Annotated in this window: 40 protein-coding genes; 18 read left to right on the top strand and 22 right to left on the bottom strand. The window is 64.5% G+C overall.

Annotation, left to right across the window (positions count from 1 at the left end):
* Positions 1-49 precede the first annotated feature (49 nt).
* Positions 50-1525, top strand: coding sequence for a hypothetical protein (locus P9M14_00530; GenBank protein MDP8254209.1), 1476 nt, complete (start codon positions 50-52; stop codon positions 1523-1525).
* Positions 1526-1540: 15 nt separating this feature from the next.
* Here the strand turns inward: P9M14_00530 and P9M14_00525 are convergent, their stop codons facing one another.
* The gene (locus P9M14_00525) at positions 1541-3772 is read right to left on the bottom strand and encodes a hypothetical protein (GenBank protein MDP8254208.1); all 2232 of its coding nucleotides are present in this window, start codon (positions 3770-3772) and stop codon (positions 1541-1543) included.
* 137 nt (positions 3773-3909) lie between these two features.
* Here P9M14_00525 and P9M14_00520 point away from each other — a divergent pair, with 137 nt between their 5' ends.
* The 6 genes from P9M14_00520 to P9M14_00495 all read left to right on the top strand — a co-directional run bounded on the left by P9M14_00520 (position 3910) and on the right by P9M14_00495 (position 9520).
* Positions 3910-4395: a hypothetical protein gene (locus P9M14_00520; GenBank protein ID MDP8254207.1), complete on the top strand. Its 486-nt coding sequence runs from the start codon at positions 3910-3912 to the stop codon at positions 4393-4395.
* 98 nt (positions 4396-4493) lie between these two features.
* Positions 4494-5093, top strand: a complete 600-nt coding sequence (locus P9M14_00515; protein MDP8254206.1) for an XRE family transcriptional regulator — start codon at positions 4494-4496, stop codon at positions 5091-5093.
* A gap of 25 nt (positions 5094-5118) precedes the next feature.
* Positions 5119-5673 carry a 2-oxoacid:acceptor oxidoreductase family protein gene (locus P9M14_00510; GenBank protein MDP8254205.1) on the top strand — a complete coding sequence of 185 codons (555 nt, stop codon included), beginning with the start codon at positions 5119-5121 and terminating at the stop codon, positions 5671-5673.
* Positions 5674-5698: 25 nt separating this feature from the next.
* Positions 5699-7465, top strand: a complete 1767-nt coding sequence (locus P9M14_00505) for an NAD(P)-binding protein (protein ID MDP8254204.1) — start codon at positions 5699-5701, stop codon at positions 7463-7465.
* A gap of 1 nt (position 7466) precedes the next feature.
* A complete protein-coding gene (locus tag P9M14_00500; protein ID MDP8254203.1) occupies positions 7467-8621 on the top strand; it encodes a transketolase C-terminal domain-containing protein in 1155 nt (384 codons plus the stop codon).
* The gene (locus P9M14_00495) at positions 8618-9520 is read left to right on the top strand and encodes a thiamine pyrophosphate-dependent enzyme (protein MDP8254202.1); all 903 of its coding nucleotides are present in this window, start codon (positions 8618-8620) and stop codon (positions 9518-9520) included. Before P9M14_00500 ends, P9M14_00495 begins: the two co-directional genes overlap by 4 nt.
* A gap of 85 nt (positions 9521-9605) precedes the next feature.
* On the opposite strand, the gene P9M14_00490 is transcribed toward P9M14_00495, so the two are convergent.
* The 3 genes from P9M14_00490 to P9M14_00480 form a co-directional block, all read right to left on the bottom strand.
* Positions 9606-10985, bottom strand: a complete 1380-nt coding sequence (locus P9M14_00490; GenBank protein ID MDP8254201.1) for a DEAD/DEAH box helicase — start codon at positions 10983-10985, stop codon at positions 9606-9608.
* Position 10986: 1 nt separating this feature from the next.
* On the bottom strand, positions 10987-12762 hold the full coding sequence (locus P9M14_00485) for a Stp1/IreP family PP2C-type Ser/Thr phosphatase (protein MDP8254200.1): 1776 nt from the start codon (positions 12760-12762) through the stop codon (positions 10987-10989).
* A gap of 292 nt (positions 12763-13054) precedes the next feature.
* Positions 13055-13774 (bottom strand): type II CAAX endopeptidase family protein, encoded by a 720-nt coding sequence (locus P9M14_00480; GenBank protein ID MDP8254199.1) that lies wholly within the window; start codon positions 13772-13774, stop codon positions 13055-13057.
* Positions 13775-13914: 140 nt separating this feature from the next.
* Between P9M14_00480 and tkt the strand changes: the two genes are divergently transcribed.
* Positions 13915-15915, top strand: a complete 2001-nt coding sequence (tkt, locus tag P9M14_00475; GenBank protein MDP8254198.1) for a transketolase — start codon at positions 13915-13917, stop codon at positions 15913-15915.
* Positions 15916-16046: 131 nt separating this feature from the next.
* Here the strand turns inward: tkt and P9M14_00470 are convergent, their stop codons facing one another.
* Together P9M14_00470 and P9M14_00465 are read right to left on the bottom strand one after the other, a co-directional pair.
* Entirely contained in the window at positions 16047-16958 is a 912-nt protein-coding gene (locus tag P9M14_00470; protein ID MDP8254197.1) for a hypothetical protein, read from the bottom strand.
* A 65-nt stretch (positions 16959-17023) separates the two neighbouring features.
* Complete coding sequence (locus tag P9M14_00465; protein ID MDP8254196.1) at positions 17024-18280, bottom strand: hypothetical protein; 1257 nt, start codon at positions 18278-18280, stop codon at positions 17024-17026.
* A gap of 194 nt (positions 18281-18474) precedes the next feature.
* Between P9M14_00465 and P9M14_00460 the strand changes: the two genes are divergently transcribed.
* Positions 18475-20043 carry a hypothetical protein gene (locus P9M14_00460; protein MDP8254195.1) on the top strand — a complete coding sequence of 523 codons (1569 nt, stop codon included), beginning with the start codon at positions 18475-18477 and terminating at the stop codon, positions 20041-20043.
* Between the two features lie 6 nt (positions 20044-20049).
* On the opposite strand, the gene yihA is transcribed toward P9M14_00460, so the two are convergent.
* From yihA to P9M14_00440, 4 genes are read right to left on the bottom strand one after another with little or no spacing between them, the layout of a single operon-like run.
* Positions 20050-20649 (bottom strand): ribosome biogenesis GTP-binding protein YihA/YsxC, encoded by a 600-nt coding sequence (gene yihA, locus P9M14_00455; protein MDP8254194.1) that lies wholly within the window; start codon positions 20647-20649, stop codon positions 20050-20052.
* Between the two features lie 39 nt (positions 20650-20688).
* On the bottom strand, positions 20689-21216 hold the full coding sequence (locus P9M14_00450; protein MDP8254193.1) for a HAMP domain-containing protein: 528 nt from the start codon (positions 21214-21216) through the stop codon (positions 20689-20691).
* A 48-nt stretch (positions 21217-21264) separates the two neighbouring features.
* The gene (locus P9M14_00445) at positions 21265-21636 is read right to left on the bottom strand and encodes a TIGR02266 family protein (protein ID MDP8254192.1); all 372 of its coding nucleotides are present in this window, start codon (positions 21634-21636) and stop codon (positions 21265-21267) included.
* A gap of 10 nt (positions 21637-21646) precedes the next feature.
* On the bottom strand, positions 21647-23095 hold the full coding sequence (locus P9M14_00440; protein ID MDP8254191.1) for a tetratricopeptide repeat protein: 1449 nt from the start codon (positions 23093-23095) through the stop codon (positions 21647-21649).
* Between the two features lie 186 nt (positions 23096-23281).
* Here P9M14_00440 and P9M14_00435 point away from each other — a divergent pair, with 186 nt between their 5' ends.
* A complete protein-coding gene (locus tag P9M14_00435) occupies positions 23282-24832 on the top strand; it encodes an ABC transporter substrate-binding protein (GenBank protein ID MDP8254190.1) in 1551 nt (516 codons plus the stop codon).
* Between the two features lie 14 nt (positions 24833-24846).
* Here the strand turns inward: P9M14_00435 and P9M14_00430 are convergent, their stop codons facing one another.
* The gene (locus P9M14_00430) at positions 24847-26247 is read right to left on the bottom strand and encodes a radical SAM protein (protein MDP8254189.1); all 1401 of its coding nucleotides are present in this window, start codon (positions 26245-26247) and stop codon (positions 24847-24849) included.
* A gap of 104 nt (positions 26248-26351) precedes the next feature.
* Here P9M14_00430 and P9M14_00425 point away from each other — a divergent pair, with 104 nt between their 5' ends.
* The 6 genes from P9M14_00425 (at position 26352) to P9M14_00400 (ending at position 33227) form a co-directional block, all read left to right on the top strand.
* A complete protein-coding gene (locus tag P9M14_00425) occupies positions 26352-27368 on the top strand; it encodes a creatininase family protein (protein MDP8254188.1) in 1017 nt (338 codons plus the stop codon).
* Between the two features lie 55 nt (positions 27369-27423).
* A complete protein-coding gene (locus P9M14_00420) occupies positions 27424-28329 on the top strand; it encodes a metal ABC transporter substrate-binding protein (GenBank protein ID MDP8254187.1) in 906 nt (301 codons plus the stop codon).
* Positions 28326-29150, top strand: coding sequence for a metal ABC transporter ATP-binding protein (locus tag P9M14_00415; protein MDP8254186.1), 825 nt, complete (start codon positions 28326-28328; stop codon positions 29148-29150). The genes P9M14_00420 and P9M14_00415 overlap by 4 nt, the downstream gene beginning before the upstream one ends.
* Positions 29143-30015, top strand: coding sequence for a metal ABC transporter permease (locus P9M14_00410; GenBank protein MDP8254185.1), 873 nt, complete (start codon positions 29143-29145; stop codon positions 30013-30015). The genes P9M14_00415 and P9M14_00410 overlap by 8 nt, the downstream gene beginning before the upstream one ends.
* A 218-nt stretch (positions 30016-30233) precedes the next feature.
* On the top strand, positions 30234-31715 hold the full coding sequence (locus tag P9M14_00405) for a radical SAM protein (GenBank protein ID MDP8254184.1): 1482 nt from the start codon (positions 30234-30236) through the stop codon (positions 31713-31715).
* Between the two features lie 6 nt (positions 31716-31721).
* Positions 31722-33227, top strand: coding sequence for a radical SAM protein (locus P9M14_00400; protein ID MDP8254183.1), 1506 nt, complete (start codon positions 31722-31724; stop codon positions 33225-33227).
* On the opposite strand, the gene P9M14_00395 is transcribed toward P9M14_00400, so the two are convergent.
* On the bottom strand, positions 33219-33749 hold the full coding sequence (locus P9M14_00395; protein ID MDP8254182.1) for a permease: 531 nt from the start codon (positions 33747-33749) through the stop codon (positions 33219-33221). The genes P9M14_00400 and P9M14_00395 overlap by 9 nt on opposite strands.
* A 263-nt stretch (positions 33750-34012) precedes the next feature.
* Here P9M14_00395 and P9M14_00390 point away from each other — a divergent pair, with 263 nt between their 5' ends.
* Positions 34013-35158 carry a hypothetical protein gene (locus P9M14_00390; protein ID MDP8254181.1) on the top strand — a complete coding sequence of 382 codons (1146 nt, stop codon included), beginning with the start codon at positions 34013-34015 and terminating at the stop codon, positions 35156-35158.
* A 333-nt stretch (positions 35159-35491) separates the two neighbouring features.
* Here the strand turns inward: P9M14_00390 and P9M14_00385 are convergent, their stop codons facing one another.
* From P9M14_00385 to P9M14_00340, 10 genes are all read right to left on the bottom strand, one after another.
* On the bottom strand, positions 35492-37033 hold the full coding sequence (locus P9M14_00385; protein MDP8254180.1) for a metallophosphoesterase: 1542 nt from the start codon (positions 37031-37033) through the stop codon (positions 35492-35494).
* Positions 37033-37536: a TlpA disulfide reductase family protein gene (locus tag P9M14_00380; protein ID MDP8254179.1), complete on the bottom strand. Its 504-nt coding sequence runs from the start codon at positions 37534-37536 to the stop codon at positions 37033-37035. The genes P9M14_00385 and P9M14_00380 overlap by 1 nt, the downstream gene beginning before the upstream one ends.
* 2 nt (positions 37537-37538) lie before the next feature.
* Positions 37539-39335, bottom strand: coding sequence for a tetratricopeptide repeat protein (locus P9M14_00375; GenBank protein MDP8254178.1), 1797 nt, complete (start codon positions 39333-39335; stop codon positions 37539-37541).
* A gap of 17 nt (positions 39336-39352) precedes the next feature.
* On the bottom strand, positions 39353-40294 hold the full coding sequence (locus P9M14_00370) for a hypothetical protein (protein ID MDP8254177.1): 942 nt from the start codon (positions 40292-40294) through the stop codon (positions 39353-39355).
* Positions 40295-40465: 171 nt separating this feature from the next.
* On the bottom strand, positions 40466-41203 hold the full coding sequence (locus P9M14_00365) for a hypothetical protein (protein ID MDP8254176.1): 738 nt from the start codon (positions 41201-41203) through the stop codon (positions 40466-40468).
* Positions 41204-41208: 5 nt separating this feature from the next.
* Positions 41209-41466 (bottom strand): hypothetical protein, encoded by a 258-nt coding sequence (locus tag P9M14_00360; protein ID MDP8254175.1) that lies wholly within the window; start codon positions 41464-41466, stop codon positions 41209-41211.
* A 33-nt stretch (positions 41467-41499) separates the two neighbouring features.
* Complete coding sequence (locus tag P9M14_00355) at positions 41500-42573, bottom strand: metallophosphoesterase (protein ID MDP8254174.1); 1074 nt, start codon at positions 42571-42573, stop codon at positions 41500-41502.
* Between the two features lie 14 nt (positions 42574-42587).
* Entirely contained in the window at positions 42588-44852 is a 2265-nt protein-coding gene (lptD, locus tag P9M14_00350; GenBank protein ID MDP8254173.1) for an LPS assembly protein LptD, read from the bottom strand.
* On the bottom strand, positions 44849-46156 hold the full coding sequence (locus tag P9M14_00345) for a folylpolyglutamate synthase/dihydrofolate synthase family protein (GenBank protein MDP8254172.1): 1308 nt from the start codon (positions 46154-46156) through the stop codon (positions 44849-44851). The genes lptD and P9M14_00345 overlap by 4 nt, the downstream gene beginning before the upstream one ends.
* A gap of 9 nt (positions 46157-46165) precedes the next feature.
* The gene (locus tag P9M14_00340; GenBank protein ID MDP8254171.1) at positions 46166-46960 is read right to left on the bottom strand and encodes an acyl-CoA dehydratase activase; all 795 of its coding nucleotides are present in this window, start codon (positions 46958-46960) and stop codon (positions 46166-46168) included.
* A 204-nt stretch (positions 46961-47164) separates the two neighbouring features.
* Between P9M14_00340 and P9M14_00335 the strand changes: the two genes are divergently transcribed.
* Positions 47165-48427, top strand: a complete 1263-nt coding sequence (locus P9M14_00335) for a metallophosphoesterase (protein ID MDP8254170.1) — start codon at positions 47165-47167, stop codon at positions 48425-48427.
* Positions 48428-48692 lie beyond the last annotated feature (265 nt).

The raw sequence follows: 48692 nt of genomic DNA, 5'->3' as shown, positions 1-48692 counted from the left end.
GACTTTCGGCTGCAGACCGACCTGACGCTGCTCGGGCGGCGTTGAACCGATGCAGGGCAAACGCGTATTCCTGATTCTGGCCGCTCTGATCGTGCTGCTGAGCCTGGGACTGAACCTGGCGGGCAACAACGTGGGACTCGATCGCGGGTTGCTGCTGCTGCCGCAGCCTCTGGAGATCTCGACCGTGGTGCGCGGCGAGCCCATGCCGCACCCGTTTTACGGCCCGCTGAGCTACTACGTCTATGCGATGCCCGTGCGCGTTGCCGATGGCTTGCGTCGGGCCCTGGGCGGGCCGCCTGCGGACCCGCTCTGGATGCAGCGCGCCGCGCGCACTGTCTGCGCGCTGCTCGGGGCGCTGTGCACGCTGTGCGTAATGCTGATCGCCTCGCGCGGCCTGGGACGCGGGGTCACGCTGCTCGCCGGTGTGCTGGCCGCTTTTGCGCCGGGCATGGTCTTCATGTTCCACGGCGAGTCGGTCAACGCGGTAATGACGCTGCTGGCCCTGGCGACCTGCGCGGCCGCGGCCTGGTTGGCCACGGCCCGGGCCGAGCGCATCTGGCACTGGGCGTCGGTGGCGCTGCTGGGATCGCTGAGCGCCGCGACAAAGGAGTCCAGCTACGGGCTGATGCCCGGGGCGCTGTTCGGCGTGTATTGTGCGCGCGAACTGCCGCACGGGCTGAGGCTGCGACGCGCGGCGCGTTTCGTGATCAAGGCGCTGCTGGTGGGCGTTGTCGCCCTAACGTTGTACTGGCTGATCAACTTCTCTCTGTTTTTTCCCCACCAGCTCGACCGCCACCTGGACCACTACGTGCCCGCAGCGCCCGAGGAGCGCTTGAGCGAGGCCGAGGTCGAACGCCGCGGGCTCGAGCCGCCCTGGCTCTACCTGAGCATGGTCGAACAGAATCTCGGGCCCTCCACTCTGCTTTGGTTGGGCATGGGCACGATCCTGCTGCTGCGGCGTAGGCGCGGACGCGAGCTGGGCTGGCTGTTTCTGAGCGTGAGCGCGGCGCACTACCTGAGCTTTTGCATGCCCGTGCATTGGTTCACCTACCCCTCGCGCGGGCTCAAGCCCTACGACGTGCTGTTCGTCTCGGCCCTGGCCGCGGTGCCCGCTGCCGTGGCGCTGGAGTACCTGTGGAACGCGCGCGGACGGGTGCGGCGCTCCCTGGGCCGTGGTTTGGCGCTGTTGGTGCTGCTGCTGGTGATCATCAGCGGTGTGGGCGTGGACCTGGCGCTGCTGCATCCCAGCGCCGCGGGCGCTGCGCGGTTGATTGACGAGCTTCCGCCGGGCAGTACGCTGTACTGCGGGATCGACGTCTATGTCTCGTTGCCCGAGCAGCTGCATTCTGCGGATCAGGGCCAGGCCGATTATGCGTTGTTGGTCAGCCGCGACCAGGCGGTCGAGGGCCTATTGCACGAGGGTTACGCGATTGAGGCGAAGCTCGAGATCCCGTGGCAGGCGGCTTTGGCCCCGCCGGGATATCGGCTGCAACGGCAAATGGTGCTGCTCAAACGCACGCAGTAGGATGCGGCCAACCTGTTACCGACAGACTCCCGCGATCTGGGTGCGGCGCAGGTGCAGGCTGGGCAGGCAGAAGTACGCCGGCTCTCCGGCAATACTCATTCCCTCGATCACGTACTCGAACCCGCGCACGCCCGGCGCGACGCGCAGCACATCGCCGAAGGGCTTCCACTGGGTGTCGAGCACAAAGCTGTTGTCCAGGGTTGCCAGCTCTTCGCCGTTTTGGTCGAGGATCGTCAGTGTGGGGTAGATCCGCGATTGGCCGTCCCAGGAGCGCGCCCAGCCGCTCCATTCGAGGCAGAGCTCGCCGCTGTCGATTTGGTCGGCCCAGCCCTCGACGTCGATGGCCTGACTGACTTCGCCGGTGTCCAGGGAGGTCCCGACCGACACCAGCCGCTGTCCGCCGTAGCTCGACTCGTCGTGCGCGCCGCCGACCTCGGGCAAATTTTCGCGCACCTGGGACTGCTTAAACAACCAGCCGGCCTGGCCACCCTCGCCGATCAGGAACAACGAGTTGCTCAGCAGATTGGGGCTGACCCGCGGCAGATCCTGCTCAATGGCGCCGAAACCCAGGAAGGTCGAGTCGAACGCCGCGTCGTTGCCCTCGTCGCCGTTTTGGTAAAGCAACAGCCGCGCGGTGGCCCGCCGCGATCCCACGGGGAGCTCGATACTCTCGAGGATCGGATGCCAGCCCAGGGTATAGCGCTTGCCGCTGCTGTGCGTGGCCATCAGGATGCCCGATTCGTTGTAGACCTCGACCAGCATTTCGGCCTCGTCGCGGGCCGTGGGGACCACGGCGTTGCCGTTGAGCTGCGCGGCCGTGGAAGCCACCCCGCCGAAGATCAGCAGGCCGTTGCCCGCGTCGATGGTCGGCGCGTGCTCGTCCAGACTCAGGGTCTGGCTCAGCTCGGTGCGCGCCTCGGTCGGGCTGCCGGCAAAAAACATATTGCCGCAGTAGGGGGTGATCCCCTTGCGCTGCGATTCCTCGCGCGCGTCGCCGGTCACGTTCCAGCCGGCGAGCCCCTGCTCGGCGCCGGGGTTGCTCAGCAGGTTCTCGACGTAGACGAACGACAATCCTGTCTCGACGTAGACCGCATGGCCGTTGACTCCAAGCAGTCCGCGCACGTCGATCTCGTAGCGTCGACCCACGACCAGCTCGCGATCAAGGTCGATCCGCAGGCGTGAGCCCTCGTCGATCAGCACGGCCGAGCCCTTGAGCCGGTTGCCGGATTTGCCGTCATCCACGCCGACGTTGTCCAGGGTCTGCGGATCGAGCAGGTCGTCGAACAACACCTCGACGCGGGTCGGACCGAAGATCGCCAGCGTGCCCATGGCCTGGGGCGGCCGCGCCCCGAACTCGGTGGGCAGCGCCAGCTCGAACCACGCGGGCTTGTGATCCGATCCGGCCGGGCTCAGCGTGAGCGCCGATCCGTCGGCCGCGCAGATCCCGGAATTGCGGTCGAACAGCACGCTGTCGCTCAGATGCGGGCCGTTTTCGCCGAACCAGCCCACGGCCGGGATCGTGTGCGCCTGGCTGGGGTAGACGCCGAGCGAGGCAAAGGCGTCTGCAAGCATCGGCTGCAGCAGATCAAGCTGCGAGCTGTAGACCTCGGCGCCGCCCAGGTCGCCGGCCACGATCAGCAGCGGCGAGATCTCGTCCTCGATCGACTCGCCCAGGATCTGGGCGTCCTTCTGGCCTGCCGAGCCGCTGTCCAAGGCAAAGCCGTAGACCGTGAAGGTGTGGCCTAAAAGATCGGTGGTCGCCTTGAGCGCCGTGCCACCGGAGAACAGCGCGATCGACTGTTTCAATTCGAGCAGCCCATCGCTGATCAGGCCGATGCCCGCGTCGTCCTCGGAGTAGAGGGCGAATTCCATGTCCAGGCCGTCCGCGATCAGATCGAGGGTCGCCTGGTCCGGGACCTGCTGCAGCGAGAGCAGGTCGAGCTCGAATTCGTCCAGGGCCGCCACCAGCTCCGTGACGCTGATCGAGTTCATGTTGTTGACGTTGAAGGTCGCGACCCGCAGGCGGCTCCAGCTTTCGCTACCCAACGGGCACGAGCACTGGGCCGGGCCGAAGCTGTAATCGCTGTCGATCAGCTGCGGCTCCTCGCCCGGCGGGATAGTGTCGTCATCGTCGTCGTCATCGTCGTCGCCGTGACTGCCGCCGCCGTCATCGTCATCCTCGCCGCCGCAGGCCGCCAGTCCCGCGCACAGCAGGGCGATCAGCAAAATCAGGGCGAATTTTCTCATCAGCGCCTCCATCAAACCCTTATCTTACACGATAAAAACGGTCGCTGCGTCACTTGGCCGCGGCTGCGATTTACGCTTTGTCCGCGACAGGCACGAGGCTATAGTAAGCAACGATCAGCGAAGCAGGGGGGAACGGCGTGGACAAGAAGCTGGAGACGTTTCGCAAGCTGGTGCCCGAGAACAGGCCGCAGCGCATGGTGCCGGCGGGCAGCGGGCTTAGCCATTCGCTGCTGTGGACGTTGATCATCGGCGTGGACCTGGTGGCGCTGGTGCTGTTCGGCCGAGCGATGGGCCGCTACGGCTTGGCGCTGGCGCCGAGTCTGGCCGGGACGGTGTTGGTCGGCGCGGTCACTCCGTGGATAATCTCGATGCTGCTGTGGGGGCTGGGCCTATACCGCACGGTGTGGCTGGGCTGGAATAAGAATCATCTGATTGTGCTTGATCCGGGGATGCTGCGGCCGCGGGTCGCCGGGATCATCCTGCTTAAACGCGACGAGCTGCAATTGGAGTGGATCGGCCGCGGCAGCCTGATGATCGAGGCCGACGGCGTGCGCAAGAAAATCCAACTCGACCGGCCATCGCGCGACCGGCCGTTGATCCAAAGCGAGTTCCAAACGCCCTGAGCGCGCCGGACGGCCGAAATTGCAAAGACGGCTTGTTTATGTAAAATTCGAATAACCGTCAACAATCATGCGGATTAGGCGACATTAGGAGACGCGCGATGCCCGAGAAGATTAAAGAGGAGGTCCGTCGGCTGGCCATCGGACGCAAAATCCGCACCCTGAGAACCAAGCAGGGCCTGAGCATCGAACAGGTCTCCGAGCGCACCAGTATGCCGGTGGTGTTGCTCTCGCAGATGGAGAGCGACGTGATCGCGCCCACCGTGGCCGCGCTGGTGAACATCGCCAAGGCGCTGGGCACAACAGTGGACACGTTTTTCCAAGACGCACCGTTTACCGACGCGATCGAGGTTGTGCGCCACGGCGAGGGGCGCCAGATCCGCCGATTGCAGCAGGCGGACGCCACGCCGTTGCAGTACAACTACGAATCGCTGGCCTATCGGCTCAGCGGCAAGCGCATGGAACCGTTCTTCGTCGAGTTCACCCTCGACCCGGGGCAGCCGCCCAAGCTTGTCAGCCACGAGGGCGAGGAGTTCATCTACGTGCTCCAGGGCGAGGTCGAGTTCGTCTCGGGCGAGGACCGCGTGCTGCTGCAGCCCGGTGACGCGCTCTATTTCTACTCGAAGAAACCGCACTGCCTGCGCGGCGTGGGCGAGGTCGTGCCCAAGGCGATCGCCGTGATCTACCCCTACGGCGAATGAGAGCCGTGCAACAGCGGGAGGAAGCATGATCGAGGTCCGTTTCCATGGTCGCGGCGGCCAGGGAGCCGTGATCGCCGGCAAGATCCTGGCCTGCGCCCTGTTCAAGGAGGGGATGTGGGTCCAGAGCTTCCCGGCCTTCGGCGTCGAACGCCGCGGCGCGCCGGTGGCTGCGTTCACGCGCTTTGACCGCGATAAAATCCTGATCCGCAACAACATCTACGAGCCGAACCATATCGTGGTGCTCGATCCGACCTTGCTGCAGGTGGCCAACGTCACCGCCGGGCTGCACAAGGGGGGCTGGATTTTAATCAACTCGCCGGAGCCGCCCGAATCGTTCAGCGGGCTCGACGATTTTAAATTGGCCACTGTCGACGCGCAGTCGATCGCGTTGCGCTTTCACCTCGGCTCGCGTTCGAGCCCGATCGTCAATACCTCGATCCTCGGCGGTTTCGCCAAAGCCACGGGACTGGTGGGAATCGACTCGGTGGTGGAGGCGATCGTCGAGGAAGTGCCGATCAAGCCCGATAACAACGCCGAGGCCGCGCGTGTGGCCTACGAGGCGACGGTGCTGCCCGCTTGAACCACTGCACTGGAAGAGAGATTAGATGGAACACAAGCCGCTGATCTTCAACACGCTCGCCGAGATTCCCGAATTGGTGGTCAGCCTGGCCACGATGGAGCACAACGCCACCGGCTCGTGGCGTTACCTGCGGCCGAGCTTCCAAAACAAGGTGCCGCCGTGCAACAACGGCTGTCCGGCGGGCAACGACATCGAGGGCTTCATCCGGCTGATCGGCGAGCGCCGCTTTCTTGACGCCTGGGTGCGGCTCAAGCAGGAGAATCCGCTGACGCGTACCTGCGGCCGGGTCTGCTTCCACCCCTGCGAGGGCAAGTGCAACCGGCGCGAGCACGACCAGGCGCTGTCGATCCAGGCCCTGGAGCGCTTCGCCGGCGAGCACGCCCAGCGCTCGGCATTGCCCGGCGTAGTGCGGCCCTCAAGCGGTAAGCGCGTGGCGATCGTCGGCGCGGGCCCTGCGGGTCTGAGCGCGGCGTTTCATTTGGCGCGCATGGGGCACGCGGTCACGCTGCTGGAGAAGCACGACAAGCCCGGCGGGATCCTGCGTTACGGCATCCCGGCCTACCGCCTGCCGCGCGAGGTGCTCGACGACGAGATCGAGGACATCCTCAGCCTCGGCGTGGAGCTGCGCTGCGGCGTGCGCGTGGGCCAGGGCGGCGACGTTGGATTCGACGAGCTGGCCGACTACGACGCGCTGTTTATCGCCGTGGGCGCGCATTCCAGCCGCAGTCTGGGGATCCCCGGCGAGAACGCGGCGCGGGTGATTCCCGGCCTGGAGCTGCTGCGCCGCATCGGCGCGGGCGAGCAGCCCGACGTCGGAAGCCGCGCGGTGGTGATCGGCGGCGGCAATACGGCCCTGGACGCGGCGCGCAGCCTGCTGCGCCACGGCGCGCGGGCCGACGTTTACTACCGCCGCAGCCGGGCCGAGATGCCGGCATTCGAGGACGAGATTGAGGAGGCGGTGCGCGAGGGAGTCGGGCTGTACATGCTCGAGGGGCCGGTGCGCATCGAGCTGGACGACGAGGGGAACGTGCGCGGACTGACGATGATGCGCATGCGCCTGGGCGCGCCCGACGCCTCGGGACGCCGCCGCCCCGAACCGATCGAGGGCAGCGAGCACCACATCGAGGCCGACACCGTAATCGCGGCCATCGGCGAGACGGTGGACAGCTCCTCGCTGCCGCCCGGGCTCCAGACCGAGGACGACGGCTCGTTGCAGGTCGACGAGTTCGGCCGCTGCTCCCAAGGCGGGATGCTGGCCGGTGGCGACGTCACGCCGATTTTGCGCACCGTGGTTACGGCCGTGGGCTCGGGCAAGCTCGCGGCGATCGCCATTGACATGCGACTGGCCGGCGAGCCGCCGGACAAGGTGGAACAGCTAATGCGCATCGGGCAGGGCGGCAGCATCTCGATCAGCCGTTACCTCGACAGCGGCGAGGCCCACGCGGCCTACGACGACGCGAATACGGTGGTCCAGTTCGAGCAGATCAACACCGCCTACTTCCCGCACCTCGAACGCGGCCAGAGTGCACACAGCCCCATGCCGCAACGGATTAAAGACTTCAGCGAGGTCAACGCCGGGCTCGACGAGGCCGCGGCAATGCGCGAGGTCGAACGCTGCTTCCATTGCGGGCTGTGCACGGAATGCGACAATTGCTACATCTTTTGCCCCGACGTGGCGGTCATCCCGCGCGAGGGCGAGTTCGGCTACGACGTGAACTACGACTACTGCAAGGGCTGCGGGATCTGCGCCAGCGAGTGTCCCCGCTCCTGCATTATTTTGACGGAGGACTGAGATGCAGAAGGTCATCATGGGCAACCACGCGGCCAGCCACGGCGTGCGTTTGGCCCGCGTCCAAGTAATCTCGGCCTATCCGATAACGCCTCAGACGCAGATCGTCGAGGAGCTGTCCGAGATGTGCGCCAAGGGCGCGCTGCAGGCCAACTTCCTCAAGGTCGAGAGCGAACACTCGGCAATGGCCGCGATCATCGCCGCGGCGAGCACCGGCGTACGGACCTTTACCGCCACCAGTTCCCAGGGTTTGGCGCTGATGCACGAGCTGCTGCACTGGGCTTCTGGCGCGCGGCTGCCGCTGGTAATGGTCAACGTCAACCGCGCCATGGCGCCGGGCTGGTCCATCTGGAGCGAGCAGACCGATTCGCTTTCCCAGCGCGACACCGGCTGGTGCCAGCTCTACGTCGAGACCAACCAGGAGGTGCTCGACAGCGTGCTGCAAGCCTACCGCGTGGCCGAGCAGATCAAGTTGCCGGTGATGGTCTGCTACGACGCGTTCATTCTCAGCCACACCTACGAACCGGTCGATCTGCCCGAGCTTGAGCAGGTCGACGCCTACTTGCCGCCGTACACGCCCGAGATCTACCTCGACCCCGAGGATCCCCACGCGTTCAACGGGCTGGTCCAGCCCGATAGCTACATGGAGATGCGTTTCAAAATTCAGGCCGCGATGGACGGCGCGGCCGCTGTGTTCAACAAGGCGGACGAGGAGTTCGAACAGCAGTTCGGTCGGCGCTACCATAACGTCGAGACCGTGGACGTGGAAGACGCCGAGACCGTGCTGGTCACCATGGCGAGCATGAGCAGCCCGGCGCGGCTGGTCGTGGCCCGGCTGCGCGAGCAAGGAATCAAGATCGGTTTGGTCAAGCTGCGGCTGTTCCGGCCGTTCCCCACCGCCGAGCTGCGCGCAGCGTTGCGCGGCAAAAAACGGGCGATCGTCATCGACCGCAATTGCTCGTTCGGCAAGGGCGGGATCATCGCCGACGAGATCCGCGGCGCGTTGGCCAACGACGCGGACCGACCGCTGATCTACGGCTACATCGCCGGACTGGGCGGCCGCGACCTGACGCTCGAGGTGATCGAGGGAATCGCCAGGCAGGGCCTCAAAGACGAGCCGCCGCCCGATGGTTCGCAGTGGATGGGGGTGATGTCATGAGCTTCGAGCACCCGAAACAGGAACTGCTGACCTCCGGCCATCTGGCCTGCCAGGGCTGCGGCGGCGCGCTGGCCATGCGTTTGGCGCTGCGCGCGCTGGGGCCGGACACGATCTGCGTGATCCCGGCCTGCTGCTGGACGATCATCGCCGGGCCGTTCCCCTATTCGGCGCTGCGCGTGCCGGTGCTGCACACCGCGTTCGAGACCGCGGGGGCCGCGGCCAGCGGCGTGCGCGCGGCCCTGGACGTCAAGGGCAAGCAGGAGACCAAGGTGCTGGCCTGGGCCGGCGACGGCGGCACGTTCGACATCGGCCTGCAGAGCCTGTCCGGCGCTGCCGAGCGCAACGAAGACATCATCTACGTCTGCTACGACAACGAGGCGTACATGAACACCGGCATCCAGCGCTCGAGCGCCACGCCGGACCGCGCCTGGACCACGACCACGCCCGAGGAGCATCCCAAACGCGGGCCGAAGAAGAACATCGTGCAGATCATGGCCGCGCACAAGACGCCCTACGTGGCCACGGCCTCGGTGGCCTTTCCCGAGGATCTGATCCGCAAGGTGCGGCACGCCTCCCAGACCAAGGGGACGACTTTCATCCACGTGCTCTCGCCCTGTCCGCCGGGGTGGAAGATCAGCTCCGAGCAGTCGATCGAGATCGCGCGCATGGCCACGCACACCAAGGTCTTCCCGATCTACGAGGTTTTCAACGGCGACAAGTACGAGATCAACATCCAGCCCGACGACTTGCCGGTTGTCGATTATCTGCGCGCCCAAGGGCGCTTCCGCCACCTGAGCGAGGCCGATGTCGAGGACATCCAGGGCAAGGTCGACTACGAGTGGCAACGCCTGCTGCACAAGTCGATGATGGACGCCTACGACGGCACGCACTACGAATGATGCGCTCGCGCTGAACACAAAGATCGATTTATCGTTAAACCAAGAATATGGTCCGCTCGCGAGTTTTAGTGCAGCTCAAAGCTGCCTACCTGCGTCGTCGGCCTTGACCTGACGAGCGTGGGCGGCCGCCCGGTCCAGAGCGTCCGCCCGGTCCCGAGCGTCCGCCGCGTCGGTCGCCGCCGCCGCCCGAGCGCGAGCGATTCCCGTCGCCGCGTCGCGGTGCTCGTTCGACGGTCATGTGCGAGAAGCGGTCGGTCTCGAACAGCTCCTCCTCGGGCACCTGTGCCGGGATGGGGCGGTCGATGTACTTCTCGATGGCCTCCAGCGAGTAGATGAAGCGCTCGCAGGCCAGGGAGACGGCCACGCCGGTGTGCTCCATGCGCGCGGTGCGACCGATGCGGTGCACGTAGTTCTCCGGGTCCTGGGGCAGGTCGTAGTTGACGATCAGCCCGATGTCCTCCACATGCAGCCCACGGCTGGCCACGTCCGAGGCCACGAGGATTTGGATCTTGCCCGCGCGGAAATCTTCGAGCGCGGCCATCCGTTTGGATTGGCGCATGTCGCCGATGATCGCGTGGGCTCGGAAACCGTGGCCCTCGAGTTTGCGCGAAACGAGCACGGCCATGTTCTTCATGTTGGTGAAGATCAGTACCCGCTTGGCTTGGCTGCGGCGCAGCACTCCGAGCAGCAGGCTGAACTTCTCGTGCGAGCCTACGTGGTAAAGCACTTCCTGGATGCCGTCGGCAGTGATGTTTTCCGGCCGGACCTCGACCACCAGCGGGTCGTTGGTGTGCAAATAGGCGATGCCGCGCGCCTCGTCGCCCAGGGTCGCGGAGAAGACCAACGTCTGGCGTTGATCCACCGGCGGCGTCATCAGCAGGATCTTTTTAATGTCGGGCCAGAAGCCCATGTCCAGCAGCCGGTCGGCCTCGTCGATCACCACGATTTGGAGTTTGTCGAACTTGACCTTGCCCTGATACTTGAAGTCCATCAGGCGGCCGGGCGTGCCGATTACGATGTCCGAGCCGCGCTCCAGTTCCTGTTCCTGTTTGAGGTAGCGCTCGCCGCCGTAGAGCACGGCGATGCGCGCGTCGATCTTGCCGCGGTAGAGGCGGCATTCCTTGCCGATCTGCAGCGCCAGCTCGCGGGTCGGTGCGAGAATCAGCGCGCGCGGCGAGCCGTCGGCCGGGCGCTTGGTGCGGCAGACGCGGTCGAGGATCGTCAGCAGGAACGTGGCGGTTTTGCCGGTCCCGGTCTGGGACTGGGCCATCAGATCGCGGCCGCGCAGCAGCGCGTCGAACGATTTTTGCTGTACCGGCGTAGGCTCGGTGAACCCTACCGCGGCGATGCTTTTTTGCACCAGCGGATGGAAGTCGAAGCTCTCGAAGCTTCGTTGCTCCTGGCTGTCGTCATTTTCTTGTTCTTCGGGATTGTCGTTGATAATAGGACCTTGGTCATTTTGCATGTTAGTTGGAGCTCTGGCTCTCAAGTTCCTCGATTTTTGCGCCCACGTCGGGGAAGCTCGTGCCTAATTGGCGCGCGTCTTGAAATTTGAGCAACGCGCGGTCGTTGATGTTTTGCGAGGCGTAGTATAGCCCCTGGTAGTAATGGTAGTCGCCCTTGCGTGAGCGATACTGGCCCATGCGCTCGCCCTCGAGTTCGAAGGCGTGGTCGGCCAGCTCAAAGATTCGGTCGGTGCGTCTGATCCAGGCGCTGCCGATCTCGTACTCGGATTTGAGCACCTCGTCGATTACGGGCAGCGACTTGGAAAAGGTTTCGAGTTCGAGGCGGTGTACGGCCTGGGAATCGATGCGGGTCAGCAGCGGATTTTGCTTGACCGCAATCAGGGTGGTGAAGGCCAGCACCAGGCCGTCGGCCGTCTTGAGGCTCAACGCGTGAGCGATCACGCTGGAGTAGATTTGCAGCGCTTCCTGCGTCAGCTGAGGCATCGTGTCCAGCGATTTGAAGAACAGCCCACCCTGGGAGGGAGTGAAGCCGCGACCGCGGATCACCAGGCTGATGTTGTCCCAGACCAGCACGTCGCTGCCCTCGATTGCAGCGGCGCTTTCCGGCGAGCTGCCTTGGGCCATGCTCAGCGCGTCGTCCTTGAACAGCAGATAGTAATGCGTCGGACCGGCCTGCGCGTCGCTCGTGGTTTGGCCCTGTTGGTCGGCGCCGGTCGCGGGCGAGCCGGAGTCGTCACAGAAGATCGGGATCAACAGTAACGCGATCAGCACCAGCACGATCGCCCCGGCGATCAGCGCGATCTGCAGGCGGCTGGTCGGACGGCGTGCGGAGCCCAGCAGCGTCTTGGGTAGTTGCAGGCCGCGACGGCTGCCCGGCCGCGGCGTGAACTCCGGCTCGGGCTCGTCCTGCGGACCAGCGGCGGGCGCTGGAGTGCGGTTGGTGGCGGGCGCGGGAGTGCCGGTGCGCGATTCGTCGTTGACCTCGTGGTCCGGCGTGAGGTCGACCAGTTTTTCCGGTGCCTGCTTGGCCTGGGGAGCGAAGCGCTCGCCTTGGCCGATCAGCAGCGAAACGTTGTCGTTGGCACGACCCTCGAGCGCCTGGCCCACCAGCGCGCGGCATTTGTCCTTGATGTCGGCGTAGGTCTCCAGCGACTGGCGGATCTGGGCGTCGCTCAGCTCGGAGTTCAGGCCATCGGAGCACAGCAGCAGCAGGCGCGTCTCGTTCCAATCGTGGGTCGTAACGTCGACCTCGACCTCGGCGTAGGGACCCAGGGAGCGCGTCAGCAGGTTGGACAGCGCGTGGTTGCGCGCCTCGTCCGCGGTGAGTTGCCCGGCGTCGACCAGTTCCTGGACCTTGGAGTGATCGCGTGTGATCTGCGTAAATTTGCCGTCGTCGTACAGGTAGCAGCGGCTGTCGCCCACGTGCGCCACATATAGCCGGAGGCCGACAATCAGAACGGCTACGGCTGTGGAGCCCATGCCGCGAGTGGAGGCCTCGGACTGCCCCTGTTCGTGGATCGCCGCATTGGCGCGCCTGATCGCGGCGCGCAGCGAGCCGACGTAGTACGACTCGTCCTCACTCGGGCCGACGTCGGCCAACGCAGCCTCGAGCGCGTCATTGATCACTTCCACGGCGATTTGGCTGGCCACGTCGCCGGCCGCATGACCGCCCATCCCGTCGGCGAGCACCAACAGGCCGATGTTATCGTTGATCAAGACCGCGTCTTCGTTGGTCTCGCGCCGGTTTCCCGGGTGTGTTAGTCCGTAGGTCTCCATGCACCTCTCAGTTGGCCTGGATCAATAATCCAAGCTGGGGAAATCGAGGGTCGTTGTATCACCAGCGGCAACCGCTGGCAAGCGGCCGCATAACACGGTCGTGGGAAAACTCCCTTAAGATTGCCTACTTGCCCGCATTATTGATGAGGGTTCGTAGCGAGGTGTACAAGATGCCGCAAGAACGAGGAAGCCGAGTCGATACTCCGCAGGCGTACCCGCTGTGGTACGTCGAGGGCGGATCGGCGAGGATGACACAGTTATTGCGAGCATATTGTGCTCCGCAGTAGAATTTTCATGAATAATGCGGGCCTGCCATGTTGCAGAACCAATCGTTGGACATGCCGACATACCAATGGGCCAGCAGCGGCCAGAGGATCGAGCGCGTGCGCACCGCCACCAGGCCGAACAGCAGCCCGGCGATCACTGCGGAGAAGGTCTCGCCAAACGGCTTGTTGCCGATGTGGATGATCGTGCTGGGCAGGGTCTGCATCATAATCGCCAGCAGCGGCCCGGCCGCGCGTTCCACCGAGAACTGGATGAATCCGCGGAAGAAGAATTCCCAGCCCACGTAGTAGACCAGGTAGAGCAGGGACCACAGCAGCCACAGTCCGATGCCCGCCTCGTGCATGTTCACCAGCGGGTACTCGGCCGTGAACTCGGGCTGCATGCTGTTGACGTAGGTCCCCGGCAGCATCAGCACGACCCAGATCGCCAGGAACGCCAGGCCGAACTTCCAATCGCCCAGGCGTACGCCGAAGTCGGCCAGGCGCAGCTTAAATCCGAGCTTGACGATCGCCAGCGGGATCAGGCCGAACAGCAGCAGCACCCAACTGTGGTGCCACAACGCGGCGTACCACAGGGCCGCGCGCGGTGCGAACGCCTCGCCCCAATGTTCTAAAAAGAACGAACGACTGCACTGATAGGCGAACGGCGTCATGGCCAAAGCCGCGTAAATCAGCACGATGGCCAGTCGTCGATCCATTTTACGGACGATCTCGATTGTGCGTTTCATTTGTTGTAAGATGCCTCTGTTCTGGCTAATGAAAAATCACGCTAAATCATAGCTGAGTTGTCATCAAGCGGCCAGTCGCGAAAGTGCGGGCCGCTGCTTTGCACGACGGCGCGCGAACCGGCCGAAATACGGGGGGTGCAATGGTTCTCAGGATCGACCAGGAGACGGATCAGCTTGCGGTAAACACAATCAAGATGCTCGCGGTCGACGCGATCGAGAAAGCCGGCTCGGGTCACCCGGGCATGCCGCTGGGCGCGGCCGACATGGCCTATGTGCTCTGGACGCGCTTTCTGCGCTTTGCGCCCTCGGACCCGCAATGGGTCGACCGCGATCGCTTCGTGCTCTCGGCCGGACACGCCTCGATGCTGCTCTACGCCCTGCTGCACCTCAGCGGTTTTAAAATCTCGCTGGAAGACATCAAGCAGTTCCGCCAGTGGGGCTCGCAGACTCCGGGACATCCCGAGCTGCACCTGCCGGGAGTCGAATGCACCACCGGGCCGCTGGGTCAGGGCCTGGGCATGGCCGTGGGCATGGCCCTGGCCGGCAAGCGCTCGGCCGCCGAGTTCAACCACGGCGCCTTCGATCCCATCGGCTACCGCGTTTTCACCATAGTCTCCGATGGCGACCTGATGGAGGGTGTATCAGCTGAGAGCGCCTCGTTGGCCGGCCATTGGGGCCTGGACAACCTGGTGGCGCTCTACGATGCCAATCAGATCACTATCGAGGGCAATCTCGATCTGTCCCACAGCGAGGACGTGGGCAAGCGTTTCGCTGCCTACGGCTGGAAGGTGCTGCGCTGCGACGGCCACGACCGCGAGGCGTTGGCCCGCACGATCAAGCGTGCGATTAAGCACCAGGGCGCGCCGTGCCTGGTGATCGCCCGGACTCATATCGGCGCGGGCAGCCCGGGCAAGTGCGACTGCGAGGTCTGCCACGGAGCGCCCCTGGGCTCGGAAGAGTCGGCGTGCACCAAGCGCTGTCTGGGTTGGCCCGAGCAGCCGACGTTCCTGGTGCCCGACCAGGCGCGTGAGCCGTTTGCCAAGGCCGCACGTCGCGGCGAACGAACGCGTCGCAAGCACAAGCGCGCGCTGGCCGCCTGGCTTGCCGAGCATCCGCAGTCCGCGCAGCGCTGGGACGCGCTGATGGGCTGCGAGCTGCCCGAGGATCTGTTCCAGCGGCTGACGGCGGCCTGCCCGGATGGCGATGCGGCCACCCGCGGACTGTCGGGCAAGGCTTTGGCCGCAGCCTCGGCCGCGGTGCCGGCCTTGATCGGCGGCTCGGCCGACCTGGGTCCGTCGAACAAGAGCACTGTGGCGGCCGAACAATCGCTGTCTCGCGATAACATGCTGGGCCGCAATATCCACTTCGGCGTCCGCGAGCATGCGATGGGCGCCATTGCCAACGGCCTGGCGCTGTCGGGCAGCGCGATCCCCTACACCGCCACGTTCCTGGTTTTCTCCGACTACATGCGTCCGTCGATCAGGCTCGCGGCGCTGATGGGCATACGCACGATCTTCCTGTTCAGCCACGACAGCCTGATGGTCGGCGAGGACGGCCCGACCCATCAGCCGGTAGAGCACGTGGCCGCGTTGCGGCTGATTCCCAACCTGGCGGTGCTGCGCCCGGCCGACGCGGCCGAGACCGCGGCGTGCTGGACCGCGGCCCTGGCACGGCGAGACGGACCGACCGCGCTGATTCTCAGTCGCCAGAAACTGGCGCAACTCGAGGGGCGCGTGCCGATGAGTATCGAACTTTTGGCCCGCGGCGGATACGTGGTCTCCGAGGCTTTGGCAGCGCCGCGCGCCGTGCTGTTGGCCACGGGCTCCGAGGTCGCGTTGGCCTTCGCCGCGCGCAAGGCCCTGGGCGAGGCGGGCACGGGCCTGCGCATCGTCTCGGTCCCCTGGCTCGAACGCTTTGCGGCCCAACCGCCGGAGTACCTCAACGACGTGCTGCCGCCGGACCTGCCGCGCGTCTGCATCGAGCTGGGCAGCGCCGAACCCTGGTACAAGCTGGCCGGAGATCGCGGGCTGATCATCAGCGTCGATCGCTTCGGCGCTTCCGCACCGGACAAGGTGATCGCCGAGAAGTTCGGCTTTACCCCCGAGCAGGTAGCCCAACGGATCCGCACCCACCTGGGGTGAGGGCGGGTACAAGATCAAGAGATTGATCTATCGCACCTTTGAGGTGCCCGCATGGCACGCGTAGTACGCTGATCATTGCCCCGCGTCGCGCAGAGGCACGCTGTATTACTACCGTGGTGATGTGCGTTTCTCTACTTCTTTAGCGCAAACACGTCGCCGACCGAGGGGATGTTCGGGATCAGGCCGAAGTGCGGCTGCATCTTCTTGTCAAAGCCGATGTAGACCTTGCCGCCGGGCTTGCCCAGGAACAATTGCTTGGAGAGGTCGACCGAAAGCACGGTGTGCACCTGCGGGTAGGCTGTGAGCAGCAACGAGACCGGCTCGAGCTGGTCGGTTTTGAGCACGTCGCCCTCGTAACGCTTGAGTCCGGCAAAGCGCAGGGAGCGAATTTTGAAATGTCTGCCCGGGGTTGGGTCGCCGTAGATCCCGGCGCGCAAATTCCAAAAGGCGCTGGACGGATCGTCGTAGACCCGGTTGGGCCGGAAGGTGTAGTCGCGGTTGCGGGTCTCCACGCCGTTCTTGGTTTTGCGCAAATTGTAGCTGTGCTTGTCGTAGTCAAACTTGTATTGGCGCACGTAGAGATCGCCCTTGAACGTGTGCTCGACCATCGTGCGCAACGGCATCAGCCGGTACTTGCCGCGCTGGGTGCCGCTGATCAACTCGCTTTGGATCTTCATCTCGCCGTAGCGCGACAGCGCGCTGTAGATGTTGCGCAGCTTGAGCACGAAGCTGGTGTTGTAGCGGTGCTCGGCCGAGCCGCGGTCGAACGAGATGTCGATGTCCGCCACGCCGAGGATCTTCATCCACTCGATGTTGAACGTCTTACGCTCGCCCACGAATCGTTCGGCAAACCCCGGGTCGCTCGATCCGACAAACGAGTAGCTCGACCTGTGGCTCGTTGTGGAAGCGGCGATGGTCAGCGGAGCAGGGGGCTTGGGAGCCTGGCCCGGCGGCGACTCGATCAGCCCCATCGGCGCGAACAACAGCAGGCCGATCTCGCTCGCCCGTTCGATGAACTTTCTGCGCGGAATCGGTTTACTCACCGTTGCCCTCGCTCCTTGATTGATATCAGACACCGGGGGACACGATATGTTCGCTCCAGTCTTAGTCAATATGACGCAAGACAGGTAAGCAGCACCAGCGCAAGCAAGGTAAGGTCAATCGCCAGTAGCGCGCGGGACGGGAATTGCGGGCGCTGTGGTGCGGGCGCGAGCAGCCGCGGCAGTCCGATTAAAAACAGCGGCGCGGCAAGCAGCGCCGTAACGACAATCGGCAGTGCGGCCGGTCGGTCCAGGCCCAGGTCCGCGTTGGTCAGACTGTGCAAGGCCGATGCGCCGCCGTGGAGTTCAGCGTACAACACCAGCCCGCCGACCACTGCGGTCGCGGTCAGCACCCAGTTGAACGGACGACCGACGCGCTGCAGCAGCCGTGCCCCGAGCACCAGGGCCAAGGGCAATGCCGCGCCCGCAGCATCGTCCAGCCAGCTTCCCTGTATCGAGAGGGCCGTCAGCAGAGCGGCTGTAAACAGCGCGACGCTCTCCAGCGGCCGAGCACGCAGCTCCAGGATCGCGCCGGCCAGGGCGATCAGCCCCAGTGGCAGCCAGGGCGCCAGGTCGATTGTGCCGCGCACGAGCTGGGCCGCGGCAGGCACGGTCCAGGCGTTGTCAAAGGCCCAGAGGGTCGCCAGGGCGGGCAGGCCGCCGACTAGCGCGCCGAGGGCCAGGGCCGCGGTATTGCGCCAGATGCTTCGGGAGCGCAGGGCGTTGAGCAGCGGCAGCAGCAGCAGCGCGGCCGCGACCGTTCCGGCTGCGGTGCACAGCCCGCAGAGCAGGCCCAGGCCGAGGTAGGCTTGCACTCCCTCGTCGCCCTGCAGACGCGAGCGCAGATAGAGCAGCGCTCCGGCTCCCAGTGCGGCCAGGCCGAAGCTCGGCAACGGATCGACAAACGCCCGGCCCAGGGCCGGACTGCCCGCCAAGACGACCAGGGCCGCGGGCAGCGCGGCCAGGCGCGTCTCGCGCGGCAACGACAGTCCGGCGAGCAGTAAGCCCGCGGCCAGTGCCAACCAGCCCAGACCGGCCGTCAGCAGCGACAAATGATCGCGGTCGGGCGCCAGAGAGTCCAGCAGCGCGGAGGGCAACAGCGCCGCGTATCCGAGGGTCAACGCGGCAGCGGGCGGCACTCGCGCCTGCTGGGCCAGCCCCGTGCTGTCCTCGATGGTAATAAGCGCGTCGAGCAGCTCGAACGAGAGCAGCCCCTCGGAGTTCAGCGGCCGTAGCAGCAGCACCATCAGCAACAGGAAGGCCAGGTAAAGATAATAGCCGACCCGTTGCGGGGTCCATCCCGGGGTGCGTCGCTCGCGGCTCATCCGCAAAATAGTATCACCTCGCGGCATGCGGTTGTTTACCGGCGACAGGAATGTTGTTGGACAATCTTCGAGAAGCCCTATATACCCCGTTCATAATGATACGAGACGAGGATGCTGTAAGAACGCAGCGATCGGCGCATGCCTTGATTCTGGGGGCGGTTCGGGCTGTATTTCAGCTCGCGGTTCTGGCAACGGTGTTCCGTTTTGTCCTCGCCCCGGCCATCGCGTTCGAGACCAGCTCCCTGCCGATCATCGCGCTTTTGCTCGAGATCGACGTGCTGCGCGCGCTGTTCTACGCGCTGCTGCCCGCAACGATCCTGCTGCTGCTGATCCCCCGCATACGCGGCCCGCTGGCAACCACGGCCGGACCGGCGCTGGGACTGGCGTTGGTCTGCGCGATCACGGTCGCCGGTCTGCCCTATCTGACGCTGACTTACCGTTATGAGTACGTTTTCCGCGTGCCCGGCATGAAATGGTGCTTTGTGCTGCTGGGCCTCAACGTGTTCGGCGTCACGTTGTTGCAGACGGCGGGCCAGTGGGTCGAACCGCTACGCAGGGCGGTGCTGCGGCTATTTCCGCTGATCGACCTCGCGCTTCCGGCTTTGGTCTGGTCGGCCTACCGTTGGGAAGCCGGGCGGATTGCGAATATCTATCGGCCGTTGCCGATCCTGTTTTTAACAACCCTGATGTTCAGTCCGTTGATCATAACGCCGGTGCCGATGGAGCGTAGCATGTCGGTCGACGGACTGCTGCAGCAAGTCGCCCCCACCATCGGTATGGGTTATTACCAGGTGCGGGTCAACGAGCGCAGTGGGAACGTGATTCTTGCCAACGAGCCCGGTAAGTTCATTCTGATCGACCCTGTGCAACGCAGGATCATCAACTCGCTTGAACTCGACCCCGGCTTTCAGGTGCAGGGATTGGCCCTGAGCGCTGATCGCCGTCAGGCCGCGTTCGTCAACCCGCTGTTCGGCCACAGCCTGCTGCTCGACGCCGACACGTTGCAGGTGCTCCAACACCGCAGGCTGGTTGATCCGCCGCCCCGGGACGAAGAATACTTCGACTGCTGGCGGACCGAGTGGGATTCCGAGCACGGGCTGCTCTACGCCTATCGCTGGGGCGACATCGCGTTGATCAGCCCTGAGATGGACCGGATCACGGCCTGGAGATCGGGGCTGATCCCCTTTGCCCTGCCCGACGCGCAGCATGGCGAGATCCACGTGCTCGAGAGCGAGGACGACGTCGATTACCGCCTGGTCTGTTTGGACGCGCGTACGTTGGAGGTCCGGCGCTCGATTGAGGTTCCCGCCTGGCCCGAGCAGATCGTGCTTGACCCGGCGACCGACCGGCTGATCGTCAGCTTTCCGCTGTTGGGGCGGCTGCTGGTGGTCGACCGCTCTGACTATCGCTTCCTACGCTGGGCCGACAGCGTACCCGGAGTGCGCCGCATGGCGATCTACGACAAACAGCGCTGGATCATCACCTGCGGGTTCTCGCCGATCATCGAGATCCGGCAACTGGACGACTTCCGCCTGGTGCGGAGGCTGACCGCTCGCGGCTGGGCCAGGTGGGGCGAGGTCGATCAGCAAAGGGATAAATTCTATTTCACCACCCAGGGCCAAGGAGCCTGGCAACTGGATCTGGCGCGGGCAGACTCGGACGAGCGGACGCGCGTCCTGCAGCGCCTTGATCCGTTCTATCTCCTGCTCAACTCGGCCAATGCCGTGTTCAGATCGTTGCTGGGAATGAATCGGGGGATCTGAGCCGTGTCAAGCGATCTCGGGCGGTAGGGCCAGGGTTTCGATCCGGCGCCACAGCTCGGGAAGGCCGGAACCCTTGGCAGCGGAGGTCAGCGCGTAGTCGCCGGGTTGCAGCCCGAACTTGCCGTGCATTTCGCGTTTGAGCTTCTCGATCTCGTTGCGCTTGAGCTTGTCGACCTTGGTCAGCGTCAGTAAAAACGGCAGACCCTGGTCGGCCAGCCAGCTCATCAACCCCATTTCCCAGTCCTGCAGCCCGCGGCGCGAGTCGGTCAGCAGCACCACCGCGGCCAGGGTCTCGCGTTGGTCGATGTAGCGTTCGATCATCGTGCGCCACGACGAGCGTTCGACCTTGGAGACCTTGGCGTAGCCGTAGCCGGGCAAATCGACTAGGCGCAGCCGGTCGCCCTCAATGGCGAAGAAGTTGATCAGTCGGGTCTTGCCCGGGCTCTGACTGACCTTGGCCAGCTTTTTACGGCCCAGCAGGCCGTTGATCAGGCTGGACTTGCCCACGTTCGAGCGCCCGGCAAAGGCGATCTCCGGCGGCCCGGGCTGCGGATAGTCGCCGGGCTGCGCTGCGGATTTGATGAATTCGGCCAAGCGGGGTTTCATCGCCGTTGCTTTCCGTAAAATAGGATTCGACGATTGTCGCTATGACTGGAGCAGCGTCTCCTGCTGCTTTTTGAACTGCTCGATCTGCTGCTTGATTTTGCTTAGCGTCGCGGCGTCGATTCCCTCGAGCTTGTCCAGTTCGGCGTTGAGCTGATCGCACAGCTCCACGCCCTGCTCGCTGCGTTCGCGGAGACGGCTGAGCATGGTGTTGAAGCTGATCGCCAGGTTCTGGAACTCGTCGTCTTTGCGCAGCCGCAGGTCGTTCTTGTAGCGCCCGTCGCGCACCTGGGCGATGTGGCGGTTGAAGGCGTAGATCGGACCGACGATACGGTGCGTGAAGCGCAGCCCGTAGTAGATGATGAACAGGGTCAGCACCAGGGCGATGCCGGTGATCGCGATGATCATCAGGTTGTCGCCGCCGCCGCTGTTGACCTTGACCAGCGCCACGGCAAAGGAAGCGAACAGCACCGTGAACAGCACGGTCAGCCCGATCATCCGGCTTTGGATGCGCTTGTCGATGAAGTAGCGGCGCCGTCTATTGTGTTGCGCTTGCGGTTGCGTGCTCATCTGTCAACTCCTTGCCGCAGTCGGGCGGATCGCTTCAGGGCAAGCGGGTCAGTCCGCTAAGTATGCTTTTTTTCCAACCAACCTGCTGATCGCCTCTTTGTCCTTTGCGGACAGGTCGATGAAATTGATGCCCATCCCGGGGTTAATGTTCTCGCCGTCGGGACGGTAGGGGTTGATCCACATCACTTCGCCGTTGGTCTCGATCGTGCGCCCCTCGTCGGCCAGCTCGAACTTGAGCATCAGCCGGGTGCCGATCTCCAGCGGGGACTTGGTCTGGAGAAAGATGCCGTCGCGACTTACGTTGCTCGCGTATTCGAACAGGAACGTATCTTCGCTGTCGATTTGGTAGTCGATCTCGACCTTGGTTCGCACACTGGCTCGGGGAGTCTTTCTTTTTTCCGAGCCTTTGCGTTTTGTCATCGGGATCTCCTCATTCGACGGTCCATTCGACCGTACCGACCAGTACGGCGTCAACGTACCACATCTGGCGCCACGTTCCGCGCGATGACATCCGATCCTTGCTCAGCAGGCGCACGAATTTGGTGAAGAACTCCAGCTCGATCGGCTCGGCATAGTACAGGGTTCCGCCGGGCCTGTAGGTCTTCTTGACGATCACGTGCCGCCCCCACAGTCCGGTGAGCACGATCTGGCGATAGACCTCGGAGCCGATGGGGAAACTTTGGCCGGTGGCCGTCAAGTCGGTGCTTAGTGGATCGCGCCCCAGCCCGACCTCGACCTTGACCATGCGGATCGCCGTGTCTTCCGGCGGCCCCTCGAGCAGCTCCATCTCTTTACGCGCCTGGGGGACCGCCGCGTCGAGGGGGAGGAGGGTGATGAACGCTCGATAGTGCTCGATCGCGGGCGCGGATTGGCCCAACTGCCGGCTGTAGAGCCGGGCGAGGGTCAGCTGCAGCTGCGGCTGGTGCCAGTCGACCTCGAGAGCCTTCTCGTAGGCCGCTGCCGCCAGGTCGTACTTGCCCGTGTCGACCAAGTTCTGCGCCACGTCGATGTGGGCCCGGGCGTTTTGGCCGCCGAGCTCGGCGTAGGGTGCGAAGTCGTCGCGATGCTCGGCGACCCAATCCGGGTCGATGCTCTGGGCGCGCTGCAGCGATTCGATCCCCTTGTCCAGGTTGCCCATCTCGATATAGGCCCGTCCCAGCAGGTAGGCCGCCTCGGGCCGGTCGGGCTCCAGCTGATGCGCGCGCAGCAGGTGCGAGACCGCGGACGAGGGGTCGCCGGCGTTGAGCAGTTCGTGCCCCCAGGCTAGGTGCGACGCGGCCATCCCCTGGCGCGCGGTCTCGACGTCGGCGCCCACGCCCAGGGCGTTCTCGTAGTTGGTCGCCGCGCCGGGGTAGTCGCCGAGGTTATAGTTCACGGCCGCCGCGGTGATCAGCGCCTCGGGCATTTTCGGTGAGATCTCCAGGGCCTTTTCCACGGCCTCGCGGGCCTCGGGAAAGCGCTCGTTGATCAGCAGCGCCTGGCCGAGCATCACCCAGGCCTTGGGATTCTCCGGCTCGATCCCCGCGGCCCGTGCGAAGTGCGGGGCCGCGTTGTACGGCTGGTCCAGGCGCAGGTAGGCCACGCCGAGGTTGAAATGCGTCTGGTAGGCCTGGACGAAATTCGGCGGCGTTACGGACAGCAGTTGTTCCCAGACCTGTGCCGCGGCCTGGTAGTCGCCGGCCTTGAAGCGCCGCACACCCTCTTGGAACAGGCCGGTGGTGTCCAGCGAGGTCCGGCCGCTGTGCGCCTGGGCCTGCTGCGCCGCCTGGGCATAGGGATCTTCAGCCGTCTGGACTTGTTTGGGACCGCAACCGGCAAGCAGCAGCAGCCCTGTAATTACAAGGATCAAGGCCCGCGCACAGTTATTATTGGTAAACATTACAGCGCACGATTTCCTTTGAATAACGAGGCTCCGCACAGGGAAAGTACATAACCCTGCGCGAGAATGTCAAGGAAATCCGGCCTGGGCTGTTCAGCGCGGGGTTGATATCGACGGCTGATCAGCGACAATCCGGGTTATCATCCGGGACGGCAACGGTTCGCGTCCTGATATTCGGGGGACAATGTGAGAAGAATCCATTGGGCGATTGCGATTTCAATTCTGGCGCTGATCTGCATCTGTGCGGGCTGCGGCGGGAGCAAGCTTGAGCAGCAGCCGGTGCTTTCCGCGGTGGTGGTCGGGATCGAGGGCACGCCGACCAACCTTGATCCGCGCTTTGCCACGGACGCCTACTCGACGCGGATCATCCCCTTGATCGCGCCGGGACTGGTGAGCATGGACCCCCGGGGCCTGCCGCGTCCCGAACTGGCCCAGAGCTGGGAGATTGCCCCGGACGGCCTGAGCTACACCTTCCAACTACGGTCCGGCCTGCGTTTCAGCGACGGCAGCGAGCTGACCGCCGTTGACGTGGTCGCCAACTTCCGCTCGGTGCTCGATCCGGCCACGGGCAGCCCCGCGGTCTCGGGCCTGTTCGCCCTGAAAAGCGTCGAGGCCCAGGGCGATTTAATCGTGCGCTTCGAGCTCGACCAGCCGTTCGCGCCGTTTCTGCTCAAATGCTTCCGCGGGATCCTGCCCGCCGAGCTGCTGGCCGACCCGGCGATGTCCCAACGGCCGCTGGGGGCCGGGCCGTATCGCATCGCGCGCAACGAGCGCGGCCAGCGCATCGTGCTCGAGCGCAACGAGCAGTACTACGGGCCGCAGCCGACAATCGAGCGCATTACCTTCCGCATTCTGGAGAATCAGACCACGCGCACCCTCGAGCTCGAGGCCGGAGGGCTGGACCTGGTCCAGAACGCCGTGGCTCCGGGCGACCTGGCGCGCTTTGAGGCCGATCCGCGCTTCGTGGTGTTGCGCGAGCCGGGGGTCAACTACAGCTACTTGGGATTCAACCTCGAGGATCCGCTGCTGCAAAAGCTCGAGGTGCGTCAGGCGATCAGCATGGCCATCGATCGTCGGGCGATTATCGACAGCTCGCTGGAGGGCATGGCGCGACCGGCCACGGGCCTGCTGGCGCCGAGCAACTGGGCCTACGAGCCCGACGTGCCGACCTTTGGCTACGACCCGCAGCGCGCGCGCGAGCTGCTCGACGCGGCGGGCCTGATTGATCCGGACGGCGATGGGGAGCAGCCGCGCTTCGAGCTGACCTACAAGACCAGCACCGACCGGCTGCGCAACGAGATCGCCACGATCATCGCCTACCAACTGGGGCAGGTCGGGATCAAGGTCGAAAAGCGCAGCTACGAGTGGGGCACGTTCTTCGCCGACGTCAAGAACGGCAACTTCCAGCTCTACTCGCTGACCTGGGTCGGGATCACCGATCCGGACATCTACCACTACGTGTTTCACTCCGATTCGCTGCCGCCCTCGGGCGCCAACCGCGGACGCTACCGCAACCCGCGGCTGGACGGGCTGATCGACGCCAGCCGCGTTGAGCTCGACCGGGAGAAACGCAAACGGATCTTCGAAGATGTGCAGCGGACATTGGCTGCCGACTGCGTGTACGTCAGCCTGTGGTACAGCGACAACGTGGTGGTCCACAGCCGCGGGCTGCACGGGTTCGCGATCTACCCCGGCGGCGAGTACACCAGCCTGGCGACGGCGACGCTTGAGCCGTGATCAGCGGAAAGTGATCAGCGGAAGAGGTTGGCCAACAGCACCCGGATTCCGGTGAGGTTCATCGTCAGCTCGCGCCGCGGGTTGCTCAGCAGGCGCCGCAAACGGCGTACGATCATTCGCGGCCGGAAGTAGTAGCCGTACCAGGCGCGCTTGAGGATCCGCTTGAGCCGCTGGGGGCTGACCTTGCCCTGGAAGACCTCGGTCGAGCTGGTGGTGAAGTACGCCTCCCAGGGCACGTCCTTGATCTGCCCCGCAGCCGACATCTCGTTGTAGAGTCGCGAGCCGGGGAAGGGCTTGAACAGGTTGATCGACACCAGGTCGGTGGCCGCCTTGCGGGTCAGCGCCAGGGTTTGTCTGATTGCCTGCTCGTCTTCCCAGGGGAAGCCGATGATGTAGTTGGCCTTGCACTCGATCCCCAGTTTGCGGGTCGTCTCGCAGACCTGCACCACCTGCTCGATGTCCAGCACCTTGGAGATCCGTTCCTGGGTCGGGCGGTGGCCGGACTCCACGCCGTAGATCACGTGATAGCAGCCCGCGCGCGCCATCAGCTGCAGTAGCTCGCGGTTGACCGTGTCCACGCGCGAGAAGCAGTTCCAGCTCACGCGCAGTCCGCGCGAGAGGATCCCCTCGCACAGCGCGACCATCTTGTGGCGGCGGATCGTCGGGCCCTCGTCGTAGAGCCGGAAGTCGGTGATGCCGTGCAGCTCGCCGCAAAGCTGAAGCTCCTGGATGAAGTTTTCCACGCTGCGGAAGCGCACCGTGTCCTCGAACACCGACTTGGAGCAGTAGGCGCACTTCATCGGGCAGCCGCGGCTGTAGATCACTCCGGTGGAGGGCAGGTGATGATAGTTGCCCGGGTCGGGCACGTAACGTTCGTTCTGGATCAGTCGGCGGTCGACGATCGGCAGCGAGTCCAAATCCTCGATCAACGGTCGCGGCCCGCTGAACACCACGCCGCCCTCGCCGCGGCTGTACAGCCCGAGCACGCCGGTCGGATCTTCGCCCGCCAACACGCGCTGCACCGTCTCGAGCAGCGTGATCTCGCCCTCGCCCACGGCCGCGTGATCAAAGGCCGGGAACTCCTCGAGGGTGCGTTCGGGCAGGGCCGAAGCATGGAACCCGCCGAGCACCACCACGGCCTGGGGCTGTTCTGCTTTGACCTGCTGGGCCACGCGATGGGCCAGGGCCACGTTGGTGGTGTAGGAGGTCACGCCGACGACGGACGGTTCGCCCGAGAGCGCCAGCGAGAGCGCGGCGCGCGGCGCGGGCTCGAGCGTCAGATCGAGCACCCGCGCGTCGATTCCCTGCGAGCGCAAATAGGTTGCGATGCTCAAAATGCTCAGTGGGATCTCTTTGCCCGGCAAATTGAACAGCTCGCCCTCGTGGGCCTGCGGTTGGACCAGTAGTACTTGCATAGCCCGGACTTTATCATCGGCTGCGTTCCAGACCAATCGTCGCGTTTACGCATTTGTCGCAAGCCGCTTGAAGCAAACCGAGCAATCTGGTTTAACCAACGCCGATGGCCATCCACGAATATCAACGACTGACCCAGGACGAGCTGCAACGGCTCGATCTTTCCCAGGCGCTGTTGTTCCTGCCCTTTGGCGCGCCGGAGCGCCACGGCCCGCATTTGCCGCTTAGCACCGACGCGCTGATCTCCCGCGGACTGGCGCAGCGTTCGGCCGCGCTGCTCGCGGAGATGCGCCCCGAGCTGACGATTTTGCTGCACCCCACGCTGCACATCGGTGCGGCCACGATCCGCGGCACGGGCAGCCTTAAAATAAACGGACGTACACTGCGGCGGCTGCTGGTGCAGACCGGCCGGCGGCTGGCGGCCACGGGAATCACGCGGCTGGTGCTGCTCACCGGACACGGCGGCCTGGCGCACGTGATCGCTATCGAGTCGGCGATGCGCGAGCTGCGTAAACGCGGCCTGCGCGTAATCGCTCCCACCAGCCGCCCGGCGGCGCGCTCCTACCTGGGGCAATACCTGGATCGTTGGGAGCAGATTATCGGCAAGCCGTTGGACGCGAGCCTTGCCGCGCACCTTGATTGCGACCTGCACGCAGGACTGCTTGAGACCGGGCTGCTGCTCGAGCTGGCGCCGGACCAGGTGCGGCCGGAGTATCGCGAACTGCCGCCGATTTTTCCGCGCGAGCGGCCCTGGTTGCGGCGGCTGATCGATCTGTCGCTGCTTCCGGCGCGGCTTGTTGTGCGCGATCCGGCGGATCGCGAACGGCTGCCCGGCGCGGCGCTGATCGTCTACCGCGACCTGTGCTGGGTGCTCGACGGGCGCGAGCGCGGCTACGTGGGCGACCCGGCGGCGGCTGACAAACGTTTCGGCGCGGCCCTGGTGCAGACGGTGAGCGAGGATATCGCCGAGGCGGTGCTCGACGTGTGCGTGCAAGGCGGCGATCCGCGCGCCTACAGCTCGGGCTACGAGTATCTGATGCCGCTGGCCGCGCTGCTGGCCGCGATCCCGGCGGTTGCGCTGTTGATCGCGGCGTTGGTCTCAACGCTTGTCGGGCGAGTATAATCAACAGACTCGTCATCCTTGGTTCTTCGCGCGTCGCAGCATTGGGAGGAACTTGGTGAGAACGCATTGTCGGCTGTTGTTGATACTCGCTCTTGCGGCGTTCTGCGCGCCAGTGGCCGCGGCCGCGGCCGAACTGCGGGTGGCGGCCACGATCTTTCCGCTGTACGACCTGCTGCGCCAGATCGGCGGCGAGCGCGTGGAGCCATTTTCCATCGTGCCGCCGGGGGCCAGCCCGCACACCTTCGCGCCCACACCGCAGCTATTGGCGCGGATCGAATCCGCCGACGCGGTGTTCGCCGTGGGACTTGGGCTGGACGTATGGATCGAGCGCGCCCTGGAGGGTGGGCGCAACGGAGGGCCGATGCTGCTGGGCGACCGGTTGAGGCAGCAGGGGTTGCTCGATACTCACGGCGATGTACACGGGCACGAGGGCCACGGCGAGGTTAATCCGCACATCTGGCTCGACCCCGAGCTGTTGCCCGCGCTGGTGCGGATGATCGCCGACGAGCTGATGCGCATCGACCCGCAGGGCGCTGTCCAGTACCAGGCCAACGCCGCGACGCTCAGCGCGAGTCTCGAGGATCTGGCGCACCGGGCCGCCGAGCGTTGCGCGCCGTTTCGCGGCCGGGCGATCGTGGTGGTCCACGGCGCCTACTCCTACCTCTGCGAGTTTCTGGGCGTCGAGATGCTGGTGATCACGCTCTCGCCCGGGGCCGAACCCTCGGCGCGCGCCATGGCCCGGCTGGTCAATCGGGCGCGACAAAGCGGAGTCGGCGCGGTGTTTCGCGAGCCGCAGCTCAGTCCGCGCGCGGCCCAGGCCCTGGCTGCGGAACTAGGCGTGCCGCTGATGGTGCTCGACCCGCTGGGCGAGCCGAATACGCCGGGGCGCGACACGCTGCAGGGACTGCTCAATTTCAACGTCGAGCAGATCCTGACCAGCATGGAGCGCGGCGCAAGATGAGTCGCGAGGAATTCTCCGGCCTGTGCACCGGTCGCGAGCAGTGCACCTGCGTCAACCCGCAGATCATCGTGCGCGGGGTGTCGTTCGCCTACGCCGCGGACAGCGTGCTGCGCGACGTGTACTTCCACGTGGACCAGGGCGAGTTCGTCGGTCTGATCGGGCCCAACGGCGGGGGCAAGACCACGCTGCTCAAGCTGGTGGTCGGCCTGCTGCGGCCCGACGCGGGGGACGTGCTGGTCTTCGGCCGACCGCCCCAACGGCTGGGCCGACTGCGCGCCGATTTGGGGTACGTGCCCCAGCAGCACGTGGTGGACTGGCGCTTCCCGGTCAGCGCCTGGGAGGTCGTGGCCATGGGAGGTTACGCCCAGCGCGGCGTGGGCCGCCGCGTGGGTCGCGACCTGCGCCAACGCTCCCATGAGCTGCTCGAGTTGGTGGGCATGGAGCGCTTTGCCGATCGGCCCATCGGCCAGCTCTCGGGCGGGCAGCAGCAGCGGGTGTTCATCGCCCGCGCGCTGGTCACGCGGCCGCGACTTTTAATCCTCGACGAGCCGACCAGCGGCGTGGACTCCTGGGGCCAGACCCGACTGTTCGAGCTGATCCGCGAGCTGATGCAACAGATGTCGCTGGCCGTACTGATCGTCAGCCACGACTTGGGACCGATGAAGAAGTTTGCGGACAAGCTGGCCTGCCTCAACCGTACGATGCACTTTCACGGCCGCTCCGAGCTGCTCGACGAGCGGCTGCTCGACGATGCCTACGCCTGCGAGCTCGACGAGATGAAGCGCGCGCATATCGAACTGAGAATGCCCGACGATGGATGAGCAGTCGTTCTTTTCGGCGCTGGCCGAGTTCGCCTTTCTGCGCCGCGCGATGCTCGCCGGGCTGCTGGTGGGCGTGGTCTGCTCCACGCTGAGCTGCTTTGTGGTGCTGCGGCGCATGGCGTTCATCGGCCAGGGGATCAGCCACTCGGCGTTCGCCGGCGCGGCCGTGGCGCTGCTGATAGTGCCCGCCGCCGAGGTCAACGGGCCGTTGGGCAGCCTGATCACCGCGGCGTTCTGCGTGCTGGTCGCGGTGCTGATCGGCCTGGTCTCGCGGCGCGGCGGGATCAGCGAGGACTCGGCGATCGGCATCCTGTTCGCCGCGTCGATGGCCCTGGCGATCGTATTGGTCAGCGCGCGCCGGATCTACACCGTCGATATTATGAGCCTGCTGTTCGGCTCGATCCTCAGCGTCTCGCGCGGCGACTTGTTGGTGATGGCGGTGGTCGGCGTCGCGGTGTTGCTCAGCGTGGCGCTGCTGTTCAAGGAGCTGCTGTTCTACACCTTCGACGAGGAGATGGCCCAGGTCGCCGGACTGCCCACCGCCGGGCTGCACTACCTGCTGCTGACCCTCTTGGCGCTGACGATCGTCGGCGCGATGAAGGTCGTGGGCGTGGTGCTGGTCTCGGCGTTCCTGGTGATTCCCGGCGCCGTGGCCCGCGACCTGACCGACAAGATGTCGGTGATGATTATCTGGTCGGTGGTCGTCGGCCTGTTGAGCACGATGCTCGGACTCTACCTCTCCTACCGCCTGGAACTGCCCAGCGGCGCGCTGATTGTATTGCTGCAGGTGGCCGTGTTCTTCGCGGTCAAGTTGATAGTCGCACTGCTGACGCACAGGCGGCGTTTAGCGGCCGGGGTTGAGTGAAGTGAGTGACAAAGGACCGTTACGGCGTTAATATCAGCGGCTGCAAGTGAGTTGTGCTACATAGAATTTGCCCGCCATGTCGTAGCGTAACCACAGTGAGGGGGAGATGAGCGTGCCCGAGGAAGCGGTCCGGCCCGGGGTCGGTCCGCTGTAGTTGCATTGAAACCACGGCCGGGAACCATTGAGCGGTTCGGACCGGCGACAGCGACCGGAGCGATATGCGTCTCGCCTTCGTTTTCAACCCGTTTTCCTACAAGCTGCACGAGGAGAACCTGCGGGTCGTCCAGCGCTTTTTCGGCCTGTTTCCGCCGTTGAGCATCTGCTGGGCCGCGGGGATCGCCGAGGCCGCGGGCCACGAGGTTCAGATTATCGACGCCCGCACCCTGGGGCTGAGCAAAGAGCAGACCCTGGAGCGGCTCAAGCAGTTCAAGCCCGACGCCGTGGGCCTGATGATGACCACCTACATGTTTCTCGAGACCATGGAATGGGTGCGCTTCATCAAGCAGGGGCTGCGGGACGTGCCGGTGATCATCGGCGGCTACAACCTGCGGGTCTATCCCAAAGAGAGCCTGGTTCACCCCGAGGTCGACTTCGGCTGCGTCAACTCGGCGCTGAACACGCTGCCGGCCTTGCTCGGCGAGCTGGAGCACGGCGGCAATTTCCACGACGTGCCCGGCCTGGTGTTCCGCGACAACGGCCGCATCGTCCAGACCCCCGAGGTCGACCCGGCGCCGAGTTTCGTCGACTATCCGTTGCCGCATCGCGCCAGCCTGCCCAACGAGCTGTACGAGGAGTTCCCCACCGAGCGCAAGAATTTCACCGTGATGGTCACAAGCAAGGGCTGCCCGCACGCCTGCGTGTTCTGCGAGGCCGGGCGCACGCCCCACGACGCGCGCACTCCCGAGCAGGTGGTGGACGAGATGGAGCAGGTCTATCATCGCTTCGGCGTGCGCGAGATCGACATCTTCGACTATGAGTTTCCCCTCAACCAGAAGCGCACGCGGCGGATCTGCAAGCTGATCAAGGAGCGCAACCTCGACATACTCTGGGCCTGCCGCTCGCGGGTCGACTCGGTGGACGAGGCGCTGTTGCGCGACATGGCCGACGCGGGCTGCGGCCGCATCTACTACGGTATTGAGCACGGCATGCAGCAGAAGCTCGACGAGATCAACAAGGGCATCTCGCTGAAGATGATCCGCGACACGATCAAGCTCACCCGCGATTGCGGCATCCGTCCGCTGGGCTTTTTTCTAATAGGCGTGCCCGGCGAGACTAGGCAGAGCGTGGCCAGCACGATCAAGTTCGCCAAGAGCCTGCACCTTGATTACGTGCAGTTCAGCAAGCTCACGGCCAAGCCCTGGACCGGGATGTGGCGCGAGCTGGTTCAATCCACGGGCTACGACTACTGGCGCGAATACGTAATGGGGCGCGCGGTGGAGGCGGCGCTGCCGCGACCGTGGACCGATCTGACCAACGAGGACATCGACCGCTTGACCAAGTGGGCCTATATCAACTTCCACGCCCGGCCGCTGTTCCTGATGCGCCACACGCTCAAGGTGCGCACCCTGGGCGAGTTCAGGCGCAAGTTTATGGGCTTCCTCGAGATGACGTTCCGTCAGGAGTCGCGTAGCGAGGACTGGCTCGAGCGCAACCAGCCGTTCGAGGTCTACAAGGCCCACCCCAAAGCGCGCCAGGATTAGCCGCCGATGCACGTCCACTTCCTGCACCTAGGCCGCGAGCATCTGGGGATCGAATTGCTCGCCGCGGTGCTTGAGCAGCACGGCCATCGGGTGAGCGTGGGCGTGGACCCGGGCCTGCTCGGACCCGAGGACAACGTATTCTATGTCCCACGGCTTGAACGGCTGCTGGCGCGCGGCGAACGGCTGATCGCCGAGACGATCGCCGCGCCGCCGGACGTGCTGGCGTTCTCGCCCTACACCAGCACCGTGCAGTGGGCGCTGGAAGCGGCGCGTCGCATTAAAAGCAAGGTCGCAATTCCCACGGTGTTCGGCGGACCCCACGCCACGCTGGTTCCCGAGTACCTCGCGGCGCAGCCCGAGGTCGACTACACCGTTCGCGGGGAAGGGGAGCAGGCGCTGCCCGAGCTGCTCGATTTTATCGGACGCGGCGCAGACCCGCGCGGCATGCGCAACCTCTGCTGGCGCGACGATCAGGGCCGCGTGGTCAACAATCCACTACGCCCGCTGGTCGATCTGGACACGCTGCCGCTGCCGCGCAAGGAATTGTTCGCGCACTACTCCATGCCCAATCTGAGCTACCTGATCGCCGCCTCGCGCGGCTGCCCAAACCGTTGCACCTACTGCTGCGAGGGCACGGTCTCGGACATGTACAAGCGGCGCTTCTTTCGCTTGCGTAGCGTGGGCAAAGTGCTCGACGAGCTCGCCCGCGCCAAGCGCGTTTGGCGGCCCAAAGAGGTGCTGTTCGTCGATACGATTTTGCACGTCAAACGCGACTGGGCGCTGGAATTGCTCGAGAGCTACGGCAACGCGATCAACATTCCGTTCCGTTGCTTCGGCTCCTCGCAGCTGCTCGACGAGTCGATCGCCCTGGCGCTGAAGCGCGCCGGATGCTTTACCGTGCAGTTCGGCCTACAGACGGTCAACGACGAGCTGCGCCGCGACATTCTGGGCCGCAACGAGCCGCTGGATCGATCCCTGGACGCCTTCAAACTGTGCGACCGCATCGGCCTGCGTTACGACGTGGACATCATGTTCAACCTGCCCGGCGAGACCAGCGACGACTACCGCCGCACAGTCGAATTCTTCCGCGGATTGAAGATGCTCAACCGCATCAAGTGCCACTATCTAACGCTGTTCCCAGGCACGGCGTTGCTCGACCGCCAACAGCAAGTCGGCGCCGTCGACGCTGAGCAGCGGGCGCGGATCGAGGCCGGTTGGATCAACGATTTTTTCCACGAGCCAGCCATCGACGATCCCCAACACCTGAGGCTAGTGAACGCCGCCACTCACGCGCTAAAGGTGCTGCCGCTGCTGCCCGCAAGCTGGACCGAGCGTATGCTGCGTAATGATCGCTGGACCAAACTCGCCAAGCTGCCCTATCCGCTGCTGATCGCGCTGCAACTGCTCGGTGCTCTGCGCGGCCGCGATCATCGCTTTTGGACCTACATCAAGTATTACGCGATTATGCTGCCGCGGGCGTTGCGCGAGAGGAACCGAGCCGGATCAGTTTAGATCTTTGACCCACGAGAACATGAACTGGGCCAGCAGGCCCGCCAGCGGCGGGAAGATCAGCGTGCTGACCAGGCGGATCACGGTCAGCTTCCAGCCCAGGATGCCGACCTCGAGCGGCAGGCGGCTCACCGCATACAGCGACCAGCCGGTGAGGAAAGCGACCATCGTGCCCACGCCCGCTCCCGAGCGCAGCAGCGAGACCGCCAGCGGCAGACTGACGTAGGGCCCGCCCGGGGCCAGGCCGCCGGCCAGCGAGCCGATTACGATCCCGCGGAATCCGGATTTGACGCCGATCCATTTGGCCACGGTCTCCTGGGGAATCAGCAGCGGCACCATCCCGGCGATGATCAGCGCAAAGATCAGCAGCGGCGTGATCTGCAGCAGCATGGTCATCCCCGACTTCAGACCGGTCAGGTGCACGCCGTCTCCGCGCGAATAGCCCAAATAGAGCAGGGCCAGGGCGATCACGCCCAGCAAGATGGTCGGTATCAGCATTGAGGGCAGCCCCTTTCCTTTTTTCACCGATCTTCTTCCGTTGTCTGCGTGAAAAGCATCCTCCATTATCCACGAACAGCGGCACGGATGAAATGGCCCGCATAGCCTCGATGCACGCGAGCCTTACCGGTAGTCGCGGCAAGGGGGTCCATGGTTGCGGGTGCCTTGAAGACGCAATAGGTTGGGTGTAGTCTCCCGGATGTGTCAACGGTATCGCGGTCCGCGGCAATGCGCCCCGCCCATCGGTTGCGGCTGTCGATGACCGCGGGCCGGAACAGGTGGTATCTCTGATGCAGCAACCACGAACAGCCCTGTTCAGCTACAGTGGACACGAGCACCTCACATATCCGCCGAATCATCCGTTCCGCCCGGAGCGTGCGGCGTTGCTGATGGAGATTCTCGCCTCGGAGGGAGTGCTCGACCAGCCGTGGCTCGAGCGGCTGAGTCCCGAGCCGGCGAGCTTCGAGCAGATGGAGCGCTTCCACCACGGAGCGTACCTCGAGGCGATGCAACGCATCAGCAAGGGCCGCTACGACTTCTCGATCGAGATGCTGCAATACGGCATCGGCGGCGACGACTGCCCGGCGTTCAAGGGGCTCTACGACCTGGCCGCGCTCTCGGCCGGAGCCTCGCTGGCCGGCGCGCAACTGCTGGCCCGGGGAAGCAAGGATCTGGTGTTCAACCCCATCGGCGGGTTTCATCACGCCGGGGTCGACCACGCCGAGGGGTTCTGCTACGTCAACGACGTTGTGCTGGCCTGCATGCAACTGGCCGACGGCGGACTGCGCGTGGCCAACGTCGATCTCGACGCCCATCACGGCAACGGCACCCAGGACGCGTTCTACGCCGACCCGCGAGTACTGACGATCTCGACCCACGAATCGGGCCATACGCTCTACCCCTGGTGCGGGTTTGAAAACGAGATCGGCGCCGGACTGGGCCGCGGGTTCAACGTCAACCTGCCACTGCCCGCGGGCACGGACGACGGCATGTTCGTCCACGCCTTCAACACCGTGGTCTACCCGCTGGTCGAGCGCTTCGACCCGGACGTGCTCGTAATCGAGATCGGCATGGACGTGCTGAACAACGATCCGCTGACCCACCTGCGGATGACCAACAACTCAGTGGCCGACATGCTGGCCCGCATTCGCAAGCTGCAAAAGCCGGTCCTGCTGTTCGGCGGCGGCGGATACGATCCGCTCAAGACCGCGCGCGGCTGGGCCCTGGCGTTTTTAGTGATGTGCGACGCCGAGCCGGTGGACGATTACGCCGGACTGGTCGGCGGTGTGTTCCTCGGATCGGGCGAACGCTCGGGCGGCCTGCGCGAGATGCGCGTATATACCTCCGGAGCGGAAAAGGAGCGCGCCGTGGCCGAGCTGGAACGCACGATCGAGTTCCACCTGGAAAAAACCTTCCCCATGAACGGCATCGGCTAGGTGGCTTTGAGCCACAGCAAAACTCGCGCAGAACTTTGGTAGTAATGCCACGATCCACCCCGCGCCCAGCACTTTATGAGGTGCCCGCATGGCTTGTGTAGTTCGCCGGTCCTAATACAACGGGCCACTCCGCGACGGGCAGTTTTGAGCCACAGCAAAACTCGCGCAGAACTTTGGTAGTAATGCCACGATCCACCCCGCGCCCAGCACTTTATGAGGTGCCCGCATGGCTCGCGTAGTTCGCCGGTCCTAATCCAACGGCCCGCCCGGCGCCGGGTGGCTTTGAGGTGCCGGGCAAATTTTCGATCTTTACTTGATCTCCCCCCGATCCTGCTATCGGGCGGAGCGTTTGCGGCGAGAGAGGATTATTGCCGCGAGTAAGGCGAATGCGCCGGTAGTTGCTGCTGCGGCTGCAACCAAACGGCCGCTGGAGCGTGATTCCCGCGCCCCTCCTCGCTCCAGGCTGCGGGCGAGCTGCTCGTCGAGCAGCATATCGATTTGCTCCAAGCCGAGCAGGGTCTGATCGTCCACCAGCACCGCCGGGGCTGCGGCCTGGCCATCGCTGTGCGAGCGCAGCAGCGCCAAGTTGTCCGGATCGTCCAGGGAGCGGAACGTTGCCACCAGCGTGGCGTCCAACCGTTGGGCGATTTGCGGCAGCCTGCTTTGCAGCTCTTGGCAATCATCGCAGCCCGGCTCGAAAAACACGGTCAGTGCCGCGGAGCGCGCGCCGCTGCCGAATGTCTCGACGTAGTTCGACGCGCCGGGCTCCTGCGCTCGTTGCGCGGTCCCCTGAATCTGGACCTCGTAGAACGGATCGCCGTCCGCGTCCATGGCGCTCACCCGCGCACCGGCGCGGTCGATCTGCAACGCCAGGAAATGGTGCATTGCGCCGTGAAACAGGAACAGGCCCTCGGCCGGATTCTCGGTGACCAACTGCGCTCCGCCGCCGCCGTTGGTGAAGTAGTGCACTCCCTCGCGCAGGGCGTGGGAGAAGTAGTGCGCGCCGCTGAACACCGCGTCTACGCCGAAGCTTTGAAACAGCGGCATGTAGACCTCGCGCATCGCCCGCGGGCTACGCCCCTCCAGGTCGAACGCCGGCTGGTGCATCACCACGAACAAATAGCGCGCGCCCGCGGCACGCGCGGCCGCCAGGTCCGCGCGCAAACAGGTCGCCTGCGCACCATCGGCCGCAGTCTGATCCGAGTCTTGCGAGCGCGACTGCCAGAGGTTGAGCACTGCGAAGTGTGCGGGCCCGCGGTCGAACGAATACCAGCCGTTCGTGTTAAGCAGCCCGAAGAGTCGACGGATCATCACGCCGGGTTGGTCCGAGCGGCCGATGGACGGATAGAGCGGCGCGTCGGCCAGCACCTGTGACTCGATCTGGAAAAAGTTGGCCCACAGCGCCGGGTCGTTGCCGCGCTCGACAAAGTCGCCGGTATGTACGATCGCGTCGGGCAGCACCGAGCGGCTGATGGCTTGCGCCACGCGGCGATGGTCAAGATCGAAGCTGTTGTCGCCCGAACGCGTGTCTCCGAAAATCACCAGGCTCAGCTGCTCCGTGCTGTCGGCCACGAACGAGCCGCTCGTTTCCTGCGGCTTGCCCTCGAGTAGCAGCTCGTAGCGATAGGTCAGGTCCGGCTCGAGACCGCTGAAGTCGGCGCAGGCCGGGTCGTGTCCATCCAGGGCCACAATCGATTGCTCGCCTTGCGGCGAAGTGAGGCGCGCCTCGAAGCGGTCTTCCTGGTCGCAGGATACGCAGACCCGTACTCGATCGGGCGCCAACGATTGCAAATAAGGGCCGAACTTGACCGCGGCGAAAACGTCGGTCGCGCACAGCAGCGCGGCCAGCGCCAGCGCGAGTCCGACGCGCCGCATCATTTGACCGCAACCAGCCGCAACAGCAGCTCGTCCAGCGCCGCGGCGTCCTGGTCGTCGAATCCGACGAAGCGTGCGGCTATCTTACGGTCGGGCCGGATCACCAATGTCGTGGGCAGCGACTGCACCCCGTAGATGCGTTTGATGCGCCCGCTCTCGTCCAGCAGCATCGGGTAGGGAATCTTCAGCTCGGCCACCAGCGAGCGCACGCTGTCGATCGCCTGAGCGTCGACCACCACGCACAGCACGTTGACGCGGCCCGCGTGGCGCTTTTCCAGCTCGATCATCAGCGGGATCTCGCGTCTGCACGGCGCGCACCAGGTGGCGAAAAACGTCAGCACCAGCGGCCGGTCCAGCTCGTCGTTTAGATAATGGGTGCGGCCCAATACGTCCTGGGCGCGGAAGTCCGGGGCCACGCCGCCGGCCTGCACCGGACCGCCGGCCTCGCCGCAGCCGCAAAGCAGCAGCGCGCACAGAACCAGCGCGGTGCACAGCCGAATCAAGGTTACAACCCAAACAGGTAGAGGAAATGAAACCAATACATCACCAGAAACGCCGCGGCCAACGAGCAGCTCAGCGTGTGTAGCAACAGCAGCCAGCCCGGCCTGTTGTGCAGACGCGTGCCCAATGCGCGGCTCCACAGCAGCACCAGGGTCATCGCTCCGGCCAAAGCGCAGATCACGGGCAGCAGCTCGCGCGTGTTCTCGTAGGTCAGGCTGAAGTAGCCGCCGATCAGCGAGGCGAACAGCGCCGCGACCACCGCGCTGTATGCCAGGTCGTCCGCGTTGGGACGGGCGCGCAGCCAGGCAGTGATCAGCACCCAGATCGCCAGCAGCGCCCAGCAGGTCAAGTGGATCGCCTCGCGGCGGATATTACGGTGCGACTTGTTCAGCTTCTCCTCGATCGAAATTTGGAAGCTTGGCGGCGCGATGCTCAGCGCCTGCTCGTAGGCCGCGATCGCGCTGCGGTAGCGATTGTGCTTGTAGTGCACGTCGCCCACGGCGATGGCGGCCAGCGGCGCGTTGGGGCTTTGGGGAAAACGCTGGATCAGCAGCGCGTAATATTCGCGGGCCCGTTTTTCATCTTGCTGTTCGAGCAGATGCGCCAGCCACAGCAGCGCCTCGGGGACTATCGTGCTTTGGGGATAGCGATCGATCAGCAGCTCGACCTGTTCGGCGGCGGGCAGTGGATCGTCGGCCACCAGCGAGGCCTTGGCTCCCTCGAACAGCCGCAGGGGTTCGAAGTTATCGTCGGCATGGCCCAGTAAATAATTGAGTCGATATTCGGCCAACGGCGCGCGCCGGCCCTCGGGGTAGCGCTGTAAAAAACTGCGAAAGGCTTGCAGCGCCTCGTCGTAACGGTGCAGCTTTTCGTCGAGGATCAGCGCGATCTGGTACAACGCGTCCTCGATCTCGTGGCGTTCCCGGTTCTGGGACACGAAGTCGCGATACCACGCCAGGCTCTCCTCGTAGCGGCCGCTCTCGAGCAGCCGGTCGCAGTACAGGCACGATTTACGCGTCTCGGGCGGAGCCTGAACGATCACCTTGCGCACGCGGTCGCCGTCTACAAGCTCGATCGCCGCCAGCTCGAACGCGTCGACTTCGAGCCGTCCGGCGCCGTTCCAATTTAAGCGTCGCCCCTGATACAGCGCGCCTTGGGCCGAGACCAGCACGTCCTGGGCCAGCTCTGGCGGCGCGGCTTGGGGCAGTTGGGGCAGCACTACGATCCGGCGCTCGGCTCCCTCGATCGGCAACGCGTTTACAGCCCGCTGGATATCCGGCGCCAGCACCAAACCCCAGCGGCCGTAGCGCATGCCCAGCGCCTCTTGCAAGGGCAGCTCGAGGGTCAGGATCGAGTGCCGCTCTTGGGCAACCTCAGCGTCGCAGGCTTGGAGCAGCACCACGATGTCCGGCTGCTCCTGGCCCGCGTCGCGGCCGTCGCACTCGGGCGATTGCGAGTCGAGCAGTAGCAGGTCGAACGCACCGTCGCGCGAGGGCGCGGTGCGCAGCGAGCCGCTGAATCCGCAAGGCTCGATGCGGTAGCAATAGCGGGTCGAGGGACGCAGGCCGGTGAGCTTCAACCGGTGCTCGCCCGATGATTGCTCCTGGATTATCTCGCGGTCGAAAAGTTCGCCCTCGCCGAACGCCACGCGGCAGCGTAGCGGCCGGTCGGTGCTCCAGCTCAGCGTGGCCGAGAACGGGCCGACCTGCTCCAGCAGCGGGCCCTCGACGATCTTGCCCCGGTCGCAGGCCGAGGCCGCGAACAGCAGCAGCGCGATCAGCAGCAGCGAGCAGCGTCTCAACAACGTGCCGTGTCCTCTCAGCCGGCGGGCAGCCTGGTCGCCACGTCGGCCAGCTCGGGCTTGAAGTCGTTGAGCAGCAGTTCGCGCACCAGCTCGCAGTTCACATCGGCGGGTTGTTTGGCCAGCTCCGCGCCCGCGTTCTTGGCGCTCGGGGCATTGCGGCGCTGATGCTCGGCTTGGATGTAACGGTAGTAGGTGCAAGCCTCGGCCAGCTTCTCCTCGGCAATGTTCGCGTCCTGGCCGCGCGCTTGCGACAATCCGTCGAGCTCGTAGAGCACCGAGAGCGTATAGATCTTGGCAATGAACGCTTGCATCTGCTGCCGGGCGCTGTCCAGCGCTTGCGGATCCTCACCCTGTTCCGCAATCTCGACCGCCTTCCAGGCGGCGTCGAACACAGCAGGCAGCAGGTTGTCCTCTCCGAGCCATACGCTGCGGCGTACGGCCGCGCTACGGATCGAGGGTCCGGACCCGCGCAACAGATGCAGGGCGTCCCCGTTTTCAGCGCCGATGGCCAGCTGGTTGAGGTTGTTGACGAACGTCAGCAGGAACGCGTAGCCGATCAGCTTCTCCGCGGTCTGCACGTTGCCGTGGGCGTGTTCGCCGTTGGCGCCTTTTTGCAGAGCCTGTCTGATCTCAAGCTCGATCTGTGTGCTGCCGTAACTATCGGCCCGCGTCACGTAGGCCGCTAATTCGGTCTGGTAGAGACTGGTCAGCGCGGCGAAATCGATCGGGTCCTCGCGACGGATGCGGGTGAACTCGGCGTAGGCGTTCGAGGCGTTGTCATAGGACGATTGCGACTGAGTCGATTTCTCGCCGGAATAATGTTCGGCAACGACCTGGCCGTCGGCAACCGGTTGTGTGGCCGGAGCCGGGGCCTGCTGTCCGCCGCAGCCGATTGGCGCGGCGATCAGGACCAACGCCAGAATTGCGGATAAGGTAAAACTCGTCTTTTGCAACATCGGATTAAACTCCCCCAAAATTGTTGTCCATAGCCTGAAAGATTCATCCGCATTCGTCAACGCGCCGCTCTCAGGATTATCCCGCGAGCCTTTACCAATCTTGTTAAACAAACAGTATTCCCCTCCAACCTCTCCGGTTGTGACGTGGGTCGGGGCATTACGGCGCGCGTTTTATGCGGTATCGAGTTTGAGAAATTTGCGCAGCTCAGTGCGCAGCCAGCGCTGCTCGTCGCGATTGGTGTTGGATGCGATGCGCTGCCGGGTGCCGTTGAACGCCAGGAACAGTCCGCGGGTAACGCTGTTGGTGTTGTTGTTGCGCGAGACGATTTTGAAAATAACGTCCTTGATTTTATCTACGGGGATCACGCGTCGGCGCTTGAATCCGAACAGGTGCAGCACCCGCTGAAATTCGCCGTGGTCGGCGATCAGCTCCTCGCGGCCGAACACCTTCCAGCAGACCGAGATCAGCAGCCCGGCTCCCACCGCGTCGTGAATCAGGCCGAAGGCGACCATCGCCCACTGGCCCTGGGAAATACCGATGGCGTTCCAGATCACCATGAATCCGCACCAGAACGCAGTGAAGACCCCCATGAACCCGGCGCCCAGGCTCAGGCCCCGGCGCGGGATTTTCACTTGCAGCGAGTAGCCCGGAACGTTGCGCAGCTCAATCTTTGTATCGGTCGGACGCTGCGCCGGCTCGTTGAGATCCGGCGGCGCGATCTCGAAGAAGCGGTCCATCATCGAGAGCATCTTCAGGCCGCGCCGCACGTCGGCGTCGAGCTCGGGCTGGGCCGCAGGACCCAGTGAGTAGACGCTGTCGCAGAATGGGCAGGTGGCGTATCCGTGCTGGAAGTCCTGCGGCTCGATCTTCAGCGGAGCGCCGCAGCTGTTACAGCTTAACTCCTGCATCGGTGCTACTTATTGACTTCCACGTACAGCGGATTGAACGACGAGCCGCTGCCCTCGATGCGCACCGGCTTTTCAATGCTGATCGGCAGCCCGCCGTATCCGCCTTGGACCGTCACTTCCAGCTTGCCGCCTTCGATGTAGATCCGTGAGGTCGAGTCGGCCAGGGCCTCGGGCACCAGCGCCTGGTAGAAGGAGGCTGCCGCGTTGAGCATTAGCCCCACGGCGATCAGCAGCAGTAAAAGTTTCAGCGTACGGTCTTGCATCGGTTCCTCCGCCTGCGATTGTGCGCGGTTATCTCAAAGCAGGATCGTCTCCTCGACGAGCTTGTGCGAGCCGCGCCAGGAGCGCAGCCGCGAGACCGGCTGGCCCTCGACGTAATCGATCTGCACGAAGGTTAGATTGCTGTGGCGTCCCAGTTCGGAGATGTCGAGGCTGATCAGATCCAGCCAGGTCCCGCTGTTGAAGTACTGGCCGACCTCGCCGAAGTTAACGTAGTCGGCCTTGTGACTGTGTCCCATCACCACCGTATGGTAGTTGGTGTTGATCAAAATCTTCTCGGCCTCGGCCGCGAGGTTGGTGTGGGTCAGCGCCTCGTTGTAGCGGTTGATGCCGATCTTGAACTCGCGGCGGCGCAGCGGGTCGTGGCTGAAGCGGTTGCGCAGGTAGAAGGCCACCAGCCGGGCGTTGGCCTCGAAGAAAAAGCGCACGTCGTTGTAGAACGCCCAGCGCAAGTAAGCGCGGAACGGCTTGACCTTGTCGATGTAAGGCCGTTTGAGTTTGAGCTCGCTGATCAGCTCGAGAATGAAATAATTGCCCCAGCTCAGCCGCAGCACCTCGTGCCCCTCGTGGTCGAGGATCCAGAAGCTGTAGGGGTTGGAGTGGTTGATGAACTCGTAAGCGTGGCCGTGGGTGACGTACACGCCGTCGAAGTTGTAGGCGTCGACAAAGAAGCGGATGTAGGGGTTGATCCGCTCCTTGAGCAGCTTCTGCACCTTGGGCCAGAGCAGCGCCTGGTCGTGGTTGCCCGGGATGATCACGATCCGCCCGCCGGGACTGGCGGCGAAGCGCTGCAACGCGTCGAACACCTCGGGGTGGCCCGCGATGATCGTCTGCACCTTCTCCAGCGACATCTCCTCGGTGATCCGCACCGGGTGCGAGCCGCGATAGGGCACCAACAGCTCGTTGAGAAAGTCGCCGTTGAACACCAGCTCGACCTCGCGCTCGGCGTACTGGTTGGATCGGAAAAAGTCGAGGAACTCGATGAACTGCTCGTCGCGAAAGAAATCCTCGAGCCGGTTGCGACGACCGTCCGGACCCTTGGGCCCGGCGGCGAGGTGGAAGTCGCTGACGATCAACTTGTGCTTGTTCATTCCCATCTTTGGACCTACCACGATCCTTTGAACTCGATCAGGCCGGTCAAGTCAATGATGAAACGCGTGACCAGCTCGCGCGGATTGGACTTGTCCTCGATCAGCAGGGTGAAATTCCAGCAGCGTTGCAGCGAGTGGAACTCCACGCCGTAGATGTTCTCGATGAACTGATCGTCGAGGAAGTTGTATTTGGTGGCGTAGGTCAGCGAGAACGATTCGGCGAGGTTGAGCCGGGTGTTGCCGCCCAGCGATTCGATCGAGGCCTTGCCGTCGGGACCGCGGCGGTAGCGGTATTCGAGCACCGCGCCCGAGCGCCCCACGGTCTCGAATCCGCCGAGCACGTTGTAGCGCGTCAGCCATTGGTCGTACACGCCGTAGTTCAGGTCCTGCAGAATGTAGATCTTGTTTAAGAAGCGACCCAGCGAGAACTTGACCTCGAGCTGGCTCATCACGTCCGATAACGGGCGGCGCTCGTCGGGCTCCTGGTCCTCGACGGTCTCGAGTAGTTCGCGCCGGGTCTCCTCGATATCGTATTCCTGCCATACCCGGAGCTGGATCAGCCGCAGGCTGGCGAAGGTCTTGCGCTTACTTAGATAGAGCCTGGCCCACAGCCGGTTGGTCACGCCGTAGATTATCGCGTTGCGTTTGCTCAGTCGGTCGCTGCCGTCGAACACCGGCAGCTCGTCCTGGTCTGCGGGCTCGGGCTGAAATTCGTAGGCCAGCAGCGGCTCGATCGAATGCTTGAGCGCGGGCATCACCTGCAGGTCCATATCGTAGACCCGCTCCAGAGTGGTGGTTAGGTCGGTGCGCGTGCGCCACAGCTCGCGGGTCAGCCACAGCTCCTCGCGCTCGGGCACGTGGTAGAGCGTCTCGCGCCAGGCGATGGTCGGCACGAACTGGAACCAGTTGCGGTAGTGCAGCGGCAGCAGCATCTCGGGCACAGCCTCGATGCGCCGTCCGCCGCTGAGAAAAAGTTTCTTTTGCGGGTCGAGCAGCTTTTCCTCGTCGCTGATCTTATTGCGGTAGAAGTTGGTCGCCACGGTGCCCGCGCGTAAGAGCATCGGCAGCTTCCAGATCGGGCGGTTGATCGCGCTGAAGCTCACCTGCGGCAGGCGCTGCCAGGTCGAGGAATCGTCGGCGCGCGTCAGGTCGTTGTAGTGCTGGAAATCGGTGTTAAGGCTGAACCGGTCCCAACGCTTGTCGACGATCATGTTGCTGCGCAGGTAGCGGTCGTAGCGCAGCCCGCTGAAGTCGCGGCTGAAGTCGCCGATGTATTGATCGTCCGAGACCTCGAGCAACTTGCTGCGCACGTTGAAGGTGCGGGTGATGCGCTGGGTCTGCTCGCCGCGCATGGCCCAGCGTCGCGCGCCGTACTCGCGGTCGTCGATGAAGTCGAGGTTGACCTGCCCCTTGCCGCCTTCACTCAGCGCCCAGCGGTACTCGATCCCGGGCTTGAACCCGCGACGCTCGAGGTACTCGCTGTAGAACGTGGCGTCGGCCCGCTGGCTGATCGCCCAGAAGAACGGCAGCTCGAGGAAGTATCCGCTGCGGTCCGAGAAACCCAAGTACGGCGGCAGGAACCCGCTTTGGCGCGTGACTTTGACCGGCACCACGGCGTAGGGCGTCCAGAACAGCGGCAGGTCCAAATAGCTGAAGCGCGCGTCATGGATCCGGGCGTAGCCGTCGATGGTCACGTCGAGGTCTTTGCCCTCGATCTTCCAGTCGAGAAGTTCGTCGTCCTCCTCGCACTGGCAGGTGGTGTAGCTGCCGTTGTGGATCAGGTAGCGGTCCGGCCCGATCTTCTCGATCTGTTCGCCCTCGATGAAGTAGGTCGCCTGCTCCTTGCGGATGATAAAGCGGCCCGAGAACAGATAGCCGGTCTCGCGCTCGAAGTTCAGGGCCACGCGTTCGGCTGTGATCTCGCCCTCGGGGTCGATCAGCCGCACGTCGCCCACGGCCACGGCCTCGCTGTTGCACATATCGAGGCTGACCATCTTGGCCATCAGGATTTGCTCGCCGTAGATCAGCACCACGTTGCCAAACGCCTTGTACAGCTCGTTTTCCGAATCGACGGTGATCATCTCGGCCGAGACCACGACCTTCTGTTCCTCGCGTCCGCGCGCCACGAGCTGCTCGAACCCCGGCGTTTCCCCGGACTGCTCCTGGTCGACCTGTTCCTGGTCTGGCTGCTCCTGGTCCGATTCGTCCTGAGCAGCCGCAGCCCCGGCGAGCAGGCAGGCGATCAGCAGCCCGAGCAGCAGGGCGCGGCAAAGTCTCATCGCGCTCCCTGCTCGTCCTGGATAATCTGGCGCGCCTCGCCCACCACGAACAGCGAGCCGCAGACCAGCAGCTCGTCGCCCTCGCGCAGCTGGGCGCGGGACGCGGCCAGGCCCGCCGGTACGTCGTCGCAAATCTCGATCGATTCGATGTACGGTCCGGCCACCGCGGCCAGGCGCCGGGGGTCCACGGCCTGGGGCCGTTGCGAGCGGGTGAGGAACGCGCGGTCAACATGCGGGCCGAGCAGTTCGAAGAACCCGGCCAGGTCTTTATCCTCGCCCATGCCGATCAGCATCAGCCGTTTGCCGCGCGGCGGCGATTCGGCCAGAGCCGCGGCCAGGGCCTGCGCGGCCTCGGTGTTGTGCGCGCCGTCGAGTACGATTTGCCCTTGTTCGCCCATCCGTTCGAGTCTGCCGGGCCAGCGCACCTGGGACAGCCCGCGGCGGATGTCGTTTTCGTTGACGGAGAACTGGGTCTGGATCAGCTCCAGCGCAGCGATCGCCAGTGCGGCGTTGGCCAGCTGATGCTCACCGGCGAGGCTGATGCGCAGGTCGCGCAGGTCGAGGCTCAGGCCGTCGTAGTTCATCCGCGATTTGGACAGCCGGGTGTAGGAGAAGTCGTGCCCCAGCCGCATCAGCGGAGCCCCGCGCTCGGCCGCGATCGACTCGATAACCTCCAGCGCCTCGGGATGCGAGACCGCGGTGAGTACGGGCACGCCGGGCTTGATGATCCCGGCCTTTTCCGCGGCGATCTGCGCCAGACTCGAGCCCAGCCACTGCTCGTGCTCGATCGCCACCGAGGTGATCAGCGTCACCTGCGGCTGCACCAGGTTGGTGGCGTCCAGGCGGCCGCCCAGGCCGACCTCCCAGACCGCGATCTGTGCCGAGCGTCGGCTGAAGTACAGCGCGGCCATGGCCGTTACCAGCTCGAAAAAGGTCATCGGCCGCTGTTGCGCCGAGGGTTGCTCGGCCAGCACGCGCTCCATTGCGGACCAGCATTCGTCGAACAGTCCGCCGACCTCTCCGTCGTCGATTTGGTCGCCGTTTTGCCAGATTCGTTCGTTGAAGCGCTGTAGATGCGGCGAGGTGTACAGCCCGCAATCGTAGCCCGCGCAGTGCAGCACCTGGGCGATGGTGCGGGCCACGGAGCCCTTGCCGTTGGTGCCGCCGATGTGCACCGCCGGGCAGCTCAGTTGCGGATCGCCCAGCTCGCGCAGCAGCCTGCCGACGTTGTCCAGCCCCAGCTTGATCCCGAAGCGTTCCAGCGAGTACAGGCGTTCCAGGGCGGCCTGATAGCTCGAGCTCATCGCTCTCCCTCAATCGTTGATCGATCGATTGCGCTCCATCGAGAACAACGCCGCACCGTAGGCCCCGGCGAGTTGGGCGTGGGGCGCGGGCGTGACCTCGTGCCCGAGCTTCTCGCTCAGGGCCAGCACTACGCCCGCATTGCGCGCCACTCCGCCGGTCATCACCACCGCGGGCGTCACGCCGATCCGTGCGGCCATCGCGGCCACGCGGTCGGCCACCGAACGGCAGATCCCGGCCAGGATATCAGGTGTGGGATGGCCGTTGGCGATCAGGCCCACGACCTCGCTCTCGGCGAATACCGTACACATCGAACTCACCGCGATCCGGCTGCGGGCCTCCAGGGCCAGCGGGCCGACCTGATCCAGGTCGACTTCCAGGGTGCGCGCCATTACTTCCAGGAATCGGCCGGTGCCCGCGGCGCACTTGTCGTTCATCACGAAGTCGCCGACCTTGCCAAGCTCGTCGATGCGGATCGCTTTGGAGTCCTGGCCGCCGATGTCGATCACGGTTCGTGCGCCGGAAACCAGTCGCGCCGCGCCCTTGGCGTGGCAGGTGATCTCGGTGATCGACTTGGCCTCGAACGGCAACCGGTTGCGGCCGTAGCCCGTGCTCACCAACAGCGACAGGTCGCCCTGCTCGATCTTTGCCGCGGCACAAACGGCGGTCAACGTGCCCTGAGCCGCCTTGGAAGCGTTGGGCGCGGTGGGGCGCAGATCCCAGGCCACGATCCGACCCTCGGGGTCGATCAGCGTACACTTGGTGGTCAGGGACCCGATGTCGATTCCTGCGTAAAGTTCAGTCATTGTGGCAATCTCGTGTGTTGATCGAGGATAGAGCATAGACGTTTTACATGCAGGGCTCAAGCAGCCGGCGAGCGGCGCGCTGCGTCCGTCCCACGTTGGACCGTCGATACGAGAAACGTCATTTTTGTAGGCTTCCGATGTTATCTGGGAGCTAATTTTCTGTTAGCATCCTCTACCATGTTGCACGCAATGACGAGGCAAACGATGAAGATACGAACTCTGACCCTGGTGGCGATAGGCTGCGCCGCGGTGCTGCTTACTAGTGGGATCGCCAACGCGCAGTTCTCCAAAGGCCCGTTCCTGGTCAACGTCTGGGATCGCGGCGTGACCGTCAAGTGGGAGGACAACGCGGGTTCGGGCTCGGTGGAGTACGGCCTGACCCAGCAATTGGGCAGCGTCCTGCCCAGCGAGGTCCAAAGCGGCGTGCACAGCGTGGACCTGCGCTGCCTGGAGCCCAACAGCCTATATTACTATCGTGCGCTTTCCGGCGAGAACTCCTCGCCGATCTATACCTTCTATACCGGGGTCGGCGTTGAGGAGCCGTTCATGTTCGTGGCCTTCGGCGACAACCGCACCAACGCCGACGACCATCAGGCGGTTGTCGACGCCATCGCGCTGCAATCGCCGGACTTCCTGATCAACACCGGCGATTACGTGGAGATCGGATTTTCGGCCGGCGATTGGCGCTCGTGGTTCGACGTGGAGCAGGCGCTGATCGCCCAGACCGCCATGGCCGGCGTAATGGGCAATCACGAGCTGTGGGGCGGCAGGCCGTACTTCGACAAGTACTTCAGCCATCCGGCCTCGACCCCCGAACCTTCGATGTACGCCTTTCACTACGGCAACACCCAGTTCATCGCCATCGACGTCACGCGCCCCTACACCGCGGGCTCGGCGCAGTACCAGTTCATCGAGCAGACCCTGGCCCAGGCCGTGGACAATCCGCAGTGCAAACACATCATGCCTTTCCTGCACATCTCGCCGTATTCAGCGTCCAACCACGGCGATGATTGGGACTCCCTGTCAATTCGGGAGCACCTGACCCCGCTGTTCGAGGCCTACGACGTGGACATGGTTTTCGCCGGTCACGATCACAACTATGAGCACGGCCTGGTAAACGACGTGAACTACATTGTCACCGGCGGCGGCGGCGCGCCGCTGTACGGCAACGGCAGCGACTACTGGACCGTGGTCAGCGAGAAGACTCTGAACTACGTTAAGGTCGAAATCGACGGCGCGGCGGTCAACTACACGGCCTTCCGTCCCGATGGCACGCTGATCGAGCAGTTCAGCTACGAGCACGACGCGGGCGGCGCCGGAGTGCCGGGCATGGAATGGCCCGAGCCCTGCGATGACGATGATGACGACGACGACGACGACATCGATGACGATGATGATGACGACGACGACGACGATTCAGCGGGCGACGACGATGACGACGACGACGACAGCGGTTGTTGTGGGTAAAAGGTAAAGCGGCACCTTTGAGGTGCAGCAAAACTCGCGTAGTACGCTGGTCGTAATGCTACGACCCACCCCGCGCCGAAAGATTGGGAAGGGGTAGGTAAAGATCGAGTAATCGATCTTTGTGTGTAGGCTCGCCGGAAGTATTGGTTCGAGATTAACTAAAACGATTCACCATGCAACCCTTGGCATTCCCTTCGACCCTCGAGTCTTAGACGCGACAAATGGTTTTAAAGAGCCTGGTGCCGCTTATTGACGCTACGGATAG

It is taken from the genome of Candidatus Alcyoniella australis, assembly GCA_030765605.1.
GTDB classification, from domain to species: Bacteria; Lernaellota; Lernaellaia; order JAVCCG01; family Alcyoniellaceae; genus Alcyoniella; species Alcyoniella australis.
Note: the sequence above shows the minus strand (reverse complement) of the source record. Positions and strands in the feature narration are given on the sequence as shown.

Coding starts and splice junctions, on each gene's coding strand:
- P9M14_00415 (MDP8254186.1), top strand. CDS start 28,326: ATGAGTCGCGAGGAATTCTCCGGCCTGTGCACCGGTCGCGAGCAGTGC.
- P9M14_00360 (MDP8254175.1), bottom strand. CDS start 41,466: ATGCAAGACCGTACGCTGAAACTTTTACTGCTGCTGATCGCCGTGGGG.
- P9M14_00340 (MDP8254171.1), bottom strand. CDS start 46,960: ATGACTGAACTTTACGCAGGAATCGACATCGGGTCCCTGACCACCAAG.
- tkt (MDP8254198.1), top strand. CDS start 13,915: ATGGTTCTCAGGATCGACCAGGAGACGGATCAGCTTGCGGTAAACACA.
- P9M14_00400 (MDP8254183.1), top strand. CDS start 31,722: ATGCACGTCCACTTCCTGCACCTAGGCCGCGAGCATCTGGGGATCGAA.
- P9M14_00355 (MDP8254174.1), bottom strand. CDS start 42,573: ATGAACAAGCACAAGTTGATCGTCAGCGACTTCCACCTCGCCGCCGGG.
- yihA (MDP8254194.1), bottom strand. CDS start 20,649: ATGAAACCCCGCTTGGCCGAATTCATCAAATCCGCAGCGCAGCCCGGC.
- lptD (MDP8254173.1), bottom strand. CDS start 44,852: ATGAGACTTTGCCGCGCCCTGCTGCTCGGGCTGCTGATCGCCTGCCTG.
- P9M14_00525 (MDP8254208.1), bottom strand. CDS start 3,772: ATGAGAAAATTCGCCCTGATTTTGCTGATCGCCCTGCTGTGCGCGGGA.
- P9M14_00485 (MDP8254200.1), bottom strand. CDS start 12,762: ATGGAGACCTACGGACTAACACACCCGGGAAACCGGCGCGAGACCAAC.
- P9M14_00505 (MDP8254204.1), top strand. CDS start 5,699: ATGGAACACAAGCCGCTGATCTTCAACACGCTCGCCGAGATTCCCGAA.
- P9M14_00445 (MDP8254192.1), bottom strand. CDS start 21,636: ATGACAAAACGCAAAGGCTCGGAAAAAAGAAAGACTCCCCGAGCCAGT.
- P9M14_00405 (MDP8254184.1), top strand. CDS start 30,234: ATGCGTCTCGCCTTCGTTTTCAACCCGTTTTCCTACAAGCTGCACGAG.
- P9M14_00495 (MDP8254202.1), top strand. CDS start 8,618: ATGAGCTTCGAGCACCCGAAACAGGAACTGCTGACCTCCGGCCATCTG.
- P9M14_00425 (MDP8254188.1), top strand. CDS start 26,352: ATGGCCATCCACGAATATCAACGACTGACCCAGGACGAGCTGCAACGG.
- P9M14_00465 (MDP8254196.1), bottom strand. CDS start 18,280: ATGAGCCGCGAGCGACGCACCCCGGGATGGACCCCGCAACGGGTCGGC.
- P9M14_00440 (MDP8254191.1), bottom strand. CDS start 23,095: ATGTTTACCAATAATAACTGTGCGCGGGCCTTGATCCTTGTAATTACA.
- P9M14_00345 (MDP8254172.1), bottom strand. CDS start 46,156: ATGAGCTCGAGCTATCAGGCCGCCCTGGAACGCCTGTACTCGCTGGAA.
- P9M14_00530 (MDP8254209.1), top strand. CDS start 50: ATGCAGGGCAAACGCGTATTCCTGATTCTGGCCGCTCTGATCGTGCTG.
- P9M14_00410 (MDP8254185.1), top strand. CDS start 29,143: ATGGATGAGCAGTCGTTCTTTTCGGCGCTGGCCGAGTTCGCCTTTCTG.
- P9M14_00385 (MDP8254180.1), bottom strand. CDS start 37,033: ATGCGGCGCGTCGGACTCGCGCTGGCGCTGGCCGCGCTGCTGTGCGCG.
- P9M14_00390 (MDP8254181.1), top strand. CDS start 34,013: ATGCAGCAACCACGAACAGCCCTGTTCAGCTACAGTGGACACGAGCAC.
- P9M14_00515 (MDP8254206.1), top strand. CDS start 4,494: ATGCCCGAGAAGATTAAAGAGGAGGTCCGTCGGCTGGCCATCGGACGC.
- P9M14_00430 (MDP8254189.1), bottom strand. CDS start 26,247: ATGCAAGTACTACTGGTCCAACCGCAGGCCCACGAGGGCGAGCTGTTC.
- P9M14_00370 (MDP8254177.1), bottom strand. CDS start 40,294: ATGTTGCAAAAGACGAGTTTTACCTTATCCGCAATTCTGGCGTTGGTC.
- P9M14_00365 (MDP8254176.1), bottom strand. CDS start 41,203: ATGCAGGAGTTAAGCTGTAACAGCTGCGGCGCTCCGCTGAAGATCGAG.
- P9M14_00335 (MDP8254170.1), top strand. CDS start 47,165: ATGAAGATACGAACTCTGACCCTGGTGGCGATAGGCTGCGCCGCGGTG.
- P9M14_00510 (MDP8254205.1), top strand. CDS start 5,119: ATGATCGAGGTCCGTTTCCATGGTCGCGGCGGCCAGGGAGCCGTGATC.
- P9M14_00500 (MDP8254203.1), top strand. CDS start 7,467: ATGCAGAAGGTCATCATGGGCAACCACGCGGCCAGCCACGGCGTGCGT.
- P9M14_00490 (MDP8254201.1), bottom strand. CDS start 10,985: ATGCAAAATGACCAAGGTCCTATTATCAACGACAATCCCGAAGAACAA.
- P9M14_00480 (MDP8254199.1), bottom strand. CDS start 13,774: ATGAAACGCACAATCGAGATCGTCCGTAAAATGGATCGACGACTGGCC.
- P9M14_00450 (MDP8254193.1), bottom strand. CDS start 21,216: ATGAGCACGCAACCGCAAGCGCAACACAATAGACGGCGCCGCTACTTC.